Raw genomic sequence first — 47,425 nt, forward strand, 5'->3', positions numbered from 1 at the left:
ACCTGGTGCTGCTTTCGTCGGTGGCGTTTGGCCTGTGGACGATTTTGCTCAAGTACAACCGGGTGGGTATGGTGACCGTCTTCAACTTCCTGATCCCGATCTTTGGGGCCATGCTGTCGGCAGTTTTTCTGGGTGAGCGCATTCTGGAGTGGAAAAACGTGATCGCTCTGGTGCTGGTGTGCAGTGGCATCTTTCTGGTGACACGTGACAGGGTTGGCGACTGACGGGCAAGTCAATGCGGTGCCTGGGTACGCCGGCGTACCGACACGGCGCGCTTGCCATTCAACAATGGAACTTCGCCCGTCGAGCCGGCAACGGACCGCGACGTTTGTCCCCTGTGTAGATCTGGAGAAATTTGTCATGAAACCTATTGACCGTGTGGTGGTGGGCTGGCCTGCCGTATTGTTGTTGGCCAGTGTGGTGCTGGGTGGTTGCGCCGGAATGACCACGCAAGAAAAGAATACGGCCACCGGCGCGGTGATCGGCGGGGTGGTTGGCAATTTGCTGTGTGGCGGTGTGTTGTGCACCGGTGCCGGTGCCGCCGTGGGTGGGGTGATTGGTCACGAAGTGGCCAAGTAATACCCATTGCCTCGCAAAACACCCAGAGGGCCGCCTTGCAGCGGCCCTTTTTGCGGGGACTCTACTGAGCCGGAACCGGCGTGACGGTGATGCTTTGGCGCAGAATGCCACCGCCGGCCACACTGCCCTGAATGGTGCTGTCGGCGCGCATGCGTGCTTCACACTGGGTGCGTGCATCACCCTGGTGGACGGCGCAGCGACGCAAGACATTCGCCTGGTAATCGACGGGCGGATGATTGAAGCCACCCCGTTGCGCTTCAGCCAGCGCGTGTTGGACTTCGAGCCGGCAATTGGCCGGGTCTTGCCGCGCATCGGGGCGCTCGCAGTCGGCCAGGTCCTGCCGATAGCGGGCCTGGGCCTCGGACAAGGTCAGCGCCGAGGCTGCCCATGCCGTGCTGGCGCAAAGCAGGACGGCCACCCTGGCAAGGGTTCGCCAGACCGGTTGCGCCGGGGTGTGGTGCATGGCACTCAGGGTGACCATGCTGCCTATACCTGCGACTTGAAGTAGCGAAATGAGTGGACAAACGCATCGCGCACTTTTTCGGTTTCGGCCACCATCGCGTCCCAGGTGTTTTCACCGGTGGTCTGCAAGGCATCGAGCTTTGCCAGTGCGAGCTTGGACTGCTCGTGCAGTTTGTCCATCTCGGCGCGGTAGGTGTCACGCACGTCTTCGCGGGCTTCCTGGGCGCGCGCTTCGAGCTTGTCCATTTGCACATTCAGTTCATCGAGTTGCAGTTTCATCTTGCTGATGTAGGTGTCTCGGCTGGTCATGGTTGTTTCTCCTTGGCTGACAAACCTCTGGCCAGATTTGACCAGAGGGCCGACGCACAGCAACCCGGGGGCGCTGGTGTCATACCAGTTGAGCTTAGAGCGGCGCGCCAGGGGCGTCTGTGCGCTTGCACACCCTCTGGGGGCCATGACCCAATGTCCGCAAGCGCACAGACGGTCGCGGGTTGCGACCCTAAAGTGGCCGGTGAGTCTGAGGTCGCTCGGGCTCAACTTCAATTCAACACCACAAAGGAAATCTCATGAACAAGGATCAAGTCAAGGGCAAAGTCAAAAACATCGCCGGCCATGTGCAGGAGGAGGCGGGCAAGCTGGTGGGCAATCTTGCACAGGAGGCCAAGGGCATCAAGCTGCAAGTGGAAGGCCGGGCGCAAAAAAACCTGGGCAACGCCAAAGCCCTGGTGAAAGACGCACGCCAGGCCGTCAAAGAGCGTGCCAAGTCTGCCGCGTAAGGCCAGGCCAGAACCCACTTCTTAAGAACGGACAAATCCATGAATTATCTTGAGCGCGACAGTTTTGGCATGTATGCGGTGTCTTCCAGCGACGGGCCCGGCCCGCGGTTGATGGGCGCCGATACCCTGCTGGGCAACGACGTCTACAACCGCGTCGGGGAGGACCTGGGGGATGTGAAAGAGATCATGCTCGACGTGCCCACTGGTCGGGTGAGTTATGCGGTGCTGTCCTTTGGCGGCTTTTTGGGTATGGGCGAAAAGCTGTTTGCCGTGCCATGGGCCGCGCTGACACTCGATACCGAGAACAAGCGTTTTACCCTCGATGTGGCCAAAGACCGGCTGGTCAATGCACCTGGCTTTGACAAAGATAACTGGCCCGATATGTCGGATCAGACCTGGGCCAATCAGGTTCACGGCTACTATGGCACCAAGCCCTACGCAGGCGACATGCGTTAGCCGCTGGTTCCCCCCGTTCTCCCTTGCTTGTGACCCGGGCGGGGAGTTTTCCAATTATTGGGAGTGTGCCGTATGCCCCGGCTGAAATTCACGATCGAGCTGAACTACGAAACCGCCGAGCCTGGCAGTGATTTTATTTTCTGCATTCACGCGGCTCAGACGCGTTTTCAGCGGGTGATCCATGAAGCACTGAGCCTGAACCAAGCGCTGCTGCAGAACCACTATACGGACCCGGCAACCCACACCCGGTTCTTGCGGGTGAATGCACGCGCAGGACCACTTTGCCTGTTGTACGACGCCACCGTGGACCTGAACCATTACACCGCGCCACCCGGCCAGATTGGCGAAGTGGCGGTGGCTGACTTGCCCGGTGAGGTGTTGCCTTACATTTACCCGAGCCGCTATTGCCAGTCCGACCGGCTCGGGCGGCTGGCGATGAACGAGTTTGGCCATCTTTGGCATGGCTATGGTCGCGTTCAGGCGGTGTGTGATTGGGTGACTGAGCGGGTCACCTTTCGCTCCAACAGTTCCAACAGCAATACCACGGCGGTGGATACGCTGGTGGAAAAAGTGGGCGTTTGCCGCGACTTTGCCCATCTGATGATCGCCTTGTGCCGGGCGCTCAATATTCCGGCGCGATTTGCCACGGGAATCGATTTTGGTGCATCGCCCACACTGGGTCCCACCGATTTTCATGCCTATGTTGAGGTTTACCTGGCGCACCGATGGTTCATCTTTGACCCGTCCGGGGTGGCGATCCCGATGGGTTTTCTGCGCTTTGGCACCGGCCGTGACGCTGCCGACGTGGCCTTTGCCACCATCTTTGGCGATGTGCGTGGCTCGGCTCCGGTGATCACCGTGGCCGCCGTTGCCGATGGTCAAGGCGTGCTGGTGATGCCTCACAAGGTGGACTGGGCACTGTCCACCGATGCCCACCCGGCATCGGAGATGTTGCAAACCTTATAGCTGTAAAACTATACAGATAAAGCGCTAGCGGTTCATGACGTGACCGCTCTCGTCTGACAGGACGATCTCCACGCGGCGATTGAGCTGGCGGTTTTGAGCGGTTTCGTTGTCGGCCACCGGGTAGCGTTCGCCATAGCCATGGGTGGCCACCCGTTCGCGTCCGATGCCCATCTCTTGCAGGGCTGTCAACACGGCGTTGGCGCGCCGCTCGGACAGTTCCAGGTTGTACGCGGTGCTGCCGGTGCTGTCGGCAAAGCCCTCCACCAGCACGGTTCGACTCGGGTTGAGCTGCAACAGCTTGGCGAGTTTTTGTGCGCTGACCTGACCTTCGGGGTTGAGTCGGGACTGATCGGTGCCAAACAGCACGTCACCGAGGGTGATCACCATGCCCCGGTCAGTTTTTTGTGCCGCCATGTCGGCCAGTTGCGCCTCCAGTTGGGCATTGCGCACGTCAGCGTCTTGCGCCGAGCGCTGGGCCTTCTGCGCCTGGTCTTGTAAGCGCAGCGCGTTTTGCTGCGCACGCTCGGCATCGTCGCGCGCCAGCATGGCGAGCAGGCCAGACTGGTTGGCGCGGATATTGGCGGCGTTGGCTTCATTGGTGCGCTGATCCAGCAGCAACTGGTTGCGCGCCTGGCCCGCGTTGGCGATGTCAGCCTCGGCCATTTTCTGCTTGGTGAGCTCTTGGGTCAGGGCAATTTTCTGCCGGGCCAGATAGGCCAGCGCATCAATTTGGTCACTGCTGGCGCGGGCATTGGCCTGCGCATCGGCTTGTGCCACAGCGTCGCCTGCCTGTGCCAGTGCCAATGGCGCATAGGTGGCGACATTGGGATTGTTCTGCGCGATCCGGTACTCGCTATGGGCCTGGTCAAGCATGGCGGTGGATTTGGGGGTGGACCCGCAGGCGCCCAGCAGGGCAGCGACGGCGATGAAGGTGGCGCTAAGGTAAAGGTTTTTCATGGGGTTTCCAGACAGTGAAGGGGCTTACAGGTTGCGTTCGAGCTCGTTGCGCAGCACGCGGATATCGTCTTGCAGGGCATCCGCAGCCTGCTGTGCTTTGGCAGAGTTGGCTTTGGCCTGCGCGAGTTTGGCGTCGGCCTGGGCCTGGTTGGCCAGGTCGCGTGCCCGCTGGTAATCACGCGACGCCATGGCCTGGTTGGCAAGTGCCAGTTTTTCGCGGGCGGTGTTCATCTCCAGGGGCGCAAACTGGGCACCACCGGCACCAGCGGCGTTGTCAACCGCGGCTTTGGAGACGGCGACGTCGACGGTGGCGGGTGTCTTGAGACTGGCGCAGCCGACCATCAGCATGGCGCTCACGCCGCACAGAAGGGCCAGCAGTCGCCTTGGGGTTCTTGTCATCTTCGATCTCCGGTAGGGTTACCGGGCATGGAATCAGGCCCGATATCACCGGTTATAGGCAGATGACCCGCAGGGGTCTGTTCGCTGGCGTACCCGCCCGCGTCAATGAAAGAGTGACAACCGCTTAGGCAGCACCAATCAGAGGCACCAGGCTGCCCGCGTCATGCCCCTGCTTGAGGGCAGCGGTGAACGCCAGCATCCGGTCAATGGGCAGGCGCGCGCGCGGGATGATGGCCGGCTCGACGTGAATCTCTCCGGCACCGCTTTCGAGCACCCGCGCCACGTCGGCCAGGCCGTTCATGGCCATCCAGGGGCAATGGGCACAGCTTTTGCAAGTGGCGCTGTTGCCGGCGGTGGGGGCTTCCAGGAACAGTTTGCCCGGGTTGAGGGTGCGCAGCTTGTGCATCATGCCGTTGTCCGTGGCGACGATGAAGACCTTGGCCGGCATTTCGTGCGCGGCTTTCAGAATGCCCGAGGTGGAACCCACCGCATCGGCCAATGCCACCACGGCCTCGGGTGACTCGGGGTGAACCAGCACTTTGGCGCCAGGGTGCTCGCGGATCAGGGCTTCAAGTTCATAGGCCTTGAATTCATCATGCACGATGCATGAGCCACCCCACATCACCATGTCAGCACCGGTTTCGCGCTGGATATAGCCGCCCAGATGCCGGTCGGGTGCCCACAGGATCTTGTGGCCCTTGTCCTTGAGCGCGCGTACCACGTCCAGTGCACAGCTGGACGTGACCAGCCAGTCGGCACGCGCCTTGACGGCGGCACTGGTGTTGGCGTACACCACGACCGTGCGCTCGGGATGGGCGTCGCAAAAGGCACTGAATTCGTCGTGTGGGCAGCCCAGGTCGAGCGAGCAGTTGGCGTCCAGATCGGGCATCAGCACGCGTTTGTGCGGCGACAGGATCTTGGACGTCTCACCCATGAAACGCACCCCCGAGACCACCAGGGTGGTGGCAGGGTGATCACGACCAAAACGCGCCATTTCAAGCGAGTCACTGACCAGACCACCGGTTTCCTCGGCCAGGTCCTGCAGGTCGGGGTGGACATAGTAGTGCGACACCATCACCGCGTTGTGTTGCCTGAGCAAGTGCCGTATACGGTCTTTCAACGCGGCACGTTCGACGGCTGAGGGCTCCACCGGCACCCGGGCCCAGGCGTGCTTGGTGGCGCACACGGATCCGCTGGCGGGTTGCTCGTAGTCCACGGCTTTGCGGGCCGGCGCGGGTTGGGTCATGTCAACTCCTGTCCTTGGGGTACTGGGGGCGGTGGGCGCTTACTGCAGCTCGTTGACAAAGCGCATGGAAAAGTCGATGGCCTTGACGTTTTTGGTCAGTGCCCCGATCGAGATGCGGTCCACGCCGGTCGAGGCGATGGCACAGACGCTGGAGAGGTTGACACCACCCGAGACCTCGAGCAATGCGCGCCCGGCGGTGATGTGCACCGCCTCATGCAATTGCGACAAGCCCATGTTGTCGAGCAGGATCATGTTGGCCCCCGCGGCCAGTGCTTCACGCAGTTGATCGAGCGTTTCGACTTCGATCTGCACAAAACTGGCCTGCGGTGCCACCTCGGCGGCCCGTTGCAATACCTGCGTGACCCCGCCGGCAGCAGCAATGTGGTTCTCCTTGATCAGCACGGCGTCGTACAAGCCCAGCCGATGGTTGACGCCACCGCCAGTGCGTACCGCGTACTTTTGTGCCAGTCGCAAGCCGGGCAGAGTCTTGCGTGTGTCGACAATGCCGGCGCGCACCCCCGGCACTTCGCGGATGGCCTGGACAAAGGTGTGGGTCTTGGTGGCCACGGCGCTGAGCAGTTGCAGGAAATTCAGCGCGGTGCGTTCAGCCGTCAACAGGCCGCGGGCCTGTCCGCGTACTTCGAGCACGGTCTGGTCGGCCCCGCAATGCTGTCCTTCGGGGATGCGCCAGGTCAGCTCTGCACGCGGGTCAACCTGCAAGAAGGCTTCCTGTACCCAGGGTGTGCCGCAGATCACGGCAGGCTCGCGGGCCACCACGGTGGCGCGGGCGCGCCGGTCAGGATCGACCAGCCCGGCCGTCAGGTCGGCTGCACCGACGTCTTCAGCCAGCGCACGGGCCACGTCAAGACGCGCCAGTTCGGCCACGGCGGAGGGTGAAAAAATGGATTCAACAGTCATGGTTATCTCCTGTATTGATACGCTTACGCACTGCCAGCACGCTCGATCGTGGGTTCTCGCCCCATCAACTGCAGCACCGCCTGTCGGGGCGTCGCCTGTCCGTCCAGCAAAGCCAGCACGGCTTGCGCGATGGGCATGTCAACGCCCAGGTAGGCGGCGCGCTGTACCACGGTACGTGCACTGTAAACCCCTTCGGCCACATGTCCAAGTGCTGCGGTGGCCTGCTGCAAGTTGCTGCCACGGGCCAGCGCCAGCCCGACCTGGCGATTGCGCGAAAGATCTCCGGTGGCGGTCAGCACCAGATCACCGAGTCCACTCAGGCCCATGAAGGTGTCGGCACGTGCGCCCAGCGCCATTCCCAAACGGGTCATTTCAGCCAGGCCACGGGTGATCAGCGCCGCACGGGCGTTGAGTCCCAGCGCCAGGCCGTCGCACAAACCGGTCGCAATGGCCAGCACGTTCTTGACCGCCCCACCCACCTCGACACCGGTGACGTCATCACTGGTGTACACCCGCAGGCTCGGGCTGTGAAATGCTTCAACCAGGGCCAGCCGCACCCGCGCATGGGTGCTGGCCGCCACCAGCGCGGCCGGCTGTCCACCCGCAACCTCTTGCGCGAAACTCGGACCACTGAGAACGCCTGCTTCCAAATAAGGAGCTATCTGAGCTTGTATTTCATGCGCTAGGAGGCCAAAAGTCTCAGATTTGGCGGGTTCAAATCCCTTGCAAACCCAGGCCAGTGGCAGCCCGCACGTGTGCAGGGCCGTGAGACTGTCACGCAGCGCGGCCATCGGGGTTGCCACCAGCAGCAATTGCGCATCCGGGTGCTGCTGGAGCATCTGGCTCAGCGGCACTGCGCTGATGGTCAGCGACGGCGGGAGAGCCAGCCCGGGCAGGTAACGCTGGTTTTCATGCTGCGCCTGCAGCGCCTGCGCGTGGGCCGGGCTGCGCGTCCACAACACCACCTGATGTTGTGCGGCCACGTTGTTGGCCGCACTCAGCGCCAGCCCGGTACCCCAGGCACCTGCGCCGATGACCACGATCTTCATGGTTGTTTACGCAAGAATCACCGGGGCGGGGCACCCAGCACCATGCCGTTTACTGGGTGAGGTTGCTGCCTGCCTGCTCAACCTGAGCCGCTTGGGCGGCATTTTGCTGCTCGTACATGGCCTGAAAGTTGATCTCGGACAGGTGCACTGGCGGGAAGCCGGCGCGCTGCACCAGGTCAGCCACGTTGCCGCGCAGGTAGGGGTAGACGATTTGTGGGCAGGCGATGCCCATGATCGGACCCATCTGTTCCTGCGGCAGGTTGCGCACTTCAAAAATGCCGGCTTGTGTGGCTTCGACCAGAAACACGGTCTTGTCCTTGACCTTGGTTTGCACCGTGGCGGTGACGGACACTTCGTAAATGCCGTCGGCGACAGCGCTGGCGTTCACACCGAGCTGGATGTCCACCGTGGGCTGTTCCGGCTCCAGCAGGATCGCAGGTGAATTGGGTTGCTCCAGCGATGCCTCCTTGAGGTAAACGCGCTGAATCTGGAAAACGGGATCTGGGGTCTCGGACATGAAGTTCTTTCAGTTAAAAATAGCAGACCCGGCGCAAGAAGCACACCGGGCCCAGTCAGACAGCGACGGATTATCTCAGGCCGCAGACAGCAGCGGCATCAGGCCACCACGCCCGTCGAGCGCGATCAGGTCATCGCAACCGCCGACATGGGTGTCGCCAATGAAAATTTGCGGCACCGTGCGACGACCGGTGATGCTCATCATGGTGGCGAGCTGTTCGGGTTGCAGGTCGATGCGGATCTCTTCGATCTGCAGGACACCGCGTGCCTTGAGGAGTTGTTTGGCGCGGATGCAATAGGGGCAGACCGCGGTGGTGTACATCTTGACGGGTGACATGCGACAGGGACTTTCTTGAAATCAGGCTTTTTCGACCGGCAGGTTGGCAGCACGCCAGGCGTTGATGCCACCCGAGAGTGACAGGGCTTTTTCAAACCCGAGTTTTTTGGCGATCGACACCGCCCGATTGCTGCGAGCACCCGAGTAGCAGACCATGATCAGCGGGGTGGCCTTGTTTTTGACCACGGTGGTCAGCCGTGTTTCCAGCTGGCCCAAGGGGATGTTCTTGGCACCGACCACGTGCCCGTTGGCGTATTCAGCCGTTTCGCAGACATCAATGACCACCGCTTTTTCGCGGTTGATCAGCTGGACAGCGCCATCGGCGGTGAGCGCGCCGGGGCCGCCTCCACTCAAGGCCGGCCACAACAACATGCCACCCGCCGACAGGGCGACGGCGATCAGCATCCAGTTATCGAGAAAAAATTGCACTTGGTAATCCTTCGGTTCAGGGGCATGGGACAGGGCCGCATTTTAGAATGCCCGCGCTTTGCCAGGCGGCGCAAGCGGGAATACCTTGAAGAAACTTGTAACCCTGATGGCGGTGGCCCATGCCAAGGTGCTCAAGTGCGCCAAACGGCCACGCGATCCGTGCCGTGGCCCGGGCCTTGACCACATTTCGAACACGCGATCGTGGGCCGGAACATTCCCCATGGCAGGGTGCTGGTTGATGCGCTTGACACTGCGCTCAACGTGATCCGGCATTACCATCCGCGGGCGGCCCAAGCAGCGGCCAACCCGGCGCGGGGCAATCACTGAGCAATTTACAATTGTTTACGGAACCCTCTGGTCGGCGCGGGCTCCAATTGGCTCACAGGTAGGCGCCGTTTTGGCGTTGTTGGCACGTTCTGGAAGCAATATGGGTCAAAAACTGAAGATTACTGGCTGGATTTCGATCGGTGTACTGGCAGGGGCCATGACCACGGTGTCGCTGCAAACCGTGGCGCGCGGCACACTGGCACCTTTGCCGCTGGAGGAGTTGCAGCAACTCGCCGCTGTCTTTGGCATGGTCAAAAGCAACTATGTGGAGCCGGTGGACGAGAAGAAGCTCATCACCGACGCGATTGCCGGCATGGTGGCAGGGCTGGATCCGCATTCGGTCTATCTGGATAAAAAAGCGCTGAAAGATTTCAACGAGGGCACCACCGGCAAATTTGTCGGTGTCGGCATCGAGATTTCCCAGGAAGACGGCCTGATCAAGGTGGTGTCACCGATTGAGGGTTCGCCGGCTTTTCGCGCCGGACTCAAGCCCAATGACCTGATCGTCAAGATTGACGAAACGCCGGTCAAGGGACTCACGCTGAATGAGGGTGTGAAACGGATGCGCGGTGAGCCCAATACCAAGGTCGTGTTGAGCATCTTTCGCAAGGACGAGAACCGCACTTTTCCGGTGACCATCATTCGCGAAGAAATACGTACCCAGTCGGTGCGCAGCAAAGTGATCGAGCCAGGCTATGCCTGGATTCGCGTCAGCCAGTTCCAGGAGCGCACGGTGGCCGACTTTGCGCGCAAGGTGCAAGAGATCTACAAGCAGGAGCCCAAGCTGAAAGGTTTGGTGCTGGATTTGCGCAATGACCCGGGTGGTTATCTGGATGCCGCCGTGGCCCTGTCGGCGGCCTTTTTGCCGCAGGACGTGACGGTGGTGTCGGCCAACGGCCAACTGCCAGAGAGCAAGTTCACCTACAAGGCTTCACCGCGTTTTTATGCCCGGCGCGGTGCCGATCCCTTGGCGCAACTCGATGACATGACCCGTGAGGCCTTGCGCAAAGTGCCTTTGGTGGTGCTGGTCAATGAAGGTTCCGCGTCGGCCAGCGAAATTGTGGCCGGGGCACTGCAAGATCACCAGCGTGCCAAGTTGCTGGGAAGCCAGACCTTTGGCAAGGGTTCGGTGCAGACGGCGGTGTGTCTGGATTCGGCGTTTCGCATGGACAACTGCCCCAGTGCGGCGCTCAAACTCACCACCAGCCGCTATTACACGCCCAGCGGCAAGTCGATCCAGGCCAAGGGGATCGTGCCCGACGTGATGATTGACGAAAGCGAGGAGGGCAACCTGTTTGCCGCCTTGCGCACGCGTGAGGCCGATTTGCAGAAACACCTCAACAGTGGCCAGGGCGTCGAAGTGAAGGACGAAGCGCGCGAAAAGGCGCGTGAAGAAGCGCGCAAGAAACTGGAAGAAGAACTGAAGAAGCCCGCTGCCGAGCGGCGTGCCCCTGAATTTGGCTCCGACAAGGACTTCCAGCTGACGCAGGCCTTGAACCAGCTTAAAGGTATGCCGGTTCTGGTCAGCAAGACCCTGGTGGAGCGCGAAGAAGAGAAGAAAGAAAACTAGCGCCCCACAGCCAATGGAAGACGCCGATCTGCTGCGATATTCGCGGCACATTCTGCTCAACGAGTTGGGTATCGAGGGGCAGCAGCGCATTCTGGATGGTCGTGTCCTGATGGTGGGGGCGGGCGGACTGGGGTCTCCGGTGGCCTTGTATCTGGGCTCGGCCGGGGTCGGCCATATCACCGTGGTCGACGACGACACGGTCGACCTGACCAACCTGCAGCGTCAGGTTGCCCATACCGAGGCGCGGGTCGGGATGCCCAAGGTGTTGTCGATCCAGCGTGCCATTGCCGAACTGAACTGCGGCGTGCGTGTCAATCCGGTGCAGGCGCGCGCTGATGCGGCTTTGCTGCACACGCTGGTGGCGCAGGCCGATGTGGTGGTCGATTGCTGTGACAATTTCAAGACGCGTCATGCCATCAACGCGGCCTGTGTGCGCCATCGGGTACCGTTGGTGTCAGGTGCGGCGGTGCGTTTTGACGGGCAGCTTGCGGTCTACGACCCGCGTGACGAACTGTCGCCCTGCTATGCCTGCGTGTTCCCGCAGGAGGCAAGTTTTGAGGAAACCCTTTGCGCCACGATGGGCGTGTTTGCGCCACTGGTCGGCTTGGTGGGCTCCATTCAGGCAGCGGAAACACTCAAGCTGCTGAGCCAGGCCGGACGCTCCCTGACGGGTCGGCTGATGATGATCGACGGTCGCAGCATGGAAATGACGGAACTCAAAGTAGGTCGTCGTGCCGATTGTTCAGTGTGTGGGTCCAGAACTTAGGGTGTGACGCGGATCAACGCGGCGGGTGGCAACTGCCGTGGCGCTTGCGGAAGTCGGCCGGATTTTCCGGCGTGGGGTGTGCAAACAGGCCCAGACCGGCCTGCCGCGCCAGTCGCTCCTGAGTCGCGTAGGGTCCGGGGCTGCGACGCCAGCGGTAAGACCAGGCGTGGCCCTTGCTCACCAATACTGCGCCCAGGTCCTGCCCGGTGACGCGGATACGCGCCAGGCCGCGCCCGTAGTCATCCACATGACGCACTTCGATGTGGAGGGTGGTATTGACGACCAGTTGCTGCAAGGCGTGGCGTGCCGCATCGCCACCGACTTGGCAGATCTCGGGTGCATCAATGCCCTGCAGGCGCAATTTTTGCGGGGCACCACCCGCCTCGGGTTGAACCCACAGTGTGTCACCGTCTGGTACTGCGGTGGCGCGGGCGGCAAATTGGCGGGCGCTGGCGGATGTGCTCAATGCGCACAAGGCGCCCACCAGAAGGGCGCAAAAACGGTAGCGCCAGCGGCGTTGTGTTGTGCTTTCAGTCACAGCGTACATCGGGTTCTGTTGAAACGACCGGTATGCACGACGGCATGGGCCTTATTCCGAGTATCGGGGCAAAAGTGAACCTGTTAGACTCGAATTTTGATGATCATTGCCTGTCTTGAAGACCCCTCCAGCTTCTTCTGCGGTTGAGATGAGCCAGTTGCGTCTGGGAGACGCGCTTGCTTTGCTTGAGCACGCCCATCAGGACTTGCCTGCACCGCAAGCGGATGCCGTGGCTTATCTGCAAGCCGTTGTGGACAAGCTGTGCGAGCTGTCCTTGCGCGACCCGCTGACCGGCTTGTCGAACCGGCGGTATTTCCAGACCATATTGAGCCGTGAAATCGAGGTGGTGGCGCGCTCTGGCGAGCCTGCGCTGCTGTTGATGCTCGACATTGACCATTTCAAGAAGGTCAACGACAGCTATGGGCATCCCGCCGGTGATGCCGTGTTGCAGGCGGTCGCCAAAACCCTGGCCGGCTGCGTACGCCCGATGGACACGGTGGCCCGTTTTGGCGGTGAGGAGTTTGTCATCATCCTGCCCAGTTGCCAGGGTTTGTTCGGCCATCAGGTGGCCGAACGGATTCGCGAGGCGGTCAGCGCCTTGACCGTGACGGTGGCATATGGTGTCAGCCTGAAGGTCACGATCAGCATTGGCGGCGCCTACGCACCGCGCTGGGTGCGGTCGTCGCCGGAGTTGTGGATCGACCGTGCCGATATCGAACTCTATCGGGCCAAGTCTGAAGGGCGCAACCGGGTCTGTATCGAGATGCAGCCGATCCTTGCCGTCAGCGCTGAGGAGAAGAGTCTGCTGTTTGGCCCTCTGTCCATGAGTGACCCGGCCTGGATCGACAACATGGGCAGTGATGGCGGCGTGGCCCATCGGTCGGTGCAATGAACAAAGTGATGACAAATGAGTGACCCGAGTACTTTTGTGGCGGCAGAAAAAGAGGCCAGTGCGGCACAGATGGGACCGCTGGGCAAAGTTCTGGCTGTCACCAGTGGCAAAGGGGGCGTGGGCAAGACCTTTGTGTCGGCCAACCTGGCGGCGGCTCTGGCCAAACGGGGACACAAGGTGTTGGTGCTGGATGCGGACTTGGGTCTGGCCAATCTGGATGTGGTGCTGAACCTCTATCCCAAGGTCACCCTGCATGACGTGTTTACCGGCAAAGCCAAGCTCGAAGAGGCCATTGTGCGTGCACCGGGGGGGTTTTCGGTGCTGCTGGCGGGTTCCGGCATGGTCGAATACTCGCGTCTGACACCCAATGTGCGCAATGACTTTTTGCAGATCATGACCGGGCTGCTGCCGTATTACGACATCGTGCTGCTCGACACCGGTGCCGGGATTTCCGACGTGGTGCTGTTTGCCGTCTCGCTGGCGTCCGAGGTGCTGGTGGTGGCGACGCCGGAGCCAACCTCGCTGACCGATGCCTACGCCACCATCAAGGTGTTGGTGGGCGAGCAGCAGCGCCGCGTGATCCGCATGGTGGTGAACCAGACCGCGCGCATGGGCGACGGGCGGGCCATCACCACCCAACTGCAGCAGGTGCTGGACCGGTTTGTGGTGTCCAAACCGGGCGACAAAGTGCGCCTGGTGCACATGGGAGATATTCCGGCCGATCCATCGGTGCGGCAGGCGGTGATGCGTCGGCAACTGCTGTTGCAGTCGGTGCCGGGATGCCCGGCGTCACTGGCCATTTCACAGCTGGCCGGCAAGCTCGAAGAGACGCTGATCAGCAAACCTGGCTGAGTTCATGCTCCGAAGGAGGCATGAGGACGGTCAAGCGCTGACAATCCAGCCTTCAAGCGGGTCCATGTCAGGTGGCAAGCCGTACGCTTTGTCACCCCGTTCAAATTGCCTTTGTGCCCACGCCGCCTGCATCAGGCACAAGACGGCGTCGAGTCGGTCGCCTTTGGCATCATCGGCCAGTTGATCACGCTGAGGGTTGCTGAGCTTGAGCCGCAGGCCGAGGCGGGTCCTGGCCTGTTCCAGAGCGTTGATCAGGTCCTTGCGGGCGATCAGGCGCTCTGCATTTTGCCGGCCTGGATCGTCACTTTTGTAACTGCGTCGCCCCAGCAACTCGCGCGCCAGCAAAGCGGGGTATCCCTCCAGCGCGATACGCTGCGCCTGTCCGTCAGCATTTCGGTTGCTGCTGGCACCCGGATCGAGTCCGGGCAGGGTGATGCCGGCGGCCAGCAGGCGGGGAACACCGGCATGCAACATGAAGGCAACCGGCGGATTGACCCATTTCATGCTGGGGCTTGAAGCGGCGGGACGGTCGGTAGCGCGGTGGGCAAACTTGCCACCAGCGGGTCGTCGGGCACAAAAGCTGGCGAAGGTCTGGCGAATCTCGGCGCGACTGAGCTCGGCGTAATGGCTCATGCAGGCGCGCCAGTCGAGCGGCCATCCCAGTGACTGAACCAGTTCGCGTGGCAGTCCGAAGGGCAGATCAAAGGCGCCGACCCATGGCGACGGTTCAGCCAGCCACGCCGAAAATTCCGGCAAAGACCTGCATTCCACAAAGCCGCAGAGCGAAACACATTCGCCCGACAAGGCGCCAATGGCGAAGACGATGGGTTTCTTGGGGGTGGGTGCACTGGAAAAATCACAGCCCACGACCCGGGTCGGTGGCGCCACGGTTGGGGCTTTTAGGCCCGCCCGATGACCGAAGCCGTGGCCATCAGTTCTTCCAGCAAGGCCAAAGACACTTTGCCCGAGACCGAATAAGGGTCAAGCTCGGGCTTCTCGGCGTACTTGAGCAAGATGGACGCATTGATGCGGTTCATGTTGACCTCGCCCATGGTCCAGCCGCCGAAGCGGCGCTCCGAGATCTCTTCATAGTGCAGCAACACCACATCTTTGTGGCGTTTGTCGCGCTGGATCTGGTTGTACAGCTCGCTGATGACCATGCGCCCGCCTTCAATGGCCTGCAGAAAAATGCCACCGCCATAACACAGCACACCGGTGACGCCACTGTTGGGGTTGCGGCTGCGGCATTCGTGAAGAATGCCTTCGATGGCGTCGGTGCTGGGGTCGACCGCGCGGCTGGCATACAACAAACGTACCAACATGATTAACCTTTCTGGGGAATGAGTGACAAAAATTCGCGGCGCAAGTTGGCGTCCTTGAGGAAGCTGCCGCGCATCACCGAGTTGATCATTTTGCTGTCCATGTCCTTGACACCGCGCCAGCTCATGCAGAAGTGGCTGGCTTCCATGACGATTGCCAGGCCATCCGGCTGGGTCTTGCGCTGGATCAGATCAGCCAGTTGCACCACCGCCTCTTCCTGGATTTGCGGGCGACCCATGACCCATTCGGCCAGTCGGGCGTATTTGGACAGACCAATCACGTTGGTGTGTTCGTTGGGAAGCACACCGATCCAGATCTTGCCAAGGATCGGGCAAAAGTGATGGCTGCAGGCACTGCGCACGGTGATCGGGCCGACGATCATCAGCTCGTTCAGGTGTTCGGCGTTAGGGAACTCGGTGATGGCAGGGGCCTTGACATACCGCCCCTGAAACACTTCCTTGAGGTACATCTTGGCGACCCGTCGGGCCGTCTCATCGGTGTTGTGGTCGTTGTCGGTGTCGATCACCAGACTGCTGAGCACACCTTTCATTTTGGATTCGACCTCATCGAGCAGCAGTTCCAGTTCCCCGGGCTGGATAAATTCGGCGATGTTGTCGTTGGCGTTGAAGCGCTTGCGGGCGGACAGAATACGTTCGCGGATTTTTACCGAGACCGGTACCCCTGCGTCAGAGTCACTTGGATTCATGGTTGGTGTTGCTGTAAAGAAGTGAATGGTCCATCGTACCAGTGTTTCATGAGTAGGGTTATTGGCATCCAGCCCTTATAAATGAAGCACTAATAGCTATAAATTCAGTATCGCTTGCCATTGACAAACAGCAGCAGGCGCATCAGCAGCAGTGCGCTGCGATCGAGCAGTTTCTGCCGCCATGATCGCTGCCGGTGTTGCTGCAAGTCAAGTGAGCGCGCACCATGCTGGATGGCCTGCTCCAGTTCATGGCGCAACTGGCCTGCAAAATTGGCATCATGCACCACCACGTTGGCTTCACGCGCCAGCAACAGGCTCAAGGGGTCCATGTTGGATGAGCCTACCGTCGCCCATTGTCCGTCGATGACGGCCACCTTGGCGTGAAGAAAACTGACGGTGTACTCATAGATCTCGACACCCGCTTCGAGTAGTCCGCCATACAGGGCGTGGGCGGCATGGTATTGCATGAAATACTCATAGCGTCCCTGCAACAACAGCCTGACCCTCACACCACGTTGGGCCGCATGGATCAGTGCGCGACGGATCTTGCGCCCTGGCAGGAAGTAGGCGTTGGCCAGGATGATGTCCTGCCGTGCTGCTCCCAGTGCCAGCCGATAGGCACGTTCGATGCGGCTGCGGTTGAGCAGGTTGTCACGCAGAACCAGGCCGGCGCGGGCCTGGCCGGTCGCGGCCGGCACTCGGTGAGCCTCTGTTGCCGCTGCTGTCGCTTTTTGCAACGACTGCCAGGCCTGCAGCCAGTGCACCTGCCGGGCGCTTTCGACCGCCTGCAGCCGCCACCAGAACTGGGTCATGGCGGCGTGCGCGTCGCGCACCAGCGGGCCCGATACGCGCACCGCAAAATCAAAGCGTGGTGCTGTCAAGGGGCCATGATTGAGGTCAAACCAGTCGTCTTGCAAGTTGATACCACCGCAAAACACCACCTGACCATCGATCACACACAACTTGCGATGCAATCGCCGCCAACGGCTGGGCACCAGCAAGCCCAAACGTCCCAGCGGGGCGTAAATGTGCCAATGCACCCCGGCGGCCTTGAAGCGTGCCTGCCAGTCAGCGGGCAGGTTGGGCGTGCCGACGCCGTCGACCACCAGTGTGACGGCGACACCGCGTTGCGCCGCACGAATGAGGGCGCCGCCGACCGGTTCGGCCGCTTTCTCCAGGTGAAAAATATAGGTTTCCAGCCGTACTTCGTGCAGCGCGGTGTCGATGGCAGCGATCAGCGACGCAAAATACTCGGCAGCTCCGCGTAACAGCAGCAACTCATGGTCGGCTTGCATGGCACTCACCGGGCGGACTGCGTTGTCATGCGGAATTCTGCAATCAGCGGCAGGTGATCCGACATCCGCCACCACAGTCGTCCGCGCGGCACCGACACGTCAAGCACTTGCAGGCCGCGTGCAAAGACATGATCGAGTTGAGCCAATGGCAGACGCGATGGAAAGGTGGGCACCGGTTTTCCGGACCAGGCGTGCAAACCGATGGTGGAGAAACTGTTGGGGACCAGCGCACTCCAGTCATTGAAATCGCCCGCCACCAGCACCGGTGCTGTGGCAGGGATTTCGCGCTGCACAAAGTTCACCAGTTGGGCCAGTTGCCGCACCCGGCTGGCGCGGATCAGCCCCAGGTGCACCACCAGCACGTGAACGGGCAGTCCGTGAATCAACAACTCGACATGCAGCAGGCCGCGTTGTTCCAGTCGGTGGTCTGACATATCCTCGTGTTGACTGGACAGAATGGGCCAGCGCGACAGCAGTGCATTGCCATGTTCTCCATGGCGCGTCACGGCGTTGGTGCGATACACCGCCTCGAAACCCGGTGGTGTCAGCACTTCGGCCTGTCCCTCCTGCGGCCAAAGTGGAAAGTGCTTGGCCTCACGCCGGTTGTGCTGGCGCACCTCCTGCAGGCACACCACGTCGACATCCAGGGTGCCAATGGCGTGGGCCAGGTTGTGAATCTCCAGTCGGCGCGCTGGCCCCAGGCCCTGCACACCTTTGTGGATGTTGTAGGTGGCGACGCGGATCCGTGTCATTCCAGATCACCAGGCTTAATAAATCGTGGCAGCAGCAGGCATGCTTCTGCGTTGGAAGGGGAGTAACAGCGGTCGGCGGCCGCGGTCCAGGGCAGCCAGCAGTAGTCGGTGTGTTCGCGCGGACTCAGACACACGCCGATGTCGCGCGGCACCTGCAGACTAAAAACCCGCTCTGTATTAAATAGCACACCAGGCGCGTAACGCCAGCGCCAGTGGGGGTAAATCTCATAAATGTTCTCCAGTTGCCAGTCAACAAGCTGGCTGGCCAGAGGCGCGCCAGGTCGGCAATCGATGCCGGTCTCTTCGAGTACTTCGCGCTGCGCGGTCTGGGCAAAAGTCTCCTGCGGGTCGTCCTTGCTGCCGGTCACCGACTGCCAGTATTCCGGTGCGTCCGCGCGCCGAATCAGCAGGACCTCCCGCGCAGCGCTGTGAATGACGACCAGCACGGACTGCGGGATCTTGTAGACAGGCATTGACTCAGGCACGGCTCGCTACCAAGCAAAAGGGCGCCATAAGCGCCCCGGTTGGGAGGTCAGTCACACACACCCGCAATGGCCATGATCATGAAGCCTTGGCCGCATCCACATTGCGCAGCCGGATGTGCAACTCGCGCAATTGCTTTTCGTCGACCGGGCTGGGTGCCTGGGTCAACAGGCACTGCGCGCGCTGGGTTTTCGGGAAGGCGATCACGTCGCGGATCGACTCGGCCCCAGTCATCATGGTGACGATGCGGTCCAGGCCGAACGCCAGACCACCGTGCGGCGGAGCACCGTATTGCAGCGCATCAAGCAGGAAGCCGAACTTGAGCTGGGCCTCTTCCGGCGTGATCTTGAGCGCATCAAACACTTTTTGCTGTACATCGGCGCGGTGGATACGCACCGAGCCGCCGCCCATTTCCCAACCGTTGAGCACCATGTCGTAGCCCTTGGAGATGCACTTGCCCGGGTCCGTCACCATCAGGTCCTCATGGCCGTCCTTGGGTGCTGTGAACGGGTGGTGCACCGCCATCCAGCGGTCAGAGTCGTCGTCGTACTCGAACATCGGGAAATCGACCACCCACAAGGGCGCCCAACGGTCCTCGAACAGTCCGTTTTTCTTGCCAAACTCGCTGTGGCCAATCTTGATGCGTAGTGCGCCAATGGCGTCGTTGACGATCTTTTCCTTGTCGGCGCCAAAAAACAGCAGGTCGCCGTCTTGCGCGCCGCTGCGTTGCAGCACCTCGGCAATGGCGCGGTCGTGCAGGTTCTTGACGATCGGGCTTTGCAAGCCGTCGCGTCCTTTGGCCAGGTCGTTGACCTTGATCCAGGCCAGGCCCTTGGCACCGTAAATCTTCACAAACTCGCCGTAACTGTCGATCTCGCCGCGCGACAGGCCAACCCCCTCGCGCGCGCCACCGGGCACACGCAAGGCGACCACGCGGCCGCCCTTCATGTTGGCCGCACCGGAGAACACCTTGAAGTCCACGTCGCCCATCAGGTCGGTGAGTTCGGTGAACTCGAGCTTGACGCGCAGGTCGGGCTTGTCGGAGCCAAAGCGCAAGGCGGCCTCCTGGTAGCTCATCACCGGGAACTCGCCCAGATCGACGTTGATCGTGGCTTTGAACACCGTCTTGATCATGCCCTGGAACAGGGCGCGGATGTCTTCCTCTTCGAGAAAAGAGGTTTCAATATCGATCTGCGTGAATTCGGGCTGGCGATCGGCGCGCAGGTCTTCGTCACGAAAACATTTGGTGATCTGGTAGTAGCGGTCAAATCCGGCCACCATCAGCAGCTGCTTGAACAATTGCGGGCTTTGTGGCAGCGCGAAAAACATGCCGTCGTGCACGCGGCTGGGTACCAGGTAGTCGCGCGCACCCTCCGGCGTGCTCTTGGTGAGCATGGGGGTTTCGATGTCGACAAAGCCGTTGGCGTCGAGAAACTTGCGCACTTCCATCGCCACGCGGTAGCGCAGCATCAGGTTGTTTTGCATGTAGGGGCGGCGCAGGTCGAGCACCCGGTGCGTCAGGCGGGTTGTCTCGCTTAGGTTTTCTTCGTCAAGCTGGAAGGGCGGTGTGACCGAGGGGTTGAGCACCTTGAGTTCGTGGCACAGCACCTCGATCTGGCCGCTCTTGAGCTTGTCGTTGGTGGTGCCACTGGGGCGTGCACGGACCAATCCCTTCACCTGGATGCAAAATTCATTGCGCAGGTCTTCGGCGACACCAAACATCTCGGGGCGGTCGGGGTCGCACACCACCTGCACATAACCCTCGCGGTCGCGCACATCGACAAAGATCACGCCACCATGGTCGCGTCGGCGATTGACCCAGCCGCACAGAGAAACAGTTTGACCCAACAGGGCTTCGGTCACCAGACCGCAATAATGAGAACGCATGGCCATACACAGCTTTCAGGGCTCACCCAAAGGGGTGACGGGTTGACAAAAAAACTAATCGGTTTTGCTGGCCGGGGCACCTGTGGGTGCAACCGAACCCATTGAAATCACATAGGTCAGCGCTTCATCGACACTCATCTTGAGTTCGATCACGTCAGCGCGTGGCAGCATCAGAAAAAAACCGCTGGTCGGGTTGGGTGTGGTGGGCACATAGACGCTGACAAGGTCGTTGCCCAGGTGTTGGCCCACCTCACCCACCGGTGTACCGGTCTGGAACGCAATGGTCCAGGACCCGGCGCGCGGATACTGCACCAGCAAGGCGGTGCGAAACGCATTGCCGTTGCTGGAGAACAGCGTGTCGGATACTTTCTTGACGCTGTTGTAAATCGACTTGAATACCGGGATCTTGGCCAGCAGGTTATGCCAATGGTTGAGCCACCAACGGCCGGCGACATTGGAAACCAGCGCACCGGTGATCAGCAAACTGGCAAAAACCAGCAGCACACCCAGGCCCGGGATATGTTTGACGTGCTCCCAGGACGCCGCGATGGAGCCGGGCGACACCGCCTGAATCATGGACACCAGTGCCATGAAGATGCCGTCGAGCAACTCCATCACCCACAGCAGCACCCAGACCGTGATGGCCAGCGGTAGCCAGACCAGCAGGCCGGTGAGCAGATATTTCTTGATGGGCACGGCGTCGTCCTAAGCAGCGTCAGGCATGGCAGGCACAGCCACCGCCACATCCGCCCGCTGCGGCTGCGGGCGTGTCGACTTTGGCTGCCGGTGCCTCGGTGGTGGCTGGCGCGCTGACCGTATCACTGCCCGCCGCTGGCGCGGGCGTCGCGGCGCTGCTGCCACCCTTGAAGTCAGTGGCGTACCAGCCGGAACCTTTGAGCTGAAAACCGGCTGCGGTCAGTTGTTTGGTAAAACTGGCTTGTCCACAAGCGGGGCATTCGGTCAATACCGCATCCGAGATCTTTTGCAACACGTCCTTGGCAAACCCGCAGGACCCGCATTTGTAGGCATAAATTGGCATGATGATGAAGGGGTTGTAGAGGCGGCAAAGCCGCGAATTATAAAGTGGCCCTGGCGCAAGGGCTGCCCCGGGCGGGGTCAGGTTCAGAACAGCCGGACCCGAACCAGAATCTGCATCGCCACCAGCCCCAGCACAAAGCCAACACCGCCGTACAAAATGGCAGACAGCAAACGGTTGGTCTTCTTCTGCTCGGCGAGCAAGGCCAAGGTCTCTTTGCCAGGACCACGGGCATGGTTGTGCAAAAAGTCAAATAACAGCCGCGGCAGTTCCGGCAGCAATTTGGCGTAGCGCGGTCCCTCGTTGCGCAGCTCGTCCATCAACTTTTTCGGACCAATCTGGTTCAGCATCCACTGCTCAAGAAACGGTTTGGCGGTGTGCCATAAATCAAGATCCGGGTCGAGCTGGCGGCCCAGACCTTCGATGTTGAGCAAGGTCTTTTGCAACAACACCAACTGGGGCTGGATCTCCACCTGGAAGCGCCGTGAGGTCTGGAACAGCCGCATCAGCACCATGCCCAGCGACAGTTCCTTGAGCGGCCGGTCGAAGTAGGGCTCACAGACCGAGCGCACCGCAGATTCAAGCTCGTCGACGCGGGTGCTGGCGGGCACCCAACCCGACTCGATGTGCAATTCAGCCACCCGCTTGTAGTCGCGGCGGAAGAACGCCGTGAAATTTTGCGCCAGGTATTCTTTGTCAGTCTCGGTCAGGGTGCCAACGATGCCAAAATCCAGCGAGATATAGCGGCCAAAGGTGGCCGGGTCCAGGCTCACCTGGATGTTGCCGGGGTGCATGTCGGCGTGGAAAAAGCCGTCGCGAAACACCTGGGTGAAAAAAATGGTGACACCATCGCGTGCCAGTTTGGGGATGTCGACCCCGGCGGCACGCAAGCGCTCCACCTGGTTAATGGGCACACCTTTCATGCGCTCCATCACCATCACATCGGGCATGCAGTAGTCCCAGAACATCTCGGGAATCAGCACCATGTTGAGATCCGCCATGTTGCGGCGCAGTTGCGCCGCGCTGGAAGCCTCACGCACCAGATCGAGCTCGTCATGCAGGTATTTGTCGAACTCAGCCACCACTTCACGCGGCTTCAGGCGTTTGCCGTCGTCGGACAGACTTTCCACCCAGCCGGCCATCATGCGCAGCAGGCCCAGGTCTTTATCGATCACGTCAAGCATGCCCGGGCGCAGTACCTTGACTGCGACGTCGCGCTGGCGCCCGCTGCGCTCCTTGAGCACGGCAAAATGCACTTGGGCGATGGAAGCACTGGCAATGGGCTGGCGTTCAAACGAGACAAAAATGTCGTCGACCTTCTTCTTGAAAGCGCTCTCGATGATGCCAATGGCCACTTCACTGGGAAAGGGAGGGACCCGGTCTTGCAACAGTGCGAGTTCATCGGCAATGTCGACCGGAAGCAGGTCACGCCGTGTTGACAGCACCTGCCCGAACTTGACAAAGATAGGCCCCAGGCTCTCCAGTGCCTGGCGAATACGTTGGCCTCGCGGCGCATCAAGCTTGCGGCCAACGCTGAGAATGCGTGCCAAGCGCAACAGCCAGGGCTTTTTGAAGCTGGTCAAAACCAGTTCGTCAAGCCCATAGCGCAGCATCACCCAGACGATGAAGGCACCGCGAAAAAGACGGGTCATCGGATGGCGATCAACTGGATTTTCCAGGCACCAGGCTGGCAGCCTTGGCAGCAAACTGGCGCACGCCAGCCACCAGGCCGCTGACCATCTGACTCAGCGTGTGGGCCGGTACATCGCCGATCAGGCGTGCCAGGTCTTCTTCGAGGTCCCAGCGCACGTGGTCGGTGAGCCAGCTGACTTCGGCGGCCAGTTGCACGTCACCTTCGATGCGCACCGCAGGTTTTTCACCCCGCAGGGTGGTTTGCAGCAGCACCAGAGGTGACTCGTCAGTGACAGTGAGCACCAGATCAGCGCTTGCGCTGGGTTCGGCAATGTCCAGCAAACCGGCGGGGGTGGCCACCAGCTTGAAGTTGACCGAGCGCCACTGCACCAGGATGACCCGCCCGCTTTGCCGCGTGAGTCGTGCTGTCGCTTCGGACTCCTGCATCAGCACATGGTTGAGCAGCAGGACGATACGTCGCTGTACCTCGTCAACCGCCCAGGCCGGGGGCTGCAGCTTGGGCAGCGGGAGTTTCTGGAGTGCGTCTTCCAGCAAAGAAAAAGGGGACTGTGTTGCCATAGTCCCCCGATTATTCCCTGAATTTGTGTAATGGAACTTACTGCAGGGCCTGAACCCCTGCAACCAGCCAGCCGCTACGGCCATTTTTCGGCTTGATCATGTTCCAGACTTCACGGAACGGGCTCGGACCCGCCGAAGGCTCCTCGCGGATCATGCCGGAAAACTCGACGCTGGCCATGTAGTCATCACCCAGGTCTTCGATACCCAGCGGGTGCGCCTCGATCATCACCACGTCGGTCAAATTGACCGGGCCGCCCGTATGTGCCTCTCGCTCGGCCAACTGCACCTGGATTTCTTTCAGCATGGTGTCGGTCATCATCACCCGCAACGCCGGAATATCGGCTTTGTCCCAGGCCGCTTGCAGCGAGACAAAATTGGCTTTGGCCGACTTGAGAAAACCGTCGGTGTCAAAACCAGGCGGAATGCCCCAGCTTTGGGAACCGGTCAATCCGGAGCCGATCATCGAGCCAGCACTGGTGCCACCGGACATATTGGCGGTGTCAAAAGCTGTCGTACTGCGCTCCCACGGGCGCGCTGAAGCGTCATTACCCACATTTTCCGGGCGGTAACTAGCCGGTGCACTGGCCTGGCCAGGTGTTCCCGCACCCTGGAATGCAAACGGTGACGAGGCGCGTGCTGCGGGTTGTGACTTGCGGGAGCGCATGAACCAGCCCACGGCCATCATGATGACCAGAGCCAACAAGGCAAACATCATGAACTGAGCCATCTCTTCGCCAAACCCCAGGGAACTGGCCAGCCAGGCCAGACCCAGCCCGGCGGCCAGACCACCCAGCATGGCACCCCAAGGCCGTTTGGGCGCAGCCGCTGCCGGTGCCGCCGGGTTTTTGACCGCCGCATTGTTGCCAGCCTGCGTCGGCGCAGCCGGAGCGGGTGTGGCCTGGCGCTGCGTCACGTTGCTGGACTGCTGCCCAAATGACTTGCCCCCACCAAAGCGCTTGGCCGCTTCTGCCTGACCGGCAAACAGCGCCAGACTCATGGTCACCAACCACAACCAACGTTTCATGTCATCTCCAAAAAATAGTGTTACGGCTCAATTGATCTGTTGATGCCCATCAACATTTGATTCCCACGTGCAAGGCTACCAGACCTGCGCTGAGATTGTGATAATCCACGTGGCCAAAGCCATTAGCTTTCATCAGGGTTTTGAGTTCTTCCTGCCCGGGATGCACACGAATGGATTCGGCCAGATACTGGTAGCTGGCCGAATCTTTGGCCACCAGCTCACCCAGCTTGGGCAAGACTTTGAAGGAGTACCAGTCGTAGGCTTTCTCCAGCGGCTTGGCCACTTTGGAGAACTCCAGCACCAGCAGTCGCCCACCGGGCTTCAGGACCCGATTCATCTCGGCCAGCGCCACATCCTTGTGCGTCATGTTGCGCAGGCCAAACGCCACACTGACCAGATCAAAGTGGTGCTCGGGAAACGGCAGCTTTTCGGCATCACACACCGCTGTCGGCAGCACGATACCGGCGTCCACCAGGCGGTCCCGTCCGGTGCGCAACATGGCTTCGTTGATGTCGGTATGCACCACGCAGCCACTGCGGCCTACTTTCTTGGCAAAGGCCATGGCCAGATCGCCGGTGCCACCGGCAATGTCAAGCACCCGATCACCCTCGTGCAGATTGGCCACGGTGACGGTGTAGGCCTTCCACATCCGGTGCATGCCCATGGACATCAGGTCGTTCATCAGGTCGTACTTGGGCGCGACCGAGTCAAACACGCCTTTGACGTGGCGCGCTTTTTCGCTTTCGTCGACGCTGCGGTAACCAAAATGCGTACTGCTCATGCTCGGTCCTGGTTCAGTGGCTGGCGCAACTGCTGCCTGTTTTGTCGGCCATGGGTGCATCGCGGTCTACACCGGCGGCTTTGAGTTGTGCTTCATAGTCCTGCCACAGCTTGCTCTGCTGCGAGCCCAGAAAGTACAGATAGTCCCAGGTAAAAATGCCGGTGTTGTGGCCGTCCGAGAAGGTGGGTTGCACGGCGTAGTTGCCCACCGGCTCGATGGCGCTGATGTCCACCAGGCGTTTGCCGGTTTGCAGGGTTTCCTGGCCCGGGCCGTGGCCTTGCACCTCGGCTGACGGTGAGCACACACGCATCAGTTCAAAAGGGATGCGAAACGAGGCACCGTCACTGAAGCTGATTTCCAGCATATGGGATTGACCGTGGACGGTGATGTCGACCGGGGTCGCTGTGGTGGTTTGGCTTGCTGTCATGCATAGTCTCCTGAATTCAATGAAAAGTTGTCCCGGGCGCATCAAACCAGCACCCGCTCAATGCCGCCGTCATTGGCGAGTTTCACGTATTTGGGCAGCCACTGCGCGCCCAGGATCTGATTGGCCATTTCGACCACAATGTAATCGGCCTGCAACAGCCCGTTTTGCAGGTCGTCGCCATAGCGGCTCAGGCCTTGCAGGCAGGCCGGGCAGGAGGTCAGTATCTTGACATTGTCTTTGGCACCCAGCGCTCCGTTCGCACGCAACGCGGCCTCGCCCTTGAGGATCTCTTCCTCCTTGCGGAAACGCACCTGGGTCGAAATGTCGGGCCGGTTGAGCGCCAGCGTGCCGGATTCACCACAGCAGCGGTCTGACTGAATCACCTGAGGACCCAGCAGGGCCTTGACGGTTTTGAGAGGCTCCTGCAACTTCATCGGACTGTGACAGGGGTCGTGGAACAGGAAGGCTCCGGCATTGGCCAGGGTGATGCCTTTCTCCAGCAGGTACTCGTGGATGTCGATGATGCGGCAGCCGTCAAAAATGTCCTCAAACTTATAACCCTGCAACTGGTCATAACAGGTACCACAGCTCACCACGACGGTCTTGATGTCGAGGTAATTCAGCGTGTTGGCCACCCGGTGGAACAGCACCCGGTTGTCGGTGATGATCTTCTCGGCCTTGTCAAAGTCGCCGCCGCCGCGCTGCGGGTAACCGCAACACAGGTAACCCGGCGGCAGCACGGTTTGCACACCGGCGTGCCACAACATGGCCTGGGTGGCCAGGCCAACCTGGCTGAACAGGCGTTCCGAACCACAACCGGGAAAGTAAAACACAGCCTCGGTTTCGGCGCTGGTGGTTTTGGGGTTGCGAATGATCGGTACGTAGTTTTTATCCTCAATGTCCAGTAAGGCGCGCGCGGTGCGTTTGGGCAGGCCACCGGGCAGCTTCTTGTTGACGAAGTGGATGATCTGCTCTTTCATGGGAGCTGTACCCAACGTGGCCGGCGGTGACTTGGTTTGAGCTCGACCCGCGACGCGGAACAAGTCCACGGCAAACCGCTGCGCCCGAATGGCCAGGTTGACCATCACGGCGCGCGCAACTCGGATGGTCTCGGGACGGGTGGCGTTGAGCAGGAACATGGCCGCCGCGCCGGCAGGGCGGAAGCTCTTTTGCCCCATTTTGCGCAACAGGTTGCGCATGGCCATCGACACATCGCCAAAATCGATCTTCACCGGACAGGGCGACAGACATTTGTGGCATACGGTGCAATGGTCGGCCACGTCTTCAAACTCCTGCCAGTGTTTGATGGACACCCCGCGGCGAGTTTGTTCCTCGTACAAAAATGCTTCCACCAGCAAAGAGGTGGCCAGAATCTTGTTGCGCGGGCTGTACAGCAGATTGGCGCGCGGCACGTGGGTGCTGCACACGGGCTTGCATTTGCCGCAGCGCAGGCAGTCCTTGATGCTGTCGGCAATGGCACCAATGTCGCTTTGCTGCATGATCAGGGATTCATGCCCCATCAGGCCAAAGCTCGGGGTGTAGGCATTGGTCAGATCGGATTTAAGTGAAAAACTGGCCTCCAGCGCTTTTCCAGATTCAGCTGGAAGCTCTCTAATTCGTAGCAGTTTACCCTTGTTGAAGCGGCCTTCCGGGTCGATTCTGGCTTTGTACTCGGTAAACGGCGCCAGGTCAGCGTCGCTCAGGAATTCGAGCTTGGTGATGCCGATGCCGTGCTCGCCCGAGATCACACCGTCCAGACTTCGCGCCAGCACCATGATGCGTTTGACCGCACCGTGGGCCGCTTGCAGCATGTCATAGTCATCGCTGTTGACCGGGATATTGGTGTGTACGTTGCCGTCGCCAGCGTGCATGTGCAAGGCGACCCAGACGCGCCCTTTGAGCACACGCTGGTGGATCGCAGTGCACTCGTTCAGGATGGGCTCAAACGCCGCACCGCTGAAGATCTGCTGCAAGGGCTGGCGTAGCTGGGACTTCCAGCTGGCGCGCAGGGAGTGGTCTTGCAGTTGGGCAAAAAGGGGCTCGACATCGCGCAGCCAACTGGCCCACAGGATACGCACTTGGGCAATCAGCGCTTGCGCCTGCGCGACCCGGTCTTCAAGCAACTCGGCTGATGAAATTTCGCTGGCATCGCCCTGGCGACCCAGTGGCAGCCTACCCTGGCTGAAGTAATCGCTGAGCGCGTCACACAGCGCCAGCTTGTTGTGCAAGCTCAGCTCGATGTTGATGCGCTCGATGCCATCGGTGTACTCGGCCATGCGGGGCAACGGGATCACCACGTCCTCGTTGATCTTGAAGGCGTTGGTGTGTTTGGAAATTGCTGCCGTGCGTTTGCGATCAAGCCAGAACTTTTTGCGTGCCTCGGCGCTGATGGCGACAAAACCTTCGCCATTGCGCGAGTTGGCAATGCGCACGACCTCCGAAGTGGCCCGCGCTACGGCGTCAGCGTCATCGCCGGCAATGTCACCAAACAGCACCATCTTGGGCACGGTGATGGTCGAGCCTGGCTGCGCCTGGGCGCCGCGTTTGGATTTGGTGGTGTAGCCGACCGCTTTCAGATAACGATCATCGAGATGCTCCAGTCCGGCCAGCAGCACCCCGCTGCGCTTGGCTTCGGCGAACATGAAGTCTTTGATCTCGACAATGCTGGGCACGGCGTCCCTGGCATTGCCAAAAAACTCCAGACATACGGTGCGGGTGTGCGCCGGCATCCGGTGCACGATCCAGCGCGCGCTGGTGATCAGGCCGTCACAGCCTTCTTTCTGGATGCCGGGCAGGCCGCTCAAAAACTTGTCGGTCACATCCTTGCCCAGGCCCGCTTTGCGAAAGCGATTGCCCGGGATGTCCAGCCGTTCGCTGCGAAGCAGGGTTTTACCGTCGGCCTTGAAATACTGCAGATCAAAGCTGGCAAGCTCGGTGTCGTGAATTTTGCCCAGATTGTGGTTGACGCGGGTCACTTCCAGCCACTCGGCCTGTGGTGTTACCATGCGCCAGCTGGCCAGGTTGTCCAGCGCCGTTCCCCACAGCACGGCTTTTTTGCCGCCGGCGTTCATGGCGATATTGCCGCCAATGCAGGAGGCCTCCGACGAGGTGGGATCAACGGCAAACACAAAACCGGCGCGCTCGGCGGCGTGCGCCACCTGATTGGTGATGACTCCGGCCTCGCTCCAGACCGTGGCCACATCAAGGTCAAGACCGGGCAGGCGGCGCATTTCGACTTCGCTCATGCGCAGCAGCTTTTCGGTGTTGATGACCACGCTTTTCCAGGTCAGCGGAATCGCGCCGCCGGTGTAGCCGGTGCCGCCACCGCGCGGGATGATGGTCAGCCCCAGCTCGATGCAGCCTTTGACCAGTCCGGCCATCTCGGCTTCGCTGTCGGGGGTGAGGACCACAAACGGGTACTCCACCCGCCAATCGGTGGCGTCAGTCACATGGCTGACGCGCGACAGGCCGTCAAACTTGATGTTGTCCCTCGCGGTCAGGCGGCACAGCGTCCGCTGGGCCTCGCGTCGCAACGCCGCCGTTTCAACAAAGCTGGCGTCAAAGGCCTGCACCGCCCGGTCAGCGCACGCCAGAAGTTGTCCCACCAGCGCATCACGCTCCGGGTCGGCCTGAGGGTTGCGGCGTTTCTCGATCTCGTGCAGCCGATGCCGCAACGCCCCCACCAATTGCGCCCGCCGCTTCGGGTTGTCCAGCAGGTCGTCTTGCAAGTAGGGGTTGCGTTGCACCACCCAAATGTCACCCAGCACCTCGTACAACATCCGTGCCGAGCGCCCGGTGCGTCTTTCATCACGCAGGCGGTTCAGCCAGACCCAGGCCTGCCCACCGAGCAGGCGTATGACGATTTCGCGGTCAGAAAACGAGGTGTAGTTGTACGGGATCTCGCGAATGCGCTCGTGCGCGTGCGGCAGCGGCATGGCCGCTGGCAGGATCTGGCTGATCGGAATGGGAGCGTTCATGGGGGCAATGGTGTCAGCCAAAACGGTGCGTCAACGCCGCCTGAATGGCCTGTAGCGACTCGGGGCGCGATGTTACCGCAGTGCAGCATTGCCCTGTTGGGGTGATGGAAACCCTGATGTGCAAGCCTCAGGTTTCTGCGTTTAATCAAGAACTGTGCAAATTGCCTTGTTTCTGTCACAAAAACTACAAATTTGTTGACTATGCTCTGCGCACTCAACCTCGAGGAGACTTTATGAACCTGAAACTTGCCGCCGTGGCTGTTGCCGCCGGCTTTACCCTGTCTGCCCACGCCGTCACCGAAGTGCAATGGTGGCATTCGATGACCGCCGTGAATGGTGAATGGGTCAATGATCTGGCGAAGAACTTCAATGCCAGCCAGACCGAGTACAAAATTGTGCCGACCTACAAAGGCACCTATGACGAGTCGATGACCGGCGCAGTCGCGGCATTCCGTGCCGGCAATGCACCGCACATCCTGCAGGTTTTTGAGGTGGGTACTGCCACCATGATGGCGAGCAAGGGCGCCATCGTGCCGGTCGGCAAGGTCATGAAAGATGCTGGACAAAAATTTGACCCCAAAGCCTACATTTCGGCTGTGGCGGGTTACTACACCGCGCCCAGTGGTGAAATGCTGAGCATGCCCTTTAACAGCTCCACCACGGTGTTCTACATCAACAAGGATGCCTTTAAGGCCGCCGGTCTGGATACCAACAAGGCTCCGACGAGCTGGCCGGAGGTGGCCCTGGCAGCAGCCAAACTCAAGGCCAATGGTCACAAGTGCCCGCTCACGATCGCCTGGCAAGGCTGGACCCAGCTGGAGAGTTTTTCTGCCTGGCACAACGTTGAGTTTGCCACCAAGGCCAACGGTCTGGGCGGCATGGATGCACGCATGAAGGTGGATTCGCCGCTGCATGTACGCCACATCGACAATTTGTCGAACATGGCCAAACAGGGCTTGTTTGTCTACAAAGGCCGTGCCAACGTGCCGGAAGCCACCTTCATTTCCGGTGAATGCGCCATGATCACCACCTCAGCGGGCTTTTATGGCAATGTGAAAAAGAACGCCAAGTTCAATTTTGGTCTGGCACCACTGCCCTATTACCCGGATGTTCCCGGCGCACCGCAAAACACCGTGATTGGCGGAGCCAGTCTGTGGGTGATGGCAGGCAAGAAGCCTGAGGAGTACAAGGGGGTGGCGGCATTTTTCAACTACATCTCCAGCCCTGAAGTGCAGTCTGCCAGCCATAAGCGCACCGGGTATTTGCCCATTACGACCGCCGCCTATGAGCTGACCGAAAAATCTGGTTACTACAAGGAAAATCCGGGTACCGATGTGGCAGTGAATCAGATGATCCGCAAGGTCACCGACAAGTCACGTGGCATCCGTCTGGGCAACTATGTGCAGATCCGTACCATCGAGGACGAAGAACTCGAACAGGTCTGGGGTGGCAAGAAGAGTGCCACCGAGGCCTTGCAGTCCATCGTCAAGCGTGGCAACGAGTTGCTTGAACGCTTTGAGAAGGCCAACAAGAAATAAGTAACGCTGCTTAAGTTTTGGAAAAGCGCGTTTTCTTTCGATCCAGATGGCTACCTTGGGTGCTGATTGCGCCCCAGGTGATCATCATTGGCCTGTTCTTTTTTTGGCCAGCGGCTCAGGCCTTGCTGCAGTCGGTGCAGCAGTCGGACGCTTTTGGAACCTCGGTCGAGTGGGTTGGGCTGGAGAATTTCCGCAACCTCTGGAATGATGAGACCTATCTCGCGTCGTTTTACACCACGGCCATATTTTCGTCACTGGTGGCGGTGGTGGGTATTGGTGTGTCGCTGCTGCTGGCCGTGTTTGCGGATCGTGTCGTCAAAGGGGCGCTGGCTTACAAAACCCTGCTGATCTGGCCCTACGCCGTAGCACCAGCTGTGGCTGGCGTGCTCTGGCTGTTCATGTTTGCGCCCAGTGTGGGCGTGGTGTCTTATGGTCTGCGCGCCTTGGGGTTCGACTGGAACCACCTGCTCAATGGTCGCCATGCGATGACTCTGGTGGTGATGGCGGCCGTCTGGAAGCAGATCTCTTACAACTTTTTATTTTTTCTGGCGGGATTGCAGTCGATCCCGAAGTCCTTGATCGAGGCCGCTGCCATTGATGGTGCCAGGCCCTGGCGGCGTTTCTGGACGATTGTGTTTCCTCTGCTGTCGCCCACCACGTTTTTCCTGCTGGTGATCAACATTGTTTACGCGTTCTTTGACACCTTTGCCATCATTGATGCTGCAACCCAAGGTGGACCTGGCAAAGAAACCGCGATTCTGGTCTACAAGGTCTACTTTGACGGTTTCAAGGCCATGGATCTGGGCGGGTCCGCCGCACAGTCGGTGGTGCTGATGGTGATTGTGGTGGCACTGACCGTGGTGCAGTTCCGCTTTGTCGAGAAGAAAGTGAATTACTGATGGTTGAACGTCGGCCGTTTTTGAGCTTTCTGTCCCATGCTGTGCTGATTCTGGGTGTGATGGTGGTGGCGTTCCCGCTGTATTTGACCTTTGTCGCCTCGACCCAGACGTCGCAGGCCATTGTGCAAACGCCCATGCCCTTGCTGCCAGGCGGACATTTTTTTGAAAACTACAGCGCTGCCTGGAATGGCACCGGGGGTGGCTCGGGTTCCAAGGCGCCAGTGGGCCAGATGATGATGGTCAGCCTGGTCACGGCGCTGGTGATTTCCATTGGCAAGATCGCCATTTCACTGTTGTCGGCCTTTGCCATCGTGTATTTCCGCTTTCCGCTGCGCATGTTTTTCTTTTGGGCGATCTTTATCACCCTGATGCTGCCGGTGGAGGTGCGTATCGGGCCGACCTACAAAGTGGTCTCTGATCTGGGCATGCTCAATACCTATGCCGGGTTGACGGTGCCGCTGATTGCATCAGCCACGGCCACGTTTTTGTTCCGGCAGTTTTTTCTGACGGTGCCCGAGGAACTGGTGGAGGCTGCACGCATCGACGGTGCCGGCCCGATGCGGTTTTTTTGGGATGTGCTGGTGCCCTTGTCCAAAACTTCGATCGCCGCGCTGTTTGTCATCCAGTTCATCTACGGCTGGAACCAGTACCTGTGGCCGTTGCTGGTGACCACCAGTGAAGACATGTACCCGGTGGTGATTGGCATCAAGCGCATGATCTCCGGGGGCGACTCCGAAATGCAATGGAACATTGTCATGGCCACTGCCATTCTGGCCATGCTGCCACCCGCACTGGTGGTGATGCTGATGCAGAAGTGGTTTGTGAAAGGGCTGGTCGATACTGAAAAATAATAAGCTTGCGGGACAGACCAAGATTTGCGCAGCAAATTTGCTCTGTCCCCAACTGACGAGACGCTCGAAAACTATGGCTTCCATCACACTAAAAAACGTCATCAAGCGCTACGGTAGCGGCAAAACCGCCAATCAGGTCATCCACGGTGTCAACGCGGAGATCCATGACGGTGAGTTTGTTGTCATCGTCGGCCCGTCGGGTTGCGGCAAGTCGACGCTGCTGCGCATGGTGGCGGGGCTCGAGGAAATTACCGAGGGTGACATCTCCATTGGCAACCGGGTGGTCAATCAACTCGAACCTTCGGAGCGCGATATCGCCATGGTGTTCCAGAACTATGCGCTGTATCCGCACATGAGCGTGTTTGAGAACATGGCTTATGGCTTGAAGATCGCCAAAGTGCCGCCCGCCGAGATCCGGGCTCGGGTGGACAAGGCGGCCAAAATTCTGGAGATTGGCCCTTTTTTGGCGCGCAAACCGCGCGAGTTGTCGGGCGGGCAGCGTCAGCGGGTGGCCATGGGCCGGGCCATTGTGCGCCAACCCCAGGTCTTTCTGTTCGACGAGCCGTTGTCCAATCTGGACGCCAAACTTCGGGCACAGACGCGGCTGGAAATCCAGAAACTGCACCGTGAGCTTGGTATCACCTCGCTGTTCGTGACCCACGATCAGGTCGAGGCGATGACGCTGGCGCAGCGCATGCTGGTGATGAACGCGGGCGTGATGGAGCAGCTCGGCACGCCTGAGGAAGTCTATAACCGTCCGGCGAGCACCTTTGTGGCGGGCTTCATGGGCTCACCGCCGATGAACTTGCTCAACAACGCGCCGGGCGCGCCGCCAGCCACCATCGTCGGGGTGCGCCCCGAGCACCTTGACATCACCGTCACCGGCTGGACGCTGGTGGTCGAGGCGGTTGAAATGCTGGGGGCTGAACGCCTGACCTATGGTCGCTGGACGCACGGTAGCGCCGATGAACTGGTCATCATCCGCACCGAAGAGGGGCACGTCGCGCCGACAGTGGGCAGCACGCTGTGTGTCACGCCAAGGCCCGGGAAAATCCACCATTTCGACGCTGGCACCGGCAAGCGCAAGGAGATTCAGCCATGAGCAGTGCCGTGTCGCTGGGTAAGCCCTGGCCGTATCCACGCTGGGTTGCCCACCGGGGCGCGGGCAAGCTGGCACCTGAAAACACTTTGACCGCGTTTCGCTGTGGGGCGGCTCACGGCTACCGCATGTTTGAATGCGACGTCAAGCTCAGTGCGGATGGTGTGCCGTTTTTGTTGCATGACGACACCCTGACGCGCACCACCAACGCCACTGAGGCACTGGGTGCGGGTTTGAGTGCTGTGGCTGGTGAACATCCGTGGAGCACGCTGTCGCTGCTGGATGCGGGTAGCTGGCATTCGCGCACCCACGTGGGCGAACCCTTGCCGACCTTTGAGTCCATCGCCCGTTTTTGCCGCCAGAATGCTTTTGACCTCAATATCGAGATCAAGCCTTCGCCTGGCACCGACGACCATACCGGCCAGGTGGTGGCGCAGCACGCCGCGCGGCTCTGGCATGGCGCGGATGTGCCACCGTTGTTGACTTCGTTTTCCGTGTCATCGCTCGAAGGTGCGCTGCGAACCCAACCCGAACTGCCACGCGGTTTGCTGCTGGAGGGCTTGTGGGATGGTTGGTTGGAGACGGCTCAACGTTTGGGCTGTGTGGCGGTGGTGTGTGACCATGTGCTCTGGAAGGCCGAAAGTGTTGCATTGGCCCGAGGTGCCGGACTGCGTACGCTGAGTTACACCGTCAACGATGCGGCAGATGCACAACGCCTCTGGGCATTGGGTACCGACGGCATCATCACCGATCGGGTTGACTTGTTCCCACCGGGGGCGTGAAGCCGCAGATCAACGGCTGCCGCGCTGCAACCAACCCTGAACACCTGCGCCCACCAGCACCAGTGCGGCATAGGTGAGCATCTTGCCGTCCCTGCCAAACACCACCAGACCGGTCACCAGCACGCCGCTGCATGCAGCAAAAATAATAGCTATCTGTGCAGTTGGTGTTTGGGCTAGAGCCCCTTTTTTCATAAAAATGCGCGATACCAGTGTGAGCCCGAGAGCGAGCCACAAGGCGGGTGCCAGAAAGTTGATCACATGGGTGAACAGTGCCAAGACGCCCATTAAAGTCCTCCCGGCTTATCGTCAAAATGATTTAGATCAAATGCCATGGGCATGATTTTATAATTCGGACATGGCAGTCTGGGCACTAGGCATCAATCACACGACCGCACCGCTCGATCTGCGCGGTCGCTTTGCCTTTGCCATCGAACAAATCGAGCCCACACTCAAGGCCTTGCGCAGCGCCCTGCACCGCCAGCCCGAGGCGGCGCTGATCTCCACTTGCAACCGCACTGAGATTTACTGCGCCTGCGAGCAGCCACAGTTGCAGCCCACCCTGGACTGGTTGGCGCAAAGCGGCGGTGTTTCACCAGATTTGCTGCGTGCGCATTCCTACGCGTTGCACGACGGCCATGCCGCCCGCCACGCGTTTCGGGTGGCCAGCGGCCTTGACTCGATGGTGCTGGGCGAGCCGCAGATTCTGGGCCAGATCAAAGACGCGGTGCGTGCCGCGAAAGCTGCCGGCAGCCTTGGCACCACGCTGAGTCAGTTGTTCCAGCGCTCTTTTGCTGTGGCCAAAGAGGTCCGTACCTCGACCGAAATTGGCGCGCATTCGATCAGCATGGCCGCCGCCGCAGTGCGACTGGCGGGGCAATTGTTTGAAGATCTGGGGCAGGTCAAGGTGCTGTTTGTCGGTGCCGGTGAAATGATTGATCTGTGCGCCACCCACTTTGCCGCCAAGAACCCCAAGAGCATGGCCATTGCCAACCGCACCTTGTCGCGCGGCGAAGAGCTGGCTTGCAAGTTTGGTGCCGAGGTAATGCGATTGGGGGAGTTACCCGACCGCCTGCACGAGTTTGACGCGGTGGTGAGCTGCACCGCGAGCACGTTGCCGATCATCGGCCTGGGCGCGGTCGAGCGGGCACTGAAACGTCGTCGGCATCGGCCCATGTTCATGGTCGACCTGGCGGTGCCGCGCGATATCGAGATCGAAGTCAAAGCACTCGAGGACGTTTACCTCTACACCGTGGACGACCTGGCGGGCGTGGTGCAGACCGCCCAGGCCAACCGCCAGGCCGCCGTGGCACAGGCCGAGGCGATTGTCGACGCCGGGGTGCAGAATTTTCTGCACTGGCTGGAGCAACGGGCCACGGTGCCGCTGATCCAACAGCTCAATGCACAGGCCGACGAGTGGCGCGCCGCCGAAATTGCCCGTGCCCGCAAGCTGCTGGCGCGTGGCGAGGATGTGGATGCGGTGCTCGATGCCTTGTCGCGCGGCATCACCCAGAAAATGCTGCACGGTGCCATGGCCGAGCTGCGCGCCGGTGACCTGGCCGCCCGTGAGCGCGCCAGTACGGCGGTGCAACATTTCTTTTTGCGTAAAGAGCGTTAGCTGCGCTGACGATTTCCGCCGCGTCGTTGTGGCGCAACGGTGGTGGCCCGCAGAAGGGGAGTCAGACCCCTTTTCGGGGCGACGCCATTGGCCCCAACCAGCCTCGTCGGGCCGAACTGCGATCCCACCCCCGCATCTGCTACCGACCGCGCCCGACTGATTTTCGCTTGCCTGATGGATTGAACCACCCATGAAACCGTTTCTCCGCCAACAACTTGCCCGCTACGCCGACCGCCTCGGTGAACTTGAATTCTTGCTGTCGCGTCAGGACATCATGAGCGACATGACGCAGTTTCTGGCCTTGTCACGCGAACACACCGACGTGGCGGCGGTAGCCGTACGCTGGCAGCGCTACCAGCAGCGCGAGGCCGATCTGGCTGGCGCGCAAGCCATGTGCCTGGAGGCTGCCGAAGACGCCGACATGCTGCAAATGGCGCAAGAGGAAGTCGACGCCGCCAGCGCCGAGCTGCACCAGCTCGAAGCCGAACTGCAACGCATGCTGCTGCCCAAAGACCCGGACGACGAACGGCCGGCGTTTGTCGAAATCCGCGCCGGCACCGGCGGCGACGAGTCGGCGCTGTTTGCTGCTGATCTGGCGCGCATGTACCTGCGCTACTGTGACCGCAAGGGCTGGAAGCATGAGGTGATGAGTGAGTCGCCCAGCGAACTGGGCGGGTACAAAGAACTGGTGCTGCGCATTGAGGGTGAGCAAGTCTACGGCGCGCTCAAGTTCGAGTCCGGTGGCCACCGGGTGCAACGCGTGCCGGTGACTGAAACACAGGGTCGCATCCACACCAGTGCCGCCACCGTGGCGGTGATGGCCGAACCCGATGAGGCCGAGGCGATCAAAATCAACCCCTCCGACCTGCGCATCGACACCTATCGCGCCAGCGGTGCCGGGGGCCAGCACATCAACAAGACAGATTCGGCGGTGCGCATCACCCACTTGCCCACCGGCATCGTCGCCGAATGTCAGGACGGGCGCAGCCAGCACAGCAACAAGGCCCAGGCCCTGAAGGTGCTGACCGCGCGCATTCAGGAAAAAGACCGTTCTGAGCGCGCTGCCAAGGAGTCGGCCGAGCGAAAAAGCCTGGTCGGCAGTGGCGACCGCAGTGACCGCATCCGCACCTACAACTTTCCGCAAGGGCGCTTGACCGACCATCGCATCAACCTCACCTTGTACAAACTGTTGACCATCATGGAGGGGGATCTGGATGATGTCGTCCACGCCTTGCAAGCCCATGAAGCCGCCGCACAACTGGCAGCATTGGAGCTCAATGTCTAGGATAAGCTTGAAATTGGCCTTTAGCGCAATATCCATATGTACTTGTTGCTATGAATAGTGGATGCAAATCAATGACCAGCTGCAACACCATTGCCGAGCTACAAGTTCAGCTGCAAACGCAAGGTCTTGACCGGCTGGACGCGCAGCTACTGCTGCTCTATGTGCTGGGCAAGTCGGAGCATCAGCGGGGTTGGCTGCTGGCGCACGATTCGGAGCGTGTGGCAGCCGGCCCGCTCACCACCTTGCTTGGCTTGGCACAGCGCCGCAGGGCTGGCGAACCGCTGGCGTATCTGACCGGCTGTAAGTCGTTTTACGGGTTGGCGCTACAAGTCGATGCCGCCGTGTTGGTACCACGCTCGGATACCGAGGTATTGGTGGATTGGGCTGTGCAACTGCTGCCCGAGGCGACCGGTGAGCCGGTGCTTGATTTGGGCACCGGCAGTGGCGCCGTGGCGCTGGCCATCAAAACCCATCGGACCGGGGCTTGTGTCTGGGCCAGCGACCTGAGTCAAGCGGCGCTGGCGCTTGCCGCCGCCAATGCCCGGAGTTTGGATGTTGCCGTCAGGTTCTGTCAGGGCAGCTGGTGGTCGGCCTTGCCTGTCGACGCTCCGCGCTTTGCCTGCGTGGTGTCGAACCCGCCCTACATTGCCGAACACGATCCGCACTTGCCGGCGCTGCGCTTTGAGCCTGCTTCGGCCTTGATCAGTGGCCCTGATGGCCTGGATGCCATTCGCCACATCGTCGCCCATGCGCCGGACCATCTGCTGCAAAGTGGATGGCTGTTGCTTGAACACGGGTTCGACCAGGCCGTTCAGGTGCGGCAGCTGTTGACACAGCGCGGTTTTACCCGCGTGCAGTCCCGCAGAGATCTTGCCGGTTTGGAGCGGTGCAGTGGTGGTCAGTGGACCCGCTTTAGCACCTGACCTGCCTTTTCAATCCACCCACACCATTGCCACCATGCCGAATTCTGAAGACCGATTGACGCAGCTGGAAATCAAGGCCAGTTACACCGAAGACCTGCTGGACAAGCTGGACGCCATCATCATCCGGCAGCAGGGCCAGATTGACCGCCTGGTGCGCGAGCTACAGCAGTTAAGGCAGACCAGCGTGGCAGACGGCGGCCCGACTGAGCGCCAATTGCGCGATGAACTGCCACCGCATTACTGACCGTGCGCTGGCAACCCCGTCATTGACAGGGTCATGCGAGGGCACAAGCGTCCGGAAAGTGAAATAATCGCCCCCTTTTCACACTTCGGCAGACACATACCATGAGCGACACCCAACAACGCATCGACGATCTGGTCAAAAACAACGACATCGTGTTATTCATGAAAGGCACGGCGAGCTTCCCGCAATGCGGGTTTTCCGGGCGCGCAGTGCAGGTACTCAAGGCCTGTGGTGTTGACCCCAAGGCAATTACGGCGGTCAATGTGCTTGAAGACGCCGAGATTCGCGAAGGCATCAAGGGCTACAGCAACTGGCCCACGCTGCCGCAGTTTTATCTGAAAGGCGAGTTCATCGGGGGCTCCGACATCATGCTGGAAATGTACGAAAAGGGTGAGCTGCAGCAGATGTTGGGCGCAAGCGCCTGAGGATTCAGGGCCGCATCTGCCACTGGCTTTGTGCGGCAAACACAGCCTGAGGGTAGGCTGGCTTGCCACGTGAGCCGTTGTAGCGGCCCAATGCCATGAACAAGTCGCCGTTTTCCCGCTCGATGTAGTGGCGCAGGATGACGCAGCCAAAACGCAGGTTGGTCTGCAGGTGGAACAGGGTGCTGGCGTCGCCATTGCCGATCACCCGTGCCCAGAACGGCATGACCTGCATGTAACCACGGGCACCGGCGCTGCTGACGACAAATTTGCGGAAGTTGCTCTCGACCTGGATAAGCCCCAGCACCAGAGACACCTCGAGCCCGGCGCGTCTGGCCTCGTACCAGACCGTCTGCAGAAACTCCTTGCGGGTGGTGAAGTCAGGTTTGCGGGTCTTGAGTCGATCACTCGTGCTGCCCAACCAGCGCAGATACTGCAGGCGCGACTCGGTATCAGAAAACTCGGGCACCGGCGGCGCATGATTGGCGATGGCTGAACTCAGCGCCGTGCGCACCGAATCGATCAGCGGTTCTTCAACTTGTGCACCCGCCCAAGCCTTCCCGGTCAACAGCAGCAACTCTGTCGCGCCCAGTGTGGGCAACAGGCTGAGGGTGAGCCAGCGGCGCGAAAGGTTCGGCACCGCCGTGTCGTTGACGTTCACCCGCTCAGCTTGGCAAGCAGATGGGCGGCAATGTCGGTCAGTGGCACCGGGCTGGCACTGGCGTCGCGGCGGTGCTGGTATTCGACATTGCCTTCCTTGAGCGCGCGGTCACCAATGTTGACGCGGTGTGGTACGCCAATAAGTTCCCAGTCCGCAAACATGGCGCCGGGGCGCTCGCCGCGGTCGTCCAACATCACATCAACGCCGGCGGCAAGCAGTTCGGTATACAGCCGCTCAGCGGCGGATTTGACCTCAGGTGACCGCTCGGCGTTGATCGGGCAGATCACCACGGTGAACGGTGCCAGCGCATCGGGCCAAATGATGCCGCGCTCGTCGTGGTTCTGCTCGATGGCGGCGGCAGGCAGGCGGGTGATGCCGATGCCATAACAACCCATTTCCATCAGCTGCGGCTTCCCATTCTGGTCAAGAAAGGTGGCTTTCATGGCCTGGCTGTATTTGGTGCCGAGGTAGAACACATGGCCGACCTCGATGCCGCGCTCGATCGACAGCACCCCTTGGCCGTCGGGAGAGGCGTCGCCCGCCACCACGTTGCGCAAGTCGGCAATCAGATCTGGTTCGGGCAGGTCGCGGCCCCAGTTGACGCCGGTGATGTGAAAGTCGGGCCGGTTGGCGCCACAAACCCAGTCGCTCATCACGGCCACTTCGCGGTCCACCACCAGTTTCACCGGCTTTTGCAGGCCGATCGGCCCAAGATAACCGGGTTTGCAGCCAAAGTGGTCTTCAATTTCAGCCACCGTGGCAAAGCGGAAAGCACCCAGACCCTGCAGTTTGCCGACCTTGACCTCGTTCATGTCGTGGTCGCCGCGCAGCAGCAGCAGCCAGACCTGGGTTTTGAGCACCTCACCCTTGTCGCCCAGGGTGTCGGTAGCCAGTACCAGTGATTTGACGGTAGTTTGCAGTGGCACACCCAGCATCTCTGCCACGTCGGCACAGGTGCTTTTGCCCGGGGTCGGGGTTTGCGTCATGGGTTGCGAGGCCGCAGCGCGTGGGCTTGCCGGGGCCAGCGCTTCGGCTTTTTCCATGTTGGCGGCGTAGTCGCTGCCCGGGCAATAGACGATGGCATCTTCGCCGGTGGCGGCAATCACCTGGAACTCTTCGCTCAGATCGCCGCCAATGGCACCGCTGTCAGCCGCCACGGCACGGTAGCGCAGACCAAAGCGGTCAAAAATGCGCCGGTAGGCTTTGGCCATCACCTGGTAGCTGGCCTTGGCTGAAGCCTGGTCGCGGTCAAAACTGTAGGCGTCTTTCATGATGAACTCACGCCCGCGCATCAGGCCAAAGCGCGGGCGGCGCTCGTCGCGGAATTTGGTCTGGATCTGATAAAAATTCTTCGGCAGCTGCTTGTAGCTCTTGATCTCCTGGCGGGCGATGTCGGTCACCACTTCTTCGCTGGTGGGTTGCACCACAAAGTCGTTGCCGTGGCGGTCCTGGATGCGCAACAGCTCTGGCCCCATCTTCTCAAACCGTCCGGTTTCCTGCCACAACTCGGCGGGTTGCACCACGGGCATGGTGAGCTCGACGGCCCCTGCGCGGTTCATTTCCTCGCGCACGATCTGTTCGACTTTGCGCACCACGCGCAGCCCCATCGGCATCAGGGTGTAGATGCCCGCACCGAGCTTTTTGATCATGCCGGCGCGCATCATCAGCTTGTGGCTGACCACTTCGGCGTCGGCGGGGGCCTCTTTGAGGGTGGAAATAAAGAACTGGGAGGCTTTCATGGCGGCAATCTGGAAATAGTCAGGGTTGACACTCTTGATGCAAAGCAAAGGCTGTGCATAATGGTCACAGTTTAAAAATTTGGGGTTTGATTATGCTTGACCGAGACGGCTTTAGGCCGAACGTCGGCATCATCCTGCTCAACCAGAAAAATCAGGTGTTTTGGGGCAAGCGTATTCGTACGCACTCCTGGCAGTTTCCGCAAGGTGGTATCGATCGGGGAGAAACGCCCGAGCAGGCCATGATTCGGGAACTGCACGAAGAAGTCGGGCTGCAACGTGAGCACGTGCGCATTGTGGCCCGCACCCGTGACTGGTTGCGCTATGAGGTGCCGGACCGTTTTATCCGCCGGGATTCGCGCGGGTTTTACAAAGGACAAAAGCAGATCTGGTTTTTGTTGCAACTGGTGGGTCACGACTGGGATTTGAATCTGCGTGCCACCAATCACCCGGAGTTTGATGCCTGGCGTTGGAACGACTATTGGGTTCCGCTTGAGGCGGTGGTGGAGTTCAAGCGTGAGGTGTATGTGATGGCGCTGACCGAACTGTCACGTTATGTGCCGCGCAGTGACCATCGCAACCGTTTTTTGCGCCAGGGTATACGGCCACTGGAATCCGAACAAAGTTATGGTGACATTCCTGACGCCTGCTTTGAACTGCCGCCGGGAGCGAGTTTTCAGCCTGATCCGCTGTCGGGGAACGAGCGTGGCTAAACAACACATGATGATTTGGTTGCGCCAAGTCTTCGTCCTGGCCCTGCTTGGAGGCAGTTCCTTGGCGCAGGCGCTGATTGTCGATATGGACCCGGATTGGCAGGAGACCGAGGTGCCAGCGCCACCGGCCTTCAGCCGAGACAAGTTGCTGCCGCTGGAAATGCCGCCCTACGTCAGCCTGCAGTTTGGTATTGATCCTGCGAGCCTGGCTGTCACGCCTGATGGTATCGTGCGTTATGTGGTGGTCGCCCGCAGCACCAGTGGTGCCGTGACGGCGTTTTATGAGGGTATCCGCTGCGCCACTGCTGAGTTCAAAACTTATGCGCGGGCCAACAACGAGGGTGTCTGGACCCGCCCCAATAGCGTCGAGTGGCGTGCCCTCAGCGCCAATGTGCCCTCCAAACACCCCATTATTTTCGCCCGCCAGGCCGCGTGTGATGGGGCAACGGCCGCCAGCTCGGTGGCCGATATCATCCGTGCCCTGAAGAGGTAAGTCGGCTTAGCGACTCAGCACCAGATTGTCGCGGTGCACCATTTCGGGCTCAGCCATGTAGCCCAGCAGCGCTTCAAACGCGCTGGATGGCTTGCGACACAGCAAGCGTGCCTCGGCACTGGCATAGTTGGCCAGGCCCCGCGCCACCTCGGTACCGTCGTCGGCACGGATGGCAATGACATCGCCGCGAGAAAAGTCGCCATCGACGGCAGTCATGCCCACCGGCAGCAGGCTTGAGCCGCCACTGCGCAGTTTTTGCACCGCACCGGCGTCCACCGTGACCGAACCGCGCATCTGCAGGTGGTCAACCATCCACTGTTTGCGTGCCTGGGTTTTTTGCGTTGGTGCCACCAGCAGGGTGCCGATCGACTCGCCCTGACTCAGGCGCAGCAGGACATCGGGCTCGCGACCCCAGGCGATCACGGTTGAGGCACCCGAACCAGCAGCGCGCTTGGCGGCCAGGATTTTGGTGATCATGCCGCCTCGCCCCAGGCTGGAGCCGGCACCACCTGCCATCGCCTCCAGCGCCAGGTCCCCTGCGCGCGCAACACGGATAAATTGTGCCGCCGGGTCCTTGCGCGGGTCGGCGCTATAGAGACCACGCTGATCGGTCAGGATCACCAGTGCGTCCGCCTCCACCAGATTGGCGACCAGGGCACCGAGGGTGTCGTTGTCGCCGAACTTGATTTCATCATTGACGACGGTGTCGTTTTCATTGATGACCGGCAGCACGCCGAGCTTGAGCAGCGTCAGCAGGGTGGAGCGCGCATTCAAATAGCGCTCGCGATCGGCCAGATCCGCGTGGGTCAGCAGCACCTGGGCGCTGCCCAGGCCGTTTTCGCGCAACTTGGTTTCGTACATCTGGGCCAGGCCCATCTGGCCCACTGCGGCTGCGGCTTGCAACTCATGGATTTCGTGCGGCCGGGTCTTCCAGCCCAGACGTTTCATGCCTTCGGCGATGGCACCACTGGAGACCATGATCACCTCACGACCCTGCAGCACCAATGCTGACAACTGGCGTGCCCACTCACCAATGGCGGACTCATCCAGACCACGCCCTTCGTTCGTCACCAGGCTGGAGCCCACCTTGACCACCACGCGGTGCGCATCGCGCAGGATGGAAGCATCGAAAATATTTGGCATTTTCAGGCCTTAGCCCTTATTTTAAAAGCGGATGCAGCTATAAAAATTATTGAGATTGATGGGGGTCCGTGTCGACTGCAAAACGTGGATCAATGACTTCAGGCGCCAGCTCGATCTTTTGCTGGGCGCTGATGTGCTGGTACACCGCTTTGATCAGTGGCTCGCAGCCTTCACGCGTCAAGGCCGAAATTTCAAACACCGGGCCCTTGAACTTGAAACGCTTGATAAAGTCTTTGATCAGCGCCGCGCGTTCTTCAAGTGGCACCATGTCAAGCTTGTTGAGCACCAGCCAGCGTGGCTTGTCGTACAGTTTTTTGTCGTATTTTTTCAGCTCGTTGACAATCGCCTTGGCCTGCGCCGCAGTGTCAATGGCATCGTCAAAGGGGGCCATGTCGACCACATGCAAAAGCAGGCGGGTACGCTGCAAGTGGCGCAGAAACTGGTGCCCCAGCCCCGCCCCCTCGGATGCACCTTCGATCAGACCCGGCAAGTCAGCCACCACGAAACTCTGCTCTGGCGCTACGCGGACCACTCCCAGATTGGGGTGCAGGGTGGTAAAGGGGTAGTCCGCGATACGGGGTCGCGCATTGGAAATGGCGGTAATCAGTGTGGACTTGCCGGCATTGGGCATGCCCAGCAGGCCGACGTCAGCCAGCACCTTGAGTTCGAGCTTGAGGTTGCGCTTTTCGCCTGGCCAGCCAGGTGTTTTCTGGCGTGGTGCTCGGTTGATCGCACTTTTGTAACGCAGGTTACCAAAGCCACCGTCGCCGCCTTTGGCGATGGTGATGACCTCGCCCGGGTTGAGCAATTCAAACAGCACTTCGCCCGATTCAGCGTCGGTGATGATGGTGCCCACCGGCATTTTCAGCGTGATGTCATCGCCGGCCGCACCAAACATGTCGGAGCCCATGCCGTGCTGGCCGCGTTGCGCGTCGTAGCGGCGCGAAAACCGGTAATCCACCAAGGTGTTGAGGTTGGGGTCGGCCACCGCAAACACGTGACCACCGCGACCGCCGTCACCCCCGTTGGGTCCGCCAAATTCTTTGTATTTTTCGTGCCGGAAAGAGACGCAGCCGGCACCGCCGTCTCCGGCAGAGACGTCAATGTAGGCTTCGTCGACAAATTTCATAAGGTTCGATCGGGTTTCAGAAACAAAAAACCCCGCGCGTTGGCGCAGGGTCCTGCTGGGTAAAAGCCGCGGGCCAGATCAGGCAGCTGCCGTCACACTCACGGTTTGTTTGTTCAATGCGCCTTTGGTGGCAAAAGCCACATGGCCGTCCACCAATGCAAACAGCGTATGGTCTTTGCCGATGCCGACATTGGAACCAGGGTGGAACTGGGTGCCACGCTGGCGCACGATGATCGAGCCCGCGCTGATCAGCTCACCACCGTAAGACTTCACACCGAGCATTTTGGGCTTGGAATCGCGCCCGTTTCGCGTAGAGCCGCCGCCTTTTTTGTGTGCCATGATTCTCTTCCTAAGATCAGCCCGAGATTGCGCCCACCAGCAGTTCGGTGAACTGCTGACGATGCCCTTGACGTTTTTGATAGTGTTTGCGACGGCGCATCTTGAAAATGCTGACCTTGTCGTGTTTGCCATGCGACACCACCGTGACGCTGACCGTTGCACCGGACACCAAGGGCGTACCGACTTTGAGTTCAGCACCGTTACCGACTGCCAAAACCTGGTCGAACACAATCTCCTGGCCAACGTCCGCAGCAATCTGTTCTACTTTAATTTTTTCGCCAGCAGCAACTCTGTATTGTTTGCCACCGGTTTTTATGACCGCGTACATAAAGAACCTCTTGAAATGAATCTTCGCAAACGAATTTTTGCGAAGCCCGGCATTATGTCACAGATCAACCGGGCGAATAGGCGCAACTATTGGCCAGGTTCGACATCGACCCCGGCTGACAATCTTGGATAATCTGCGCATTTAATCGGACCATTTGTCTTGCAAGCCACCAACAAAAGCACATCGTCGTTGCTCTCGATCATTGCGCCAGACATGCAGCAAGTCGACCGGGTCATTGCCCAGCGACTTGATTCTGGCGTGCCATTGGTGGGTGAAGTGTCGCGTTACATCATTTCTGCCGGTGGCAAACGTTTGCGGCCGGCTTTATTGCTGCTGATTTGTGGTGCTTTGCGGTATACCGGCACGCAGCATTTCAATCTGGCGGCAGTGGTTGAATTTATTCACACTGCCACACTGTTGCATGACGATGTGGTGGATGCGTCGTCGTTGCGGCGCGGCAATGCCACCGCCAACGAGACCTTTGGCAACCCGGCCAGTGTGCTGGTGGGAGACTTTTTGTATTCCCGTGCTTTCCAGATGATGGTGGACGCCAACAGCATGCGCATCATGCAGGTGCTGGCCGATGCAACCAATATCATTGCCGAAGGCGAAGTCATGCAATTGATGAATATGCATAACGCCGGGCTGGACGAGGCGGGGTACCTGCAGGTCATCCGGTCCAAAACTGCCAAACTCTTTGAAGCCAGCGCGCGCGTCGGTGCCATTCTTGCGGATGCATCCCCCGATCTGGAGGCCGCTTGCGCCGAGTACGGTCAAGCCATGGGGACGGCATTCCAGGTGATTGACGATGTACTTGACTACACCGGCGATGCCGCCGTGATGGGGAAAAACCTGGGCGACGATCTTCGCGAAGGCAAGACCACTCTGCCGTTAATCGCCGCCATGCGGCGTGGCAACGACCAGGAGCGAGCGCTGATCAAAAATGCCATCGAAACCGGTGACGTGGTGTTGATTGACCAAGTGGTGCAAGTGGTCAGGAGCACGGGCGCCCTTGAGGCCGCGCGACTGGCTGCTGCAACGGAAGCCGAGCGTGCCATTGCCGCTGCGCGCCGTTTACCGGCGGGCGACCACACCGCCTGTTTGCTACAATTGGCCGCTCAGTTGCTAGAGCGCCAGTCCTGACGGGATAAACGCAAAACAATTCGGAATGTAGCGCAGCCTGGTAGCGCACTTCGTTCGGGACGAAGGGGTCGGAGGTTCGAATCCTCTCATTCCGACCATATAAATCAACGGGTTAGCAGCTTTTAATTGCTAACCCGTTTTGCTTTAC

General features: G+C 60.2%; 55 protein-coding genes and 1 tRNA gene. 23 read left to right on the forward strand and 33 right to left on the reverse strand.

The window, feature by feature from the left end:
- Both KBF66_RS07410 and KBF66_RS07415 read left to right on the forward strand, forming a co-directional pair.
- Positions 1 to 224: EamA family transporter (locus KBF66_RS07410; RefSeq protein ID WP_296654645.1), on the forward strand; the 224-nt coding region annotated here is incomplete at its 5' end.
- A gap of 136 nt (positions 225 to 360) precedes the next feature.
- Positions 361 to 579: a glycine zipper 2TM domain-containing protein gene (locus tag KBF66_RS07415; RefSeq protein ID WP_296654647.1), complete on the forward strand. Its 219-nt coding sequence runs from the start codon at positions 361 to 363 to the stop codon at positions 577 to 579.
- A gap of 61 nt (positions 580 to 640) precedes the next feature.
- Here the strand turns inward: KBF66_RS07415 and KBF66_RS07420 are convergent, their stop codons facing one another.
- Positions 641 to 1,060: a hypothetical protein gene (locus KBF66_RS07420; protein WP_296654649.1), complete on the reverse strand. Its 420-nt coding sequence runs from the start codon at positions 1,058 to 1,060 to the stop codon at positions 641 to 643.
- Positions 1,061 to 1,065: 5 nt separating this feature from the next.
- Positions 1,066 to 1,350, reverse strand: a complete 285-nt coding sequence (locus KBF66_RS07425) for a hypothetical protein (protein ID WP_296654650.1) — start codon at positions 1,348 to 1,350, stop codon at positions 1,066 to 1,068.
- A gap of 257 nt (positions 1,351 to 1,607) precedes the next feature.
- Here KBF66_RS07425 and KBF66_RS07430 point away from each other — a divergent pair, with 257 nt between their 5' ends.
- From KBF66_RS07430 to KBF66_RS07440, 3 genes are all read left to right on the forward strand, one after another.
- Complete coding sequence (locus KBF66_RS07430) at positions 1,608 to 1,817, forward strand: CsbD family protein (RefSeq protein ID WP_296654652.1); 210 nt, start codon at positions 1,608 to 1,610, stop codon at positions 1,815 to 1,817.
- A 39-nt stretch (positions 1,818 to 1,856) separates the two neighbouring features.
- Positions 1,857 to 2,273, forward strand: a complete 417-nt coding sequence (locus KBF66_RS07435; protein ID WP_296654654.1) for a PRC-barrel domain-containing protein — start codon at positions 1,857 to 1,859, stop codon at positions 2,271 to 2,273.
- 72 nt (positions 2,274 to 2,345) lie between these two features.
- A complete protein-coding gene (locus KBF66_RS07440; RefSeq protein WP_296654657.1) occupies positions 2,346 to 3,239 on the forward strand; it encodes a transglutaminase family protein in 894 nt (297 codons plus the stop codon).
- A gap of 24 nt (positions 3,240 to 3,263) precedes the next feature.
- Here the strand turns inward: KBF66_RS07440 and KBF66_RS07445 are convergent, their stop codons facing one another.
- The 8 genes from KBF66_RS07445 to KBF66_RS07480 form a co-directional block, all read right to left on the reverse strand.
- Positions 3,264 to 4,196 (reverse strand): OmpA family protein, encoded by a 933-nt coding sequence (locus tag KBF66_RS07445; protein WP_296654658.1) that lies wholly within the window; start codon positions 4,194 to 4,196, stop codon positions 3,264 to 3,266.
- 24 nt (positions 4,197 to 4,220) lie between these two features.
- The gene (locus tag KBF66_RS07450) at positions 4,221 to 4,595 is read right to left on the reverse strand and encodes a DUF4398 domain-containing protein (protein ID WP_296654660.1); all 375 of its coding nucleotides are present in this window, start codon (positions 4,593 to 4,595) and stop codon (positions 4,221 to 4,223) included.
- 124 nt (positions 4,596 to 4,719) lie between these two features.
- A complete protein-coding gene (nadA, locus tag KBF66_RS07455) occupies positions 4,720 to 5,841 on the reverse strand; it encodes a quinolinate synthase NadA (RefSeq protein WP_296654662.1) in 1,122 nt (373 codons plus the stop codon).
- A gap of 39 nt (positions 5,842 to 5,880) precedes the next feature.
- Complete coding sequence (nadC, locus tag KBF66_RS07460) at positions 5,881 to 6,759, reverse strand: carboxylating nicotinate-nucleotide diphosphorylase (RefSeq protein ID WP_296654664.1); 879 nt, start codon at positions 6,757 to 6,759, stop codon at positions 5,881 to 5,883.
- Positions 6,760 to 6,782: 23 nt separating this feature from the next.
- Positions 6,783 to 7,808, reverse strand: coding sequence for an NAD(P)H-dependent glycerol-3-phosphate dehydrogenase (locus KBF66_RS07465; protein ID WP_296654666.1), 1,026 nt, complete (start codon positions 7,806 to 7,808; stop codon positions 6,783 to 6,785).
- 49 nt (positions 7,809 to 7,857) lie between these two features.
- Entirely contained in the window at positions 7,858 to 8,325 is a 468-nt protein-coding gene (secB, locus tag KBF66_RS07470) for a protein-export chaperone SecB (protein WP_296654669.1), read from the reverse strand.
- A 75-nt stretch (positions 8,326 to 8,400) separates the two neighbouring features.
- Positions 8,401 to 8,661 carry a glutaredoxin 3 gene (gene grxC / locus KBF66_RS07475; protein ID WP_296654671.1) on the reverse strand — a complete coding sequence of 87 codons (261 nt, stop codon included), beginning with the start codon at positions 8,659 to 8,661 and terminating at the stop codon, positions 8,401 to 8,403.
- A 21-nt stretch (positions 8,662 to 8,682) separates the two neighbouring features.
- Positions 8,683 to 9,090, reverse strand: coding sequence for a rhodanese-like domain-containing protein (locus KBF66_RS07480; protein WP_296654673.1), 408 nt, complete (start codon positions 9,088 to 9,090; stop codon positions 8,683 to 8,685).
- A gap of 427 nt (positions 9,091 to 9,517) precedes the next feature.
- Here KBF66_RS07480 and KBF66_RS07485 point away from each other — a divergent pair, with 427 nt between their 5' ends.
- Complete coding sequence (locus tag KBF66_RS07485; protein ID WP_296654675.1) at positions 9,518 to 10,987, forward strand: S41 family peptidase; 1,470 nt, start codon at positions 9,518 to 9,520, stop codon at positions 10,985 to 10,987.
- A gap of 13 nt (positions 10,988 to 11,000) precedes the next feature.
- A complete protein-coding gene (locus KBF66_RS07490; RefSeq protein ID WP_296654677.1) occupies positions 11,001 to 11,753 on the forward strand; it encodes a HesA/MoeB/ThiF family protein in 753 nt (250 codons plus the stop codon).
- A 13-nt stretch (positions 11,754 to 11,766) separates the two neighbouring features.
- Here the strand turns inward: KBF66_RS07490 and KBF66_RS07495 are convergent, their stop codons facing one another.
- The gene (locus KBF66_RS07495; protein WP_296654680.1) at positions 11,767 to 12,300 is read right to left on the reverse strand and encodes a thermonuclease family protein; all 534 of its coding nucleotides are present in this window, start codon (positions 12,298 to 12,300) and stop codon (positions 11,767 to 11,769) included.
- Positions 12,301 to 12,439: 139 nt separating this feature from the next.
- Here KBF66_RS07495 and KBF66_RS07500 point away from each other — a divergent pair, with 139 nt between their 5' ends.
- The gene (locus KBF66_RS07500; RefSeq protein ID WP_296654742.1) at positions 12,440 to 13,183 is read left to right on the forward strand and encodes a GGDEF domain-containing protein; all 744 of its coding nucleotides are present in this window, start codon (positions 12,440 to 12,442) and stop codon (positions 13,181 to 13,183) included.
- Positions 13,184 to 13,252: 69 nt separating this feature from the next.
- Positions 13,253 to 14,035, forward strand: a complete 783-nt coding sequence (locus tag KBF66_RS07505; protein ID WP_296654745.1) for a MinD/ParA family protein — start codon at positions 13,253 to 13,255, stop codon at positions 14,033 to 14,035.
- Positions 14,036 to 14,065: 30 nt separating this feature from the next.
- On the opposite strand, the gene KBF66_RS07510 is transcribed toward KBF66_RS07505, so the two are convergent.
- The 15 genes from KBF66_RS07510 to KBF66_RS07580 all read right to left on the reverse strand — a co-directional run bounded on the left by KBF66_RS07510 (position 14,066) and on the right by KBF66_RS07580 (position 29,934).
- On the reverse strand, positions 14,066 to 14,923 hold the full coding sequence (locus tag KBF66_RS07510; protein ID WP_296654682.1) for a DUF429 domain-containing protein: 858 nt from the start codon (positions 14,921 to 14,923) through the stop codon (positions 14,066 to 14,068).
- An 11-nt stretch (positions 14,924 to 14,934) separates the two neighbouring features.
- The gene (locus tag KBF66_RS07515) at positions 14,935 to 15,357 is read right to left on the reverse strand and encodes a BLUF domain-containing protein (protein ID WP_296654685.1); all 423 of its coding nucleotides are present in this window, start codon (positions 15,355 to 15,357) and stop codon (positions 14,935 to 14,937) included.
- A 2-nt stretch (positions 15,358 to 15,359) separates the two neighbouring features.
- On the reverse strand, positions 15,360 to 16,061 hold the full coding sequence (gene folE / locus KBF66_RS07520; protein WP_296654688.1) for a GTP cyclohydrolase I: 702 nt from the start codon (positions 16,059 to 16,061) through the stop codon (positions 15,360 to 15,362).
- A 104-nt stretch (positions 16,062 to 16,165) separates the two neighbouring features.
- Positions 16,166 to 17,356, reverse strand: a complete 1,191-nt coding sequence (gene clsB, locus KBF66_RS07525; RefSeq protein ID WP_296654691.1) for a cardiolipin synthase ClsB — start codon at positions 17,354 to 17,356, stop codon at positions 16,166 to 16,168.
- Between the two features lie 5 nt (positions 17,357 to 17,361).
- Positions 17,362 to 18,108 (reverse strand): endonuclease/exonuclease/phosphatase family protein, encoded by a 747-nt coding sequence (locus tag KBF66_RS07530; protein ID WP_296654693.1) that lies wholly within the window; start codon positions 18,106 to 18,108, stop codon positions 17,362 to 17,364.
- Positions 18,105 to 18,581, reverse strand: coding sequence for a dihydroneopterin triphosphate diphosphatase (gene nudB, locus KBF66_RS07535; RefSeq protein ID WP_296654747.1), 477 nt, complete (start codon positions 18,579 to 18,581; stop codon positions 18,105 to 18,107). The genes KBF66_RS07530 and nudB overlap by 4 nt, the downstream gene beginning before the upstream one ends.
- 88 nt (positions 18,582 to 18,669) lie before the next feature.
- Positions 18,670 to 20,484 carry an aspartate--tRNA ligase gene (aspS, locus tag KBF66_RS07540; RefSeq protein ID WP_296654696.1) on the reverse strand — a complete coding sequence of 605 codons (1,815 nt, stop codon included), beginning with the start codon at positions 20,482 to 20,484 and terminating at the stop codon, positions 18,670 to 18,672.
- 48 nt (positions 20,485 to 20,532) lie between these two features.
- Positions 20,533 to 21,168 carry a DUF502 domain-containing protein gene (locus KBF66_RS07545; protein ID WP_296654749.1) on the reverse strand — a complete coding sequence of 212 codons (636 nt, stop codon included), beginning with the start codon at positions 21,166 to 21,168 and terminating at the stop codon, positions 20,533 to 20,535.
- A 25-nt stretch (positions 21,169 to 21,193) separates the two neighbouring features.
- Positions 21,194 to 21,517, reverse strand: coding sequence for an FmdB family zinc ribbon protein (locus KBF66_RS07550; RefSeq protein ID WP_296654698.1), 324 nt, complete (start codon positions 21,515 to 21,517; stop codon positions 21,194 to 21,196).
- A gap of 83 nt (positions 21,518 to 21,600) precedes the next feature.
- The gene (ubiB, locus tag KBF66_RS07555; RefSeq protein WP_296654700.1) at positions 21,601 to 23,166 is read right to left on the reverse strand and encodes a ubiquinone biosynthesis regulatory protein kinase UbiB; all 1,566 of its coding nucleotides are present in this window, start codon (positions 23,164 to 23,166) and stop codon (positions 21,601 to 21,603) included.
- Positions 23,167 to 23,176: 10 nt separating this feature from the next.
- A complete protein-coding gene (locus KBF66_RS07560) occupies positions 23,177 to 23,725 on the reverse strand; it encodes a hypothetical protein (RefSeq protein WP_296654701.1) in 549 nt (182 codons plus the stop codon).
- 37 nt (positions 23,726 to 23,762) lie between these two features.
- Positions 23,763 to 24,749: a TIM44-like domain-containing protein gene (locus tag KBF66_RS07565; protein WP_296654702.1), complete on the reverse strand. Its 987-nt coding sequence runs from the start codon at positions 24,747 to 24,749 to the stop codon at positions 23,763 to 23,765.
- A gap of 49 nt (positions 24,750 to 24,798) precedes the next feature.
- Positions 24,799 to 25,530 (reverse strand): bifunctional demethylmenaquinone methyltransferase/2-methoxy-6-polyprenyl-1,4-benzoquinol methylase UbiE, encoded by a 732-nt coding sequence (gene ubiE, locus KBF66_RS07570; protein WP_296654703.1) that lies wholly within the window; start codon positions 25,528 to 25,530, stop codon positions 24,799 to 24,801.
- 13 nt (positions 25,531 to 25,543) lie between these two features.
- Positions 25,544 to 25,957 carry a DUF971 domain-containing protein gene (locus KBF66_RS07575; RefSeq protein WP_296654705.1) on the reverse strand — a complete coding sequence of 138 codons (414 nt, stop codon included), beginning with the start codon at positions 25,955 to 25,957 and terminating at the stop codon, positions 25,544 to 25,546.
- A gap of 41 nt (positions 25,958 to 25,998) precedes the next feature.
- Complete coding sequence (locus tag KBF66_RS07580; RefSeq protein ID WP_296654707.1) at positions 25,999 to 29,934, reverse strand: FAD/FMN-binding oxidoreductase; 3,936 nt, start codon at positions 29,932 to 29,934, stop codon at positions 25,999 to 26,001.
- A 233-nt stretch (positions 29,935 to 30,167) separates the two neighbouring features.
- Here KBF66_RS07580 and ugpB point away from each other — a divergent pair, with 233 nt between their 5' ends.
- The 5 genes from ugpB to ugpQ all read left to right on the forward strand — a co-directional run bounded on the left by ugpB (position 30,168) and on the right by ugpQ (position 35,103).
- The gene (gene ugpB, locus KBF66_RS07585) at positions 30,168 to 31,472 is read left to right on the forward strand and encodes a sn-glycerol-3-phosphate ABC transporter substrate-binding protein UgpB (RefSeq protein WP_296654709.1); all 1,305 of its coding nucleotides are present in this window, start codon (positions 30,168 to 30,170) and stop codon (positions 31,470 to 31,472) included.
- A 17-nt stretch (positions 31,473 to 31,489) separates the two neighbouring features.
- Positions 31,490 to 32,371: a sn-glycerol-3-phosphate ABC transporter permease UgpA gene (ugpA, locus tag KBF66_RS07590; protein WP_296654711.1), complete on the forward strand. Its 882-nt coding sequence runs from the start codon at positions 31,490 to 31,492 to the stop codon at positions 32,369 to 32,371.
- A complete protein-coding gene (gene ugpE, locus KBF66_RS07595; RefSeq protein ID WP_296654714.1) occupies positions 32,371 to 33,222 on the forward strand; it encodes a sn-glycerol-3-phosphate ABC transporter permease UgpE in 852 nt (283 codons plus the stop codon). The genes ugpA and ugpE overlap by 1 nt, the downstream gene beginning before the upstream one ends.
- 73 nt (positions 33,223 to 33,295) lie before the next feature.
- Positions 33,296 to 34,324, forward strand: coding sequence for a sn-glycerol-3-phosphate ABC transporter ATP-binding protein UgpC (gene ugpC, locus KBF66_RS07600; RefSeq protein WP_296654716.1), 1,029 nt, complete (start codon positions 33,296 to 33,298; stop codon positions 34,322 to 34,324).
- A complete protein-coding gene (gene ugpQ / locus KBF66_RS07605; RefSeq protein ID WP_296654719.1) occupies positions 34,321 to 35,103 on the forward strand; it encodes a glycerophosphodiester phosphodiesterase in 783 nt (260 codons plus the stop codon). The genes ugpC and ugpQ overlap by 4 nt, the downstream gene beginning before the upstream one ends.
- Before the next feature lie 9 nt (positions 35,104 to 35,112).
- On the opposite strand, the gene KBF66_RS07610 is transcribed toward ugpQ, so the two are convergent.
- Complete coding sequence (locus KBF66_RS07610; RefSeq protein WP_296654722.1) at positions 35,113 to 35,388, reverse strand: hypothetical protein; 276 nt, start codon at positions 35,386 to 35,388, stop codon at positions 35,113 to 35,115.
- 70 nt (positions 35,389 to 35,458) lie between these two features.
- Here KBF66_RS07610 and hemA point away from each other — a divergent pair, with 70 nt between their 5' ends.
- The 5 genes from hemA to grxD all read left to right on the forward strand — a co-directional run bounded on the left by hemA (position 35,459) and on the right by grxD (position 39,595).
- A complete protein-coding gene (gene hemA, locus KBF66_RS07615) occupies positions 35,459 to 36,718 on the forward strand; it encodes a glutamyl-tRNA reductase (RefSeq protein ID WP_296654724.1) in 1,260 nt (419 codons plus the stop codon).
- Positions 36,719 to 36,908: 190 nt separating this feature from the next.
- Positions 36,909 to 38,003: a peptide chain release factor 1 gene (prfA, locus tag KBF66_RS07620; RefSeq protein ID WP_296654726.1), complete on the forward strand. Its 1,095-nt coding sequence runs from the start codon at positions 36,909 to 36,911 to the stop codon at positions 38,001 to 38,003.
- Between the two features lie 71 nt (positions 38,004 to 38,074).
- On the forward strand, positions 38,075 to 38,926 hold the full coding sequence (gene prmC, locus KBF66_RS07625; RefSeq protein ID WP_296654728.1) for a peptide chain release factor N(5)-glutamine methyltransferase: 852 nt from the start codon (positions 38,075 to 38,077) through the stop codon (positions 38,924 to 38,926).
- Positions 38,927 to 38,960: 34 nt separating this feature from the next.
- Positions 38,961 to 39,170 (forward strand): SlyX family protein, encoded by a 210-nt coding sequence (locus tag KBF66_RS07630; protein WP_296654730.1) that lies wholly within the window; start codon positions 38,961 to 38,963, stop codon positions 39,168 to 39,170.
- A 101-nt stretch (positions 39,171 to 39,271) separates the two neighbouring features.
- Complete coding sequence (gene grxD, locus KBF66_RS07635; RefSeq protein WP_296654731.1) at positions 39,272 to 39,595, forward strand: Grx4 family monothiol glutaredoxin; 324 nt, start codon at positions 39,272 to 39,274, stop codon at positions 39,593 to 39,595.
- A gap of 4 nt (positions 39,596 to 39,599) precedes the next feature.
- On the opposite strand, the gene KBF66_RS07640 is transcribed toward grxD, so the two are convergent.
- Entirely contained in the window at positions 39,600 to 40,196 is a 597-nt protein-coding gene (locus tag KBF66_RS07640) for a lytic transglycosylase domain-containing protein (RefSeq protein ID WP_296654750.1), read from the reverse strand.
- Between the two features lie 53 nt (positions 40,197 to 40,249).
- The gene (locus KBF66_RS07645) at positions 40,250 to 41,992 is read right to left on the reverse strand and encodes a proline--tRNA ligase (protein ID WP_296654732.1); all 1,743 of its coding nucleotides are present in this window, start codon (positions 41,990 to 41,992) and stop codon (positions 40,250 to 40,252) included.
- A 92-nt stretch (positions 41,993 to 42,084) separates the two neighbouring features.
- Between KBF66_RS07645 and KBF66_RS07650 the strand changes: the two genes are divergently transcribed.
- Together KBF66_RS07650 and KBF66_RS07655 are read left to right on the forward strand one after the other, a co-directional pair.
- Positions 42,085 to 42,702, forward strand: a complete 618-nt coding sequence (locus KBF66_RS07650; protein WP_296654733.1) for an RNA pyrophosphohydrolase — start codon at positions 42,085 to 42,087, stop codon at positions 42,700 to 42,702.
- 7 nt (positions 42,703 to 42,709) lie between these two features.
- Entirely contained in the window at positions 42,710 to 43,195 is a 486-nt protein-coding gene (locus tag KBF66_RS07655; protein WP_296654734.1) for a CNP1-like family protein, read from the forward strand.
- Positions 43,196 to 43,201: 6 nt separating this feature from the next.
- Here the strand turns inward: KBF66_RS07655 and proB are convergent, their stop codons facing one another.
- The 4 genes from proB to rplU form a co-directional block, all read right to left on the reverse strand.
- Positions 43,202 to 44,338: a glutamate 5-kinase gene (proB, locus tag KBF66_RS07660; RefSeq protein ID WP_296654735.1), complete on the reverse strand. Its 1,137-nt coding sequence runs from the start codon at positions 44,336 to 44,338 to the stop codon at positions 43,202 to 43,204.
- Between the two features lie 46 nt (positions 44,339 to 44,384).
- Entirely contained in the window at positions 44,385 to 45,467 is a 1,083-nt protein-coding gene (cgtA, locus tag KBF66_RS07665) for an Obg family GTPase CgtA (protein WP_296654737.1), read from the reverse strand.
- Positions 45,468 to 45,545: 78 nt separating this feature from the next.
- Positions 45,546 to 45,806 carry a 50S ribosomal protein L27 gene (gene rpmA, locus KBF66_RS07670; RefSeq protein WP_296654738.1) on the reverse strand — a complete coding sequence of 87 codons (261 nt, stop codon included), beginning with the start codon at positions 45,804 to 45,806 and terminating at the stop codon, positions 45,546 to 45,548.
- 16 nt (positions 45,807 to 45,822) lie between these two features.
- On the reverse strand, positions 45,823 to 46,134 hold the full coding sequence (gene rplU, locus KBF66_RS07675) for a 50S ribosomal protein L21 (protein ID WP_296654740.1): 312 nt from the start codon (positions 46,132 to 46,134) through the stop codon (positions 45,823 to 45,825).
- A gap of 213 nt (positions 46,135 to 46,347) precedes the next feature.
- Between rplU and KBF66_RS07680 the strand changes: the two genes are divergently transcribed.
- Positions 46,348 to 47,277, forward strand: coding sequence for a polyprenyl synthetase family protein (locus KBF66_RS07680; RefSeq protein WP_296654752.1), 930 nt, complete (start codon positions 46,348 to 46,350; stop codon positions 47,275 to 47,277).
- 21 nt (positions 47,278 to 47,298) lie between these two features.
- A tRNA-Pro gene (locus KBF66_RS07685) sits at positions 47,299 to 47,375 on the forward strand.
- Positions 47,376 to 47,425 lie beyond the last annotated feature (50 nt).

The organism is Rhodoferax sp., from assembly GCF_018063565.1.
In the GTDB taxonomy this organism is placed as follows: domain Bacteria; phylum Pseudomonadota; class Gammaproteobacteria; order Burkholderiales; family Burkholderiaceae_C; genus Rhodoferax.

Bases quoted from the DNA above. Each gene is read 5' to 3' on its own strand.
- KBF66_RS07415 (WP_296654647.1), top strand. From the start codon at position 361: ATGAAACCTATTGACCGTGTGGTGGTGGGCTGGCCTGCCGTATTGTTG.
- KBF66_RS07420 (WP_296654649.1), bottom strand. From the start codon at position 1,060: ATGGTCACCCTGAGTGCCATGCACCACACCCCGGCGCAACCGGTCTGG.
- KBF66_RS07425 (WP_296654650.1), bottom strand. From the start codon at position 1,350: ATGACCAGCCGAGACACCTACATCAGCAAGATGAAACTGCAACTCGAT.
- KBF66_RS07430 (WP_296654652.1), top strand. From the start codon at position 1,608: ATGAACAAGGATCAAGTCAAGGGCAAAGTCAAAAACATCGCCGGCCAT.
- KBF66_RS07435 (WP_296654654.1), top strand. From the start codon at position 1,857: ATGAATTATCTTGAGCGCGACAGTTTTGGCATGTATGCGGTGTCTTCC.
- KBF66_RS07440 (WP_296654657.1), top strand. From the start codon at position 2,346: ATGCCCCGGCTGAAATTCACGATCGAGCTGAACTACGAAACCGCCGAG.
- KBF66_RS07445 (WP_296654658.1), bottom strand. From the start codon at position 4,196: ATGAAAAACCTTTACCTTAGCGCCACCTTCATCGCCGTCGCTGCCCTG.
- KBF66_RS07450 (WP_296654660.1), bottom strand. From the start codon at position 4,595: ATGACAAGAACCCCAAGGCGACTGCTGGCCCTTCTGTGCGGCGTGAGC.
- nadA (WP_296654662.1), bottom strand. From the start codon at position 5,841: ATGACCCAACCCGCGCCGGCCCGCAAAGCCGTGGACTACGAGCAACCC.
- nadC (WP_296654664.1), bottom strand. From the start codon at position 6,759: ATGACTGTTGAATCCATTTTTTCACCCTCCGCCGTGGCCGAACTGGCG.
- KBF66_RS07465 (WP_296654666.1), bottom strand. From the start codon at position 7,808: ATGAAGATCGTGGTCATCGGCGCAGGTGCCTGGGGTACCGGGCTGGCG.
- secB (WP_296654669.1), bottom strand. From the start codon at position 8,325: ATGTCCGAGACCCCAGATCCCGTTTTCCAGATTCAGCGCGTTTACCTC.
- grxC (WP_296654671.1), bottom strand. From the start codon at position 8,661: ATGTCACCCGTCAAGATGTACACCACCGCGGTCTGCCCCTATTGCATC.
- KBF66_RS07485 (WP_296654675.1), top strand. From the start codon at position 9,518: ATGGGTCAAAAACTGAAGATTACTGGCTGGATTTCGATCGGTGTACTG.
- KBF66_RS07490 (WP_296654677.1), top strand. From the start codon at position 11,001: ATGGAAGACGCCGATCTGCTGCGATATTCGCGGCACATTCTGCTCAAC.
- KBF66_RS07495 (WP_296654680.1), bottom strand. From the start codon at position 12,300: ATGTACGCTGTGACTGAAAGCACAACACAACGCCGCTGGCGCTACCGT.
- KBF66_RS07500 (WP_296654742.1), top strand. From the start codon at position 12,440: ATGAGCCAGTTGCGTCTGGGAGACGCGCTTGCTTTGCTTGAGCACGCC.
- KBF66_RS07505 (WP_296654745.1), top strand. From the start codon at position 13,253: ATGGGACCGCTGGGCAAAGTTCTGGCTGTCACCAGTGGCAAAGGGGGC.
- KBF66_RS07515 (WP_296654685.1), bottom strand. From the start codon at position 15,357: ATGTTGGTACGTTTGTTGTATGCCAGCCGCGCGGTCGACCCCAGCACC.
- folE (WP_296654688.1), bottom strand. From the start codon at position 16,061: ATGAATCCAAGTGACTCTGACGCAGGGGTACCGGTCTCGGTAAAAATC.
- clsB (WP_296654691.1), bottom strand. From the start codon at position 17,356: ATGCAAGCCGACCATGAGTTGCTGCTGTTACGCGGAGCTGCCGAGTAT.
- KBF66_RS07530 (WP_296654693.1), bottom strand. From the start codon at position 18,108: ATGACACGGATCCGCGTCGCCACCTACAACATCCACAAAGGTGTGCAG.
- nudB (WP_296654747.1), bottom strand. From the start codon at position 18,581: ATGCCTGTCTACAAGATCCCGCAGTCCGTGCTGGTCGTCATTCACAGC.
- aspS (WP_296654696.1), bottom strand. From the start codon at position 20,484: ATGGCCATGCGTTCTCATTATTGCGGTCTGGTGACCGAAGCCCTGTTG.
- KBF66_RS07550 (WP_296654698.1), bottom strand. From the start codon at position 21,517: ATGCCAATTTATGCCTACAAATGCGGGTCCTGCGGGTTTGCCAAGGAC.
- ubiB (WP_296654700.1), bottom strand. From the start codon at position 23,166: ATGACCCGTCTTTTTCGCGGTGCCTTCATCGTCTGGGTGATGCTGCGC.
- KBF66_RS07560 (WP_296654701.1), bottom strand. From the start codon at position 23,725: ATGGCAACACAGTCCCCTTTTTCTTTGCTGGAAGACGCACTCCAGAAA.
- KBF66_RS07565 (WP_296654702.1), bottom strand. From the start codon at position 24,749: ATGAAACGTTGGTTGTGGTTGGTGACCATGAGTCTGGCGCTGTTTGCC.
- ubiE (WP_296654703.1), bottom strand. From the start codon at position 25,530: ATGAGCAGTACGCATTTTGGTTACCGCAGCGTCGACGAAAGCGAAAAA.
- KBF66_RS07575 (WP_296654705.1), bottom strand. From the start codon at position 25,957: ATGACAGCAAGCCAAACCACCACAGCGACCCCGGTCGACATCACCGTC.
- KBF66_RS07580 (WP_296654707.1), bottom strand. From the start codon at position 29,934: ATGAACGCTCCCATTCCGATCAGCCAGATCCTGCCAGCGGCCATGCCG.
- ugpB (WP_296654709.1), top strand. From the start codon at position 30,168: ATGAACCTGAAACTTGCCGCCGTGGCTGTTGCCGCCGGCTTTACCCTG.
- ugpE (WP_296654714.1), top strand. From the start codon at position 32,371: ATGGTTGAACGTCGGCCGTTTTTGAGCTTTCTGTCCCATGCTGTGCTG.
- ugpC (WP_296654716.1), top strand. From the start codon at position 33,296: ATGGCTTCCATCACACTAAAAAACGTCATCAAGCGCTACGGTAGCGGC.
- ugpQ (WP_296654719.1), top strand. From the start codon at position 34,321: ATGAGCAGTGCCGTGTCGCTGGGTAAGCCCTGGCCGTATCCACGCTGG.
- KBF66_RS07610 (WP_296654722.1), bottom strand. From the start codon at position 35,388: ATGGGCGTCTTGGCACTGTTCACCCATGTGATCAACTTTCTGGCACCC.
- hemA (WP_296654724.1), top strand. From the start codon at position 35,459: ATGGCAGTCTGGGCACTAGGCATCAATCACACGACCGCACCGCTCGAT.
- prfA (WP_296654726.1), top strand. From the start codon at position 36,909: ATGAAACCGTTTCTCCGCCAACAACTTGCCCGCTACGCCGACCGCCTC.
- prmC (WP_296654728.1), top strand. From the start codon at position 38,075: ATGACCAGCTGCAACACCATTGCCGAGCTACAAGTTCAGCTGCAAACG.
- KBF66_RS07630 (WP_296654730.1), top strand. From the start codon at position 38,961: ATGCCGAATTCTGAAGACCGATTGACGCAGCTGGAAATCAAGGCCAGT.
- grxD (WP_296654731.1), top strand. From the start codon at position 39,272: ATGAGCGACACCCAACAACGCATCGACGATCTGGTCAAAAACAACGAC.
- KBF66_RS07645 (WP_296654732.1), bottom strand. From the start codon at position 41,992: ATGAAAGCCTCCCAGTTCTTTATTTCCACCCTCAAAGAGGCCCCCGCC.
- KBF66_RS07650 (WP_296654733.1), top strand. From the start codon at position 42,085: ATGCTTGACCGAGACGGCTTTAGGCCGAACGTCGGCATCATCCTGCTC.
- KBF66_RS07655 (WP_296654734.1), top strand. From the start codon at position 42,710: ATGATGATTTGGTTGCGCCAAGTCTTCGTCCTGGCCCTGCTTGGAGGC.
- proB (WP_296654735.1), bottom strand. From the start codon at position 44,338: ATGCCAAATATTTTCGATGCTTCCATCCTGCGCGATGCGCACCGCGTG.
- cgtA (WP_296654737.1), bottom strand. From the start codon at position 45,467: ATGAAATTTGTCGACGAAGCCTACATTGACGTCTCTGCCGGAGACGGC.
- rpmA (WP_296654738.1), bottom strand. From the start codon at position 45,806: ATGGCACACAAAAAAGGCGGCGGCTCTACGCGAAACGGGCGCGATTCC.
- rplU (WP_296654740.1), bottom strand. From the start codon at position 46,134: ATGTACGCGGTCATAAAAACCGGTGGCAAACAATACAGAGTTGCTGCT.
- KBF66_RS07680 (WP_296654752.1), top strand. From the start codon at position 46,348: ATGCAGCAAGTCGACCGGGTCATTGCCCAGCGACTTGATTCTGGCGTG.